This is a genomic window from Vreelandella songnenensis (genome assembly GCF_003002925.1).
GTDB classification, from domain to species: domain Bacteria; phylum Pseudomonadota; class Gammaproteobacteria; order Pseudomonadales; family Halomonadaceae; genus Vreelandella; species Vreelandella songnenensis.
Genome location: NZ_PVTK01000012.1, coordinates 1 through 57538 on the forward strand (window position 1 = coordinate 1; position 57538 = coordinate 57538).

Consider the following 57538-nt stretch of genomic DNA (forward strand, 5'->3'; position numbering starts at 1 on the left):
AACACCGGTGACACGGCGGTCAGCGTCACCGCCACGGTCACCGACCCGGCGGGCAACACCACTACCACGATGGCGGGAGGCGTGATCGATGCCCAAGCGCCGACCGTCTCCGTCACGCTGGAAGCCGCCACCGGCGATATCTACAGCGCCGACGAGATCCGCGACGGCGTGAACGCCACGGTCACCCTGGGTGAAGGTACCCAGGTGGGTGACAATCTGGTAGTGATCGATGGCAAGGGGAATGAGCTATTCCGAGGTGGTGTCACACAGAGCATGCTGAATAATGGTCTGGTGGTGACTGTAACCGACCTGAATGCAACGGATACAGCAGTTAGTGTCAGAGCTAAGGTTACTGATCCTGCGGGCAATACCACCACTGCAATTACTAATGGTGGGGTCGATGCGATTGCGCCAACAGTGTCGGTCAAGTTGGAAGCAGCCAGTGGTGGTATCTATAGCGCCGACGAAATCCGCGACGGCGTGAAAGCCACCATTACACTGGGTGACGGTACGCGCGTAGGCGATAAGTTGGTCGTTAACGATGGTAAGGGCAATGAGCTGTTTAATGGAACTGTGACCCAAACCATGCTTAAAAGTGGTCAGGTCGTCACGGTGACTGACTTAAATACTGGTGACACAACTGTCAAGGTAACTGCTACGGTCTTTGACCCTGCCGGTAACTCAAATGCAGCTGATGCCAGTGGTGTAATTGATACCTCAGCTCCCACTGTCGAAGTCATTTTAGGCACTGACGATGCTCAACTGGTAACAGGCAGTGAAACATCGATCCGTATCGATTTCAGTGAAGTAGCTTACGGTTCAAATGGTACGCCGCTAAATGCCAGTCAGGTTGCTGGTCTTCTGCAGCTGCAAGGGCTAAAGCTGTCTGGCGGGCTGGTTCAAAGCGTTAATGATCCAACAATTTGGACAGGCACGGTTGTCACAACCCAAGGTACATATGGTTCAGCTTCTGCGACTATGCCTGCAAGCTATACCGATAAGGCCGGCAATCTAGGCAGTTCAGGTAAGGACTCCGTGACGGTCGTGGCGATTCCCGTCGTTGATGTAGACGTCAAGATCACTCACGGTTTCGAAACGGTGATCAAGGGCGGCTTCGCTGACCTGGGCGTAGGTGGCTCGGGCAATGGTTGGATAAACGATCCAAGGCCCCCGGCGGATACGGAAACGGTCAACTTCGACTTTGGCCGGAGCAACGCTGGCAAAACCTTCACTCTCAACTGGACCCAGCAGGCAAGAGGCGGCTGGGAAGATGGCACAGGCCGTGGCGGCACGCGCGATACCTTCAAGGTATTTGTTAATGGTCAGGAGCGATACGATACCTCCTGGTACGATCCTAATAACAGTACCTGGACGCGTTTTGCTCCTGAAAACAAGTCATTAACGGTGACTCTGGATAGCCGGGGGCAGGCGGTCGTCGATTTCGAGGTGCGCTCGACTGAAGCCAACGAGGTAGTAGACGTCAGCAACATTCGCGGCGCGCTAAATGTTGCCAGCACGATTTATGAGGTCGATCTGACGGGCAATATTGCCAGTGGCACCATCGATTATTACCTGGTTCAGGTCCAAGGTGGCGCCTTGCTGCATAACGGTAACCTGATCCAGAGCGAAAATGGTATTTATCGCGTGGAGCCAAGTCAGCTTGGGCATCTCACCGTACGTCCAGATGCAGGGCTGGAGACGTTCGATATCATTGCCAAATCGGTTAGCGATAAAGGTATTGTGAGTAGCCCAGATGCGGTATTGGTCGAGGTCGAATTACCCCCTCCGCCGCCGGAAGTTAGCATTGATAGTGTTGCCATGGGAATGGAGTCTGGCGTCAACGTATTAGCGAAAGTGTGGGGGAGCTTATCAGATAACGCTTTCGGGACCGCAGCAACGGCGGTCAATACTTCCAACTCAGGGCAACTGTTTGCAGGGTCGAGTCTGGCAACTAGCGGTACGCGTAACCTGACGGTTCAGTCCCAGGAGGGCAGTAACGAGACTGCCTATTTCCAAGTAGGGGATACGTATACGCTCAGTTGGGAAGTGTATGCGGGTAAGCAGAATATCGGCAGCTTCCTTTTCCCGAGATATGTAGAAGTCTGGAACCCTGTCAGCATGACGGGTACCGTGACACGTTCCGATAAGTCCGGCGTGGACAGCTTTGCCACCGATATCGTTGTCTTCTCGGGAACGATTAATGGTACGGCGCAGACACTGCTGATTGACAGCAAAGGTGTAAGAGGCAACGTCAACTACTTGACGAACGACCAGTTTGCAGAAAGTACGGTCGGGTTCAGGGAAATGAAGATCTCGGGATCGGCGGCGCCCGGTGCCGAAGTGAAAATTACCGACGCTAGTGGAAAGCTGATCGAGACGGTAAAAACCGATACTCATGGCGAATGGATGACATCGCTCAAACGTATCGAAGGCTCGACCGGAGACATCAAGGCAACCGCTACCGATGCTGAGGGCAACGTCACAACGGACGTCAAACACTATAAGCTTGGCAGTTCCGGAGTTGATACGCTTCACGGAACGGAAGTTAACGATATCCTTTACGGCGGTGCAGGCAACGATACCCTCATTGGTGGGGATGGCAATGATGTGCTCATCGGTGGCAAGGGTAACGATACGCTATATGGTGGTGCGGGCAACGATACGCTGATCGGTGGTTCAGGCAACGACACCCTCTACGGCGGTGCTGGTGCCGATACCTTCAAGTGGGAATTCGGTGACCAGGGCGCAGTAGGTAAACCTGCCAACGATATCGTCAAGGATTTCGGCACGGGCAGCAATAAGCTTGACTTGGGGGATCTATTGCAAGGCGAGAACGAAGGCAACATCGATAAGTTCATCATGGCCAAGCAAGAGGGTAGTGAGACGGTACTGTACCTCAGCTCTAAAGGTGAGCTTAACGGTAAGACCAGTAATGCCGATCAAGTGATTCACTTGGAAGGGCAAAGCTTTACTAGCCTAGCCGGACCTGGGGCTACCGAAAGCGATGTTATCCAGAAAATGCTTCAAAATGGCAAGATTGATATCGATTAATCGATAACAGGCCGCCCTTCGGGGCGGCCTGTTCCATTCAGCTTAATCTATCTTTTATCGCTTTTACCTACAGAGGAAGCGGTCATGTTTTACATCAAACGCAATGCTCAGGGCGAAATCGTAACGCTCAGCAAAGAGCCAACGCACGAGGGTAGCGAATCCCTTGCATCCGACTCGCCAGAAGTATTGGCATTTCTGGCAGGCCAGTCTGGATCATCTGCCAACTTTCTAGCCTCTGACCTAGCTTTCGTACGCGTCGTGGAAGATATTCTGGCCGTACTGCTGGAGAAGGGAATCATCTCCTTTACGGATCTGCCTATCCCTGCACAGCAGAAGGTGATGGAGCGCCAATCGTTGCGGGCTAAAAACGATGTGGGTTTGTTGAGCGACGACGATACGATCTAGCGCATCGTCGCCTGAGCCTGATTACTTTAAAAGATCAAAGGCGAACGCCTGGGCCGGTAACCCCGTCCATACCGCTCAGGAATGCATACATTAACTCCTGTGGCTCTGTCACACCTTCTGCAATGACCTGAATGCCCAGCGAATGACACAGCGTCGCCATTCCCCGCACGATGGTCTGCTGTTCATTGGAGGTGTCCAGCCCACGAATCAAGCTGCTGTCTATCTTAAGGTAGGAAAGCCCTACATCATGCAAGTCGGCGAGTTTGGTAAAATCTGCCCCCACGTGCTCGATACCGAATTGGCAGCCCAGTGGGCGTAGTGTATTGCATAGCCCGCGCAGGTTGGCCAATGCCTGCGTGCTTAACGTTGCCGGTACTTCAAAGCAGAGCTTGGCGGCTCGCGAAGGTGCTGCTTCAAGCAGAGCACGCAATTCGGTAACAAATTGGGCGTTGGAAATGGAGGCCACTGACAGATTGATACCCAGACGGTGCTCGGGAGCTGTTTCCAGCTGGCGAAGCGCCGCTTTGACAACGGCCAGATCAAGCACCGGTTCTAAAGCAAAGCGCGTTACCCAGGGAATGAACACGCCTGCCGCCTGCCACTGCTGATCCAGCTCCAGCCGGGCCGGGCATTCGTGGTGCAGTACCTGGTTCTGGGCATCCACCACCGGGAAGTAGGCGAGCTGCGGCCCCTTGGCGATGGCATTATCCAGCGCGGCGCGCCAGTCGGCATGGGTAGTAAACAGAGAGTGGCGCTGATGTTGGCGAATCACGATGCGCGAGTAGGCGCTATCGCTTTCTGCCTCCGCCAGGGCATCATCAAGCGTGGCCAGCAGGGCGCCGCGTTTGTCGCCGGCCGAATAGGGTGCTATTGCGGCAGGAAGGTGAACCTCTTCTGACTGAGCGGCGGTGTGCGCCAAAGCCTGCTGAAGGCTAGCTTTCTGGGCTTCAAGATCATCAGCCAGAGGAAGCAGCAGGGCAAAATCACTACCGTTAAGACGCCCTACTAAGGGTGCTTCGCTACGGGTATCTAGTTTGGTCAGTTGGATAACCAGCGAGTGCAGAAGAAGGTCGGTGGCCTGATGGCCCGAGCGTTCGTTGAGCTTTTCCAGCTCCTGCACGCGAACCATCACGATCAGCCCGTTGCCCCGAGCGTCATCATTTTCAAGCAGAGCATCGAAACGCGCCATGAAAACATCGCGGTTCAGCGCACCCGTTACTCGGTCATGCTGCAGTCGGCGGCGAAGCTCATCGAGCTTCTGGCTTTCGCTGCTCAGCATCTGGCGCACGTTGGCCGAGAGCAGGTTCATGGCCTGCGCCAGCTGGCGAAGCTCCAGGGTGCGGGGCTCGCTAATGGTGGTAAAGCGCTGGGCGCTGATATCCTGGGCCTGCGCGACCACGCGCATCAGCGGCCGTTTGATACCGCGTACCACCAGCATGGCAAGGCCCAGGCTGATGATGCCTGCCAGAATGAACCAGCCGGCCAGTTCCAGCGTGCTACGCCATAAAGCGCCGTAAGCGAAGCTATGCTGGCTTTCCAGTTCCAGCGTACCAAACTGCCGCCAGCCATCCTGAACGGTGGCAACACCCATGGGTACATCAAATGCAATGAGTTGGCGGAACCAGCGCGGAACATCGCCCTGGTATTCGTTAGCGACGCGCTCGATCAGGACATCGCCCTGCGTATCGCGCAAGGTAATCTGGCGGTAGTAGCCGGTATCGAACTGAGCCGAGATCAAAAGCTCCAGAATCACCTCGTCCTTATCGAGTTGGCTCATGGAGAGCGCCAGGGCAGTGGCATTGTCCTCATTCTTGATGCGCACCTCCTGCTCGATATAGTCGCGGCTGGAAGTAATGCTGATCGCCAGGCTGCCAATAAATGACAGTAGCAGCAGCGCGATAATGGCAAGCCAGAGCTGTTTAATCAGCGACATTACGCCTATTCCTCTTAGATAAAACCTTGCGTTTTCATTCGGTCGATTACGTTGCGCCAGCGTGACAGGCGCGCCAGCGGGTCAGCGCGTGACTCCGCTGAACCGCCTGCCCACAGCCCATCACTATTAAAGCTGAATAACGGGTCGAGATCGGTACGCTGTGAAGCAGGTGTAATGGAGGGCACGATGTTGTCAAGTACCAACGGCTCAGCACTCGGCGAAGCGTAGTAGCCCAACACCATATGCGCCTGGGTAATTTGGCTGCGCCCAATGCGGGCCCGAACGTAAATCATGCGCAGCCGTTCACCGGGAACACTCAACTGCTTGAGCGTGATGTACTTGGCAATGGAGTAATCTTCGCAGTCTCCACGGCCATTGCCCATTGCTTCAAGGGGGGTGGCCCAGTAGTCCTCTTGTCCCCACACGACTATGTCGTCGACCCAGCGGATGCGGCGGTTAAAGAAGTCGTTGACCTCGCGCAGCTGCATCTGAACGTCCTGGCCACGTAAACGCTCCAGCATGGCAAACCACTCTTCGAGCACGGCAAGGCCTGCCTGCCCGTAGGCCTGCTGCATGCTTTGGCGCAAGCGCTGTGGGTCAAATGCTGCCGCAGAGGGTGAGTGAATGCCAAGCCCAGCGCCCAGAAATAGCGCGCCCGCCGTGGCTAGAAACTGCCGGCGGGAAAGCTTGAAAGGGGAGGAGGTGAAAGACGCGGGCATTAGTCGCCATCATCACAATAGAGTGTGCTAAGACTACAAGCTGCCGCGCAGAAGTTCTATATGGGCTTAAGGATAAATCTTTACTTAGTAGATGCCTGGTATGTGCTACTCAATAGCGGCTCCAGCTCAGGCCAGACATTGTCCAGGATAATTGGCTGCGCCTCAGCGGTAGGGTGGATCCTGTCGCTTTGCATTAGCTGTTCGTTGAGCGCAATATCTTCCAGCAGGAAGGGCAAGAGCGCAACGTCGTACTCTTCGGCCAGCGAGTGGTAAACGCTGGTAAATGCATCGCGATACGCTTGGCCATAGTTGGGAGGAATATCGATTCCCAGCAGGAGCACCCTGGCATCAATCGCTTGGCTCTGCTCGATCATATCGGCCAGATTTGCGCGCATCTGATTGGGGGCAAGCCCGCGCAGACCATCGTTACCACCAAGCTCCAATAGCACGATATCGGGCTGCTGCTTTTGCAGAATATCGCCAAAGCGTTGCAAGCCACCGGAAGTGGTTTCTCCGCTGATGCTCGCATTCACAACCTTGGCCTGGCCATCCAGCCGCGCTTCCAGAAGGCTTACCCAGCCTTGATCCTGTTCGATGCCATAAGCGGCGCTCAGGCTGTCGCCCATCACCAGCAGCGTAGGCGTCTCGCTTGCGTTGATAGTGGATGCGTTAAACGTGACTATCAGAACGACCAGATAGCCGGTTACCATTCGGTTAAGTTTATGCCATGCCACAGGGATGCTTCGCTTCATGCCTCACTCCTCAGATAAAGCTGCACAGTCTTCTGCCGCCGGTACGTCACCACAAGCAGCGAATCAGCCTGCTACCGACACTGCGACAAACGGCAAGGTTCCCCAATCACCGGCGAGCCGGCCCGTGCTGCAAGCCGAAAGGCTGACCAAGACGGTCGTCAGCGGCGAGCGTACGTTAACCATTCTACACGAGCTTTCGCTGAGCGTAGCCGCCGGGGAGAGCGTGGCCATTCTGGGCAAGAGCGGCGCAGGTAAATCCACGCTCCTGGGCCTGCTGGCGGGGCTGGATACGCCAAGCGATGGCGAACTGACGCTGTTTGGTCAGCCCTTGAGCCGGCTGGATGAAGATGGCCGTGCAGGATTGAGAGCCGGGCGTGTGGGGTTCGTATTCCAGAACTTTCAACTGCTGCCTTCCCTGAGTGCGCTGGAAAATGTGCTGCTGCCCATGGAGCTCTCTCCCCGCGCCGGCGAAGAGCAGGCGGCAAAGAGCTGGCTTGCGAAAGTAGGCCTTGAAGAGCGGATCGAGCATCTGCCCAAACAGCTCTCCGGCGGTGAACAGCAGCGCGTGGCCATTGCTCGCGCCTTTGTTACCGACCCCGAGCTGGTGTTCGCCGATGAGCCCACCGGCAATCTGGACCCGGATACCGGGGCCCAGATCATCGATCTACTGTTTACCCTGAACCAGGAAGCCGGAACTACGCTGATTCTGGTCACCCATGATCATGCCCTGGCGCGGCGCTGCGACCGCTGCCTGCAACTGGCTCAGGGCCGTCTGCTGCCCTTCGTGCCGGATGCCAGCGAAGGAGGGGGGCAATGAGCGATATGCCCTGGCGTTTGGCGGCAAGAAGCCTGAAGCGCGATTTGCGCTCGGCAGATGTTCGGGCGCTGTTTGTCGCACTGATTCTGGCCGTGGCAGCGTCTACCATGATTGCTTTCTTTCTCGACCGCCTGGAGCGGGGGCTTGAACGTCAGGCGGGGCAGATGCTGGGCGGCGACCTGGTGCTCGAGCAGCGCAGCCCATTTTCGCCAGAGCTTCGCGCAACGCTGGAAGAGGCGGGGTTTGCACTCAGTGATCAGGTGGACCTGGTGTCCATGATCAGCCTGGGCGAGCGCTTTCAGCCCGCCAGTCTGAAAGCGGTAGATGACATTTACCCTCACTACGGCGTCTCGCGGGTGGATCTGGGTAACGGGGTGGAGCAGATCGCCTCGGGCCCGCCCGCCGGGCAAGCCTGGGCCGACCCACGCCTGGCGCAGTTGATTGATATAGAGCTTGGCGACCGCGTTCAGGTTGGTCAGACCGAGCTGACCATCAGCGGTATTATCGAACGCGAAGCCGACCAGTCTGCTGGCTTTGGCAACTTCAACCCGCGCCTGATGCTCAATACCGCAGATCTTGAGGCTACCGGGCTGGTGCAGGAGGGCTCGCGGGTCGAGTTCGAGCTGCTCGCCGCCGGGCCCCCGCAAGCGCTTGACCAAGTGCAGGGACTGCTTACCGAGTTGCGCCAGGCGGGCGTTGAGGTGCGCGATGTGCGCGTGGATCGACCACAGCTGGGCAACGCACTGCAGCGTGCCGATAGCTACCTGGGGTTAGCCGGGCTTGCCGCCGTGCTGCTGGCTGGCGTGGCGGTAGCCATGTCGGCTCGCCGCTATGTCGAGCGCCATCTGGACACCGCCGCACTGCTGCGCTGCTTTGGGGCAAGTCAGCAGCAGCTGGTGGCGCTCTTTAGCCTTCAACTGATCGGGCTTGCGCTCATCGCATCACTGATTGGCGCTCTTCTGGGACTTGCCGGGCAAGCTATTCTGCTGCGCCTGCTGGTCAGTTTTCTGCCCATGACGCTACCGCCGCCTGGCATCATGCCGCTATGGCTTGGTGTGCTGACGGCATTGGCCGTGCTGGTAGGCTTTGCCGGGCCCACGCTGCTGCGTATCAAACAGGTGAGCGCGCTTAAAGTGCTGCGCCGCGAGCTGGACCCGCTACCGCCAGCGGCTTGGTTGGTCGTCGCGGTCGCCGCCGTCGTGTTTGGCGGGCTGTTATGGCTCTATTCAGGTAGCCTGCCCTTGGCCGTTGGGCTGCTGCTGGGCGGTGCCGTAATGCTGGCCGTGCTGTGGGGCATCAGCGCGCTGCTGCTTAACGGCATCCTGAAAGGCGTCAAGAGGCTGACCGGAACCGGTGAGTGGTCCCAGGCGCTGCGCCTGGGCGGGCGTCAGCTGGCCCGCCGTCGCGAGGCGGGAGTTGGCCAGCTGCTGGCGTTTTCGGTAACGTTTTTTGCCATGGCGATGATCGTACTGGTACGGGGTGATCTTCTTTCAACCTGGCAGGCCCAGTTGCCCGATGACACGCCGAACTATTTCGCCATCAACATCCAGCCCGGTGAGCGCGATGCCTTCGAGCAGGCGGTCGCGCCAAGAGTCGATACGCAGAGTACGCTTTACCCCATGGTACGTGGCCGAATTACCGCGATTAACGGCCAAGTACCCCAGGATGCCGTGCCGGAAGACGCCCGTGGCGATGGCTCGCTACGCCGCGAACTCAACCTGACCTGGCAAGCCGAACTGCCCGAAGGCAACCAGGTGGTGGCAGGGGAGTGGTTCGCCGAGGCGCATGAGGCCCCGGAACCTCAGGGCTGGTTAAGCGAGGTGGATGCCACACCTCAAGAAGCGCTGGTGCCGATTTCCATGGAGGAGGGGCTGGCCAACAGGCTAGGCTTGACGCTTGACGATACGCTCACCTTCTCGGTAGGAGGCGACGAGCTGACCACGCGAATTACCAGCCTGCGTAGCCTCAACTGGGATAGCTTCAAACCCAATTTCTTCGTGATCTTTCCGCCCGGCGTGCTCGAGTCGTTCGGCCACAGTTATATCACCGCGTTTCACCTGCCCGACGCAGAGCAGAGTCTGATACGCCAGCTGGTCAGTGATTTTCCAGGTGTTTCGCTGTTAAACGTGGATGCCATCCTCGGCCAGGTGCGCGACGTGCTGGCTCAGGTTACCCGAGCGATCGAGCTTGTGCTGTTACTGGTGCTGCTCGCTGGTGTCAGCGTGCTTTATGCCGCCCTCACCGCCAGCCAGCCGGTACGCGCGCATGAAAGCGGGCTACTGCGCGTATTTGGCGCCGGCACTCGAATGATTTCAAGAGTGCAGGGGGCTGAGTATGCGCTGTTGGGATTTGCCAGCGGCTTGATGGGTGCCGTATTGGCTGAAATAGCCACCGCGGCGCTATATATCTACTGGCTGGAATTGACCCCGCGTCTACATCTGATGCTTTGGATCGCACTGCCCTTGGGTGGGGCGCTTCTGATAGGCATCATCGGCCACGCGCTTTCGCGCAGCCTGCGCCGCCAGGCACCCGCGGCAAGCCTTGGGCTTCTCGGCGAGACGTAAGATAAGTGCTGGGCGGAAGCGCTACTTCAGCTCAGCACTCTTGCGCGTCAACGCATCATGAACGGTGTTCATGCTCTGCCTGACGCGGATGCGATGAAAGTCGTTTCAGGCTGCGTTATGATAGCGGCCTTATTTCTTCCATGAACGATCCTTATCTACGAGGTTCCTCGCCAATGTTCAGCCGCGATATGACAATTGCCGGGTTTGATGATGCGCTGTTTGACGCCATGCAGAAAGAAGTGGGCCGTCAAGAAGCGCACATCGAGCTGATTGCTTCCGAAAACTACGCAAGCCCCCGCGTCATGGAAGCTCAGGGCAGCCAGCTGACCAATAAATACGCCGAAGGCTACCCGGGCAAGCGCTACTACGGCGGCTGCGAGTTTGTCGATATTGCCGAAAACCTCGCGATCGATTACGCCAAGGAGCTGTTTGGCGCCACTTACGTCAACGTTCAGCCGCACTCCGGCTCTCAGGCCAACAGCGCCGTCTTTCTGGCACTGGTCAAGCCCGGCGATACCATTCTGGGCATGAGCCTGGACGCGGGCGGCCACCTGACTCACGGTGCCAAGCCCAACTTCTCAGGCAAGCAGTACAATGCGGTGCAGTACGGTCTGAATGAGCAAGGCCTGATCGATTACGACCAGGTGGCCGAGCTTGCCCGTGAGCACAAGCCGAAGATGATCATTGCCGGTTTCTCGGCCTACTCCCAGGTGATTGACTGGGCCAAGTTCCGCGAGATTGCCGATGAAGTTGGCGCTTATCTGCTGGTGGACATGGCGCACGTGGCAGGCCTCGTTGCCGCAGGCGTTTACCCAAGCCCGCTGCCCCACGCTCATGTCGTCACCTCGACGACCCACAAGACCCTGCGTGGCCCGCGTAGCGGCGTGATCCTGTCGGCTGAAAACGATGCGGATATCGAGAAGAAGCTTCAGTCCGCCGTCTTCCCCGGCGGCCAGGGTGGCCCGCTGATGCACGTGATTGCCGCCAAGGCGATCTGCTTCAAGGAAGCCATGTCGCCGGAGTTCAAGGCTTACCAGCAGCAGGTGGTCAAGAACGCCAAGGTCATGGCGGGTGTCTTCATGGACCGCGGTTTCGATATCGTTTCAGGCGGTACCGAAGATCACCTCTTCTTGCTGTCGCTGATCAAGCAGGGCGTGACCGGCAAGGACGCGGACGCAGCGCTTGGCCGTGCCCATATCACCGTCAACAAGAATGCCGTGCCCAACGACCCGCAAAGCCCGTTCGTGACCTCTGGCCTGCGCATTGGTACACCGGCGGTGACGACGCGCGGCTTCGGTGAAGACGAGTGCCGCCAGCTTGCCGGCTGGATCTGCGATATTCTGGATGTACTTGCCAAAGGCGAAGACACCAGCGCGATTGAAGCGCAGGTGCTGGAGAAAGTGGCGGATGTTTGTGGCCGTTTCCCGGTTTATAAGTAAGTAAAATTCGCTATACTGGTTAAAACAGTTCTCCAGGCTATGGATAGCCGCAAAGCGCGGGAGGCCCTTATGGGTCTCCCGTGTTTTGTTTTAAAGGTTATATCTCTTTGGAAAAGTAGTTAAATGCGTAGTTAATTATTTTTAGCGATGTGGTCTGGCGCGATGACCGCAACCTTCTCCTGCTCCTTGGTCCATTTGCCTGCTGGCTTGTCGATGTACTGAAAATGCTCGTTGGTGAAACTACCCTGGTTGCAGGCATGCCGATAAGAAACACCGGGTACGCTTTCTATGTCGAGTACCTGATTGAAAACCCCAGGGCCTGTGATATCGAACACGTTGGTTAACTCATTGGCTTCGATATTGGCGCAGACCTGCTGAATCAACGCGGCAAGATTGGGGTTGTGCGGCTTGCTGGCAATGAAGTAGTTACTGAACTGCTTCAGGCGGGTGATGACGTATAGCTCTTCACGGCGCTTGCCCAGGATACTGGCAAGCGGCCAGATCGCGTGCGCATCAATATCAAGATACACGCCGCCTTTTTGATGCAGCACGATTAGACGCCAAAGATCTGCTTGGGCAGCGCCAATCTGCAAACGGTCGTAACAGGCGAGTACTTCATCTTCACAGTTTTCAGCAATAAACTGGCGCCTCGCCTGAGTCACCATGAAGCGGTACTCAAAGCGGGGCGCCATCAGCCGGTTGAACAGGTAGTTGAGATAGACGGGAAGCGTTACCTGATCGGTAAAGTTGGTCTGCCATAGTGTGCGTGGGATAGCCGCTTTCCCCTTGGGGGAAAGCCAGGGTGAGGCACGTTCTGGCAGAGTAAACCGTTTATTAGGTAGAACGAAGTGAAAAACATAGCTCAAAAGCTTGGTGACATTGGCAGCCAGCTTGATCAGCCGGCTGACTACTACAATTATCACATTCTTAAAACCGTGCATTAACACTCTTCCTGGCATGCCCTGAGAACAGTATGGGTGGCAGTAAAAGAGGGTAGTTTACCAGCCTCCTTGCCCTTCCAGTAGGCTGCGCATGTTATTGTCCAGTTTTACGCGAAAGTCTGCACTTCCCAGTACCATGGCATCACCGGAGCGCACCACCCGGGTGCTCACGTAAAGATAGTCCTGGCCTTGCGCGTAGGTGCCCATAAGGATGGAGCGTGCATTATGCTGGGAGCTCAAGCGCTGCACCTGCCGGGAAAGAATCAGCTCACCCACGCTCTCTTCAATAAACATGCTGTCGCGCATTTTGACTTCGCGCACCTGCATGCCCTGCTGAGCAAGGGCCGAGGCCATGATCTCCGAGCTGATTCGCCCAAAGGTCGAGGATTGGCTCAGATTGTCGATACTGACAAAAGTGGCGGCAATCATGGGACTGTAGCGCGTCAAATCCGGGTTGCTGGCGATCATTTGCTGCGCTGCCTGGTGAGCCAGCTCGGAAAGATCGGGTGCGGGCGGTGGCTTCTGCTGGCTATTTGAATTGCCAAGCGTGCTGCAGCCGGTAATGCCAGCCAGTAGAAGACAGAGCATGAGCAGTCGGCAAACGTTTAAACGCAAGCCTGAAAGATGCAATGAAAACGAGCGCATGGAGAAAGCAAACAGAGTAAAAGGCATGGCGTTACCAGGTATCAGTAATGGAGACGGTAGGCGTGACCGGTGCGCGAGGCACGCGGTGGGGCGCATACTGGCGGCGATCGCCTGCGTTAATGTAGTAGATATTGGATGACGAGTAGAGAATACGCTCCCCATCAATGATCTGGGTGGTAATGATCACTTCCTCATTACCCGTATGAGTCCAGCTGCCGCTGACGATATCGGCGCCGATAGCGGCCGGAATCAGGCCGAGTGACGGCTCCGCCCAACGATTGATGGGAATGGTGGCCACCGCAATGCCTGTCGCCAACGCGGTAAAAGCACCGGTGGGCGGACGAACAAAACCTCGGTCGCGATGTTCGACCACATCGACACTGATATGTATATTGGCAGCGTTGGGGGTAGGCACCGTGGTGAGGTTGGCGCCACGCGACACCAGTTCACTGGTCAGAAGCGTGCGAAAACCGCGCTCGAACTCGCCGCCGCTATAGAAGTGCAGCGCCTGATTATCCGATTCGGTGATGTGCAAATCGCGAAAACGTACGCGTTCGCGCTGCAGGATACTGCTGGCTTCATGGCGTGCGAGCACTTCCCAGTGGTGCGCGGCCTGCATACGCTGCTGTTCGGAGTAGGGGTAGGTAGTCGCAATGGGCGCTTGCGAAGTATTGGCATAAAAACAGCCGCTGAGCATTGCACCGACCAGCCCGATGCCTGCAAGGCGCAAGAGTGAATGAGTAGCAAAAGAGTTAAAGCAGATGCGCACCGGCGGTTCCTTATCGCTTGGAAGGGTCTTTGTTAGACTAGTTTGTCATGCACGGGTAGGTCTTGCTTACTAAATCGGCCACGAGGTTGAAAACTTGAATGAGCGATAATACGAATGCTTGAAGATCATCGCGGCGGCCCACGCCACGATTCGCTGCTGTCAGCCTATCCCGAAGACGACAGCAATAGCGGCTGGATGATCAGCTATATCGATATCATGACGATACTGGTGGCGCTGTTCGTGATCATTATCGCAGCGGCTGGTGCTACCCAGCCAGAAATATTCAAGCCTGCGCCAGAAGAAGAGGTGGTCGAGGAGGCGGCACCCGACTTTAACGTGCCTTTGCCTGAAGCCATGGTGAACACTCTTGAGCAGCGCGAGCTGCCTGCCTGGCGGCGCGGGCTAGAGCCCTTTGCTATCAGTGCAGCGTTAGGCGTCGCCGGGTTGCCCAGCTCGCGCTTGGTGGCGAGTGCGCCGCCCCCATTGCTTGCGCTGGCCACTCTGGACCTACCGGCAACGGATGAACCCATGCTGCCGCCCATGGCGCTGCCCACGCTGTTGATGCCTGTTGACAGCGATACGTTAGGCACACCGCTTGCCGACTACATGGTACTGCTTACCGACCGTGCACCGGTCAATGTTCAAGAGATATCCGAAGAAGCGATTAGCAGTGCCCAGGCCTTGCAGGTGGCGTTGGCCGAGCGAATTGAAACCTCCCCCTACCTGCCGGATCTGGAAGGTGTAGAGGTGTCGCGAGTTGCCGAAGGCATCAGTCTTCGAGTACAGGATCAGTTGCTGTTTCCTTCAGCGACCGCCGATCTGACCATTGACGGGAGCTCCTTGGTCGGCAGCCTTCTAGAAACCATACAGCGTTACGACGGTGAGGTTTGGGTCGAAGGGCACTCGGACAGCCAGACAATCAGTACCGATGAGTTTTCGTCTAACTGGGCGCTGTCGAGCGCGCGAGCCATTGCCATTGTAGAAGCGCTTGAGGCCGCAGGCGTGGACCCGGAACGACTACGTGCAGTAGGTCTGGCGGCCACCCAACCTCTTGAAGATAACGCCACCCCCGAAGGGCGCGCGCGTAACCGGCGCGTAGAAGTCGTTATTCACGTTGAGTAAGCAAAAAAAGCCCGCCGGGGGGCGGGCTCAAACTTGGCTCACTGCAGCTCGCTGACATCAGGTGAGGGGGTATACAAAGGTGCCAGCGAGTACAATTTGAGTATAGCTATTGATCATTTTTTGCCAAGTAAAATACGTTCTGCTGCGCTTTTTTTATACATCTGGCTTCTTACTTTCCTGAACCTATACCGCGATGCACTTAAATAATGCCTTTATCGCCGTCTACCCCTTTCTTCATTTCGTTCTATCGGTATCTTCCTTTACTTAAGTTGCTAATAGTTAAAAATTTTCTATTCTTGGCATGTAAGCTGCTTCTTGTCTTTAGCTGACAGCACCTTTGCTCTAGGCTTTTATAGCGTTACACAGAGGTAGTGCCATGTCTGAACACGCCATTACTGCATTGTTCGCCAGTACGCCTGACGCTCAGCAGCAGGCACGTCTGGTGTTTACCGATCTAGACGGTTCGCTTCTAGATCATCACAGCTACGACTTTTCACCCGCCGCGCCCAGTCTTGCCTGCCTTGAGAAGCTGCAGATTCCCGTTATACCGGTCACCAGCAAGACCCGAGCGGAGTTATTCTCGCTTCGGGAATCGCTGGGACTTATCGCTACGCCATTTGTAGCCGAAAACGGGGCAGTGATCGGGTTGCCGCCCAGTTGGTGTCATGCGCGCCTTGACCGTCAAGCCAGCGGGCCTGACGGCATGGTCATCAAGCATACCGGTGTTGATATCGATTTTATTCGTGCCCGATTGAAAGTATGGCGCAAGCGCTTGGGCCTTCGCTTTACCGGCATGGGGGAGATGAGTATCGAACAGGTGGCACACTTAACCGGGTTGGATGCAAAGCGGGCAAGTGATGCCCAACAGCGTGAAGGGTGTGAGCCCCTCATCTGGGAAGATGACCAGGCCTCTCTCGATACGTTTCGCCTGGCGCTTGAAGGCGATGGCCTTGAGCTGACTCAGGGCGGACGGTTCTGGCATGTAATGGGCCGTGGTACCGATAAAGGCAGTGCTGTTACTTGGCTGATCAAGCGATTTGCCACGCTCAGAGGATGCACACCGCTATCGCTAGGCCTTGGCGATGGACCTAATGATGTCACCATGCTTGAAGCAGTCGATCAGGCCGTTGTGATCCAGGGCATGCATGATGCGCTGGTGTCGCCGCAAAGCGCATCGCTTTATCGCACACAAGCGCTGGGCCCCGCGGGGTGGGCAGAAGGCATTGCCTACTGGTGGGGGCGCGAAGAGGCGCCCGTACAAGCGGCAAGCGAGACTAACGCCGCCACTCAATAATCCAAGGAGGGCACACATGAGCGATTTCCATCAGAATGGCGTCATTACCGATTTTCATAACCTGACGCGTCGGCCGGTCGAGGCGCTTGAGCAGGAGTTAAGTCAGTTTGCCAAACGTCGCCCCATGGGGCTTATCCTGCCTTCGCTGTATTCCGAGCTGGAAGGCCCGGCGCTTTCCAATATCGTGGATGAACTGGCCAAGGTGCCGTATCTCAATGAAATCGTGATAGGGCTTGATCGCGCTGATCGCGATCAATTTCTGCATGCTCGCGAGTTCTTTGCCCGCCTGCCGCAGCATACCCGTATTCTCTGGAATGACGGCCCCCGCCTGCGTGAACTGGACAGCGAGCTTGAAAGCCATGGGCTGGGCGCACTTGAACCGGGCAAGGGTCGTAACGTCTGGTACTGCTCGGGTTACATGCTCGCCTCTGGATGCTCGGCCGTAGTGGGCCTGCATGACTGCGATATCCTGACCTATGAGCGTGGCCTTCTAGCTCGCTTGATGTATCCGGTTGCCCATCCGCGCTTTAACTACAGCTTCTGCAAGGGGTATTACCCGCGCATTGCCGAAGGCAAGCTTAATGGACGCGTTTCCCGTTTGCTGGTAACGCCGTTACTACGTGCACTCAAGACAGTATGCGGGCCGCTGCCTTATCTGGAGTATCTGGATAGCTTTCGTTACCCGCTATCCGGTGAGTTTGCCATGCGCAGCGAGGTTCTGGAAGGTATCCGAATTCCCGCTGACTGGGGGCTTGAGATTGGCGTACTCTCTGAGCTGCAGCGCAACTACTCCCACCGCCAGCTGTGTCAGGTAGATATTGCTGATGCCTACGACCACAAGCATCAGCCGGTAAGCGAGGAGGACCCAAGTGGGGGGTTGAATCGAATGAGCCTGGATATCTCCAAGGCGCTATACCGCAAGCTTGCGACCCACGGAGTAAGCTTCAGCAGTGAAGATTTCAGAACCCTGAAAGCCACGTATTATCGATTGGCACTGGACCTGATAGAAGCCTATGACCACGACGCCACCATGAATGGCCTGAGTCTGGATCGTCACTGCGAAGAGCAGGCGGTGGAGCTTTTTGCCAGTAACCTGCTGGAAGCCGGCAATCTGTTTCTGGACAATCCGCGTGAACGGCCCTTTATCCCCAGTTGGAACCGTGTACAGGCCGCCGTGCCGGATTTACTGAGCAGAATGCACGAAGCTGTCGAGCTGGATAATCAGGGCAAGGTATAAAATAAAGCGCTCAAGCAGATAAAAACGCCCTCTAGACCTGACGGTAAAGAGGGCGCTAACTTATAGAGGCATTTACCTCGCCACAAAGAATCTCAATCCCTAGAAATCGCTTTCCTCAGTGACATAGCGCGCTGAAGAGGGAAGTGCCGCAGGCGCTGGCGCCTGAGCATTGATGCGGAAGTTGGCGACCCGTTGACGAAGCTGAGTGCTTAGCTGGGCAAGCGATTGGGTGGCGTGGTTGCTTTCCTGTACCAGGCCTGCGTTTTGCTGGGTCATCTGATCCATCTGGGTGACGGCCAGGTTGACCTGCTCGATACCGCTGCTCTGCTCACTGGTGGCGGCGGAGATTTCCTGAACCAGCGTGCTGAGCTGCTTGATGTCTGTCACCACGCTATTGATCATCTCGCCCGTCGCGCGTACCTGCTGGCTGCCATCGGCTACCTTGGTGCCCGAGTTCTCGATCAGCTTCTTGATTTCCTGGGCGGCGGCAGCGGAGCGGCTGGCAAGCTGGCGTACTTCATTGGCCACCACGGCAAACCCGCGGCCCTGGTCGCCCGCGCGAGCCGCCTCGACCGACGCATTGAGTGCCAGAATGTTGGTCTGGAAGGCAATGGCATCGATCGTGTTCACGATGCTGCTCATCTGCGCTGAGCTTTCGTTGATGTTGGCCATGGTCGCCACGACAGCCGTCATGGCATCGCTGCCGCGCTGAGCGTTGTCCGCCGTGGTAGTAGCCAGCTTGCGCGCGTGATGGGCGTGCTCGGCATTCTGTTTAACGGTCGCCGTCAGTTCTTCCATGCTGGAGGCGGTTTCAGCCAGAGACGCGGCCTGCTGCTCGGTACGCGTCGAGAGCTCTTCGTTGACGCCCACAATCTGCTCGACGCCATTGTTGACCTGATCGGCACCGTGATGGATATCGCCGATGGTACCTGCAAGACTTTCCCGCATGCGGTTGATATCAAACAGCAGGCTTTCCTGGTCGCGACTGGAAAGCGTGGTGTTTCGGGTCAGATCGCCATCGGCAATATGACGTACCACTTCCGCTGCATAGCGAGGGTCTCCGCCCAGGCGACGAGCCACGTCACGAATCACCCAGCCCATCAGCAGCGTTACCGGTATGCCGATAATCAATAGCGCAATCAGCGAGCGGATAAGGTTGCTGATAAAAGCCGCATTGATATCGTCAACGTAGATACCGGCGCCAAACGCCCAGCCCCACTCGGGCAAGTAAGCGATGTAACTGATCTTGGGGAACTGCTCATCACCTGAAATGCGGCGAGAGTAGTAATCGACATGGCTACCTCCGGAGCGAGCAGCATTCAGGAACTCTGCGTACAAGCGTACACCGTTGGCATCCTGGTAATTGCTCATGTCTTCGCCGCGTGGGCGATTGGGGTGAGAAACGATATGCATCTGATCGTCAAAGGCAAACACGTATTCACCTTCAGCGAAGCTGGCATTGGCAATCGCGTCGATGGCACGCTGCTGAGCGTCTTCAAGAGTAAGCTCGCCGGTACTGGATTTAACCTGAAGGGCCTGCAGCTGTGATTGAAGGCTCTCAACGACATGCTGAATGCTGGTACGCCGCTCTTGTTCGATGGTTTGACGTGTTTCCCAGGTTAGCCAGCCTACCAGCGTCAGCATGGCCAGACAGATAAGTCCGAGAATGCCCCAGAGTCGTTGATTCGTAGTCAGTCGTGACATGAGATTCCTATAACAGCAGAGCCAAAAGTGGAGGATGCTGTTATATCGGCCTTTTCTGACAAGACCTTAGCCTATTCATGAGTTATTTTTACCAGAATGAAGAGCGCTGAATAGCACCCGCAAAACGGGCGTTATAATCAATGGCTTATAAAACCAGGCGCCTATTGATGGCTGATATGATTAACCCGCTTCCGGCGTCTCGCTGCCCATCATTTCGATGAGTTCTTCCTCGTCCGGCATCCCCTGGATGCGGCCAATGCGGGTATCCCCACTGGGCGTTTCGCGCTGATAGGCGCTGGTAGGCGTCGCATAGAGGCCCAATGCTTCAAACAGCTGGTTGTTGGTGTATACCTGCTCTTCAACGTCTTGAGGCTGGGCGGTGACGACAATGGCTTCACCCGCTTTATGGCGTGCAAGCGCCGCCTCCGGGTCACTTGCGCCCAGCAGAACGGCAGCCTTGGCGGGGCTATCGGGGGCCAGCACGCCGACCATGATATGGCGCAATTGGACGGCGCCCGCATCGACCCAGGGGCGGGCTTGTTCCCAGAACTGCTGACAGTAGGAGCAGTTGGGGTCGGTAAAGGTATAAATCAGGCGCGGCGCGTCGGTATCCCCATCCTGAATCCAGTGGCTCTCTTCAAGAAGCTGCCAGGTCTGTGCTTCAAGCGCGACTCGCACATGTGTATCAAGCTGGGGCTCGGTCAGATTATTACCTTCGCTGTCTACCAGCGTGCCGACAATCGCATGTTCACCGTCTGGGGTCAGGTAGATGATGGCCTCCTGGCCCTGGGTGCTGGCGCCAAAGCCTTGCAAACCACTTGGCGCATCAAACGGGTCATGAATTTCCCACCCTTGATTGGCCAGCGCCTGAACGGGCGCTGGCAGTTCGCCTGCGTGGCTTGCGGCACTGGTGAGCAAAACAAGGCTGCCAACAGCAGCGTAAGAGCGAAAGAGCATTACATCATCCTTGTTTGAGCGTGGGTGAGAGAAGGGGGTTAACAGTGGAAATAGTCGAGAGTATACATCGTCCTTGAGTTGGTCTATTCAGCAAAACGCCGGCGCATAGGCCGGCGTTCTGTTCCAGAGCACACAGTGATTAGCGCTTGGCCATCCGCTGAGCTTGCTGGAAGTGTGCGTAGTCGAGCAGGATTTCTGCCGCTTCAAGTACGGGGGCGCGGTCAACCGGCATCTCCTCGTCTTCAGCGTTTTCGTCCTCGTCACCTGGTTCGGTGGTGTCCAGGCGCGCATCCATCCACTCATCAAGTTCCGGCAGCTTCAATGCTCGACGACGCTGGTTTTCCAGAGAAAGCTGTTCAGCTTCCTGGGCTTCCAGTTCGCGCTGGCGCTGTTCACGGTTGAGGCTGACACTGGTGTGCTGCTCGCGCAGTTGACGTGCCAGCGTCGATTGGCGCTCCAGATAGATGAAGTTGGGATTTTGCTTGGCACGTGTCTGATGCTGGGCGGCCAGTGCATCGACAAACTCTTCCGGCGTGCCGTAACGGCGGTACTGGACGTTCTGCACGGTGTCCCAGCCCAGCGCGTTGTCCAGGCTGCTTTCGCCAATACGCTCGGGGTCAATCAGGCTCGGGAAGGCGATGTCCGGGTCTACGCCGCGGTTTTGCGTACTTTCACCGGAGATACGGTAGAACTTGGCGCGGGTCAGCTTGATCTGGCCATGGCTCAGGTCGTTCAACGTCTGAACGGTGCCTTTGCCAAAGGTAGATGAACCGACTACCAGGCCGCGGCCATAATCCTGAATGGCGCCGGCAAAGATCTCGGAGGCCGAGGCGGATAGCCGATTGACCAGAACGGTGAGCGGGCCGTCATAGGTAGTGCCGGCATCGCTGTCGCCGTAGAGCTGAATGCGGCCCTGGGCATCACGAACCTGCACGGTGGGGCCACGGTCGATGAACAGGCCGATCAGCGAGTTGGCTTCCTGAAGCGCACCGCCGCCGTTGTTGCGAAGATCCAGCACGATACCTTCAACGCCTTCTTCTTTCAGGCGCTCGATCTCACGGGCCACATCGCGAGTGGTGCTGCGGTACTCTTCTTCACCCGCCTGCCAGGCATCAAAATCGACGTAGAAGGTAGGGATGTTGATAACGCCGATCGGGTGGGGTTCACCATCACGCTCGACATTGATCACTTCGCCGTGGGCGGCCTGGTCTTCAAGGCTTACCGTATCGCGCGTGATTTCGACGATATGCGAGCGGGTCATGTCGACCGCCTGAGCAGGCACGATGTCCAGACGCACGACCGAACCTTTCGGGCCGCGAATCAGATCCACCACGTTGTCCAGACGCATACCTACCACATTGACCATCTCGCCATCTTCCTGGCCTACGGCAATGATACGGTCGGCGGGTTCAAGCACGTCGGCACGGTCGGCAGGGCCGCCGGGCACCAGGCTTGCCACCTTGACGTATTCGCCGTCAGCCTGGAGCAGGGCGCCGATACCCTCGAGAGAAAGGCTCATCTGAATATCGAAAGATTCGCTTTGACGCGGCGAGAGATAGCCGGTGTGCGGGTCGATCGTGCTCGTGACTGCGGCCATCAAAAGACCGAACACATCTTCCGATTCGGTTTGACGCAGGCGGGAGAGCTGACCTTCATAGCGCTGACGCAGATTATCTTCAATCTGCTCATCGTCCTGATCGGTGAGGGCAAGCGTCAGCGCGTCGTTTTTAAGACGTTTGCGCCAAAGCTCGTCAAGCTCGCTTTCGCGGGTGGCCCAGGGGGCATCTTCGCGGTCGATTTCCAGACGCTCGTCGCTGTCGAAGTCAAACGCCAGACCTTCATCAAGGCGCTCAAGCAGCCACTCCATACGCGCTATATGGCGCTCGCTGAGCCGGTCATACAGCTTGAAGGCATCATCCAGGTCGCCTTCGAACAGCGCATCGGCCATGTCGTCTTCCAGATGGCGATAGGGCTCGATATCGCGGCTAAGCAAGTAGGCGCGCTGACCATCGAGAATATCCAGGTAGCGCTGAAAGGCTTCCTGAGACCACTGCTCATCAAAGGTGAGATCAGCGTAGTGGCCATAGCGGAGCGCGTCCGCAATTTCTACTGCCGCTTGGCGTTGTTCGTCGGTCGGTGCAGTTTGCGCCATCGCTGCCGGGCTGGTGACTACCAGCATGACGGCAAGCGCGACCGAGCGCGAAAGCGTTGCAAACAAGCTCATCAGTCAAGCTCTCCCGGATTTGTGTACACTCATTCTTCCCTAGACCCGCAGGTGGCCTATGAATAGCCTAGGCCAGGGGAGCATTGTAGCAGGTCGTCTGCTCTGTGAGACTCAATCATTACTGTTATGAGGATTTCCATGTCCGAAGCTTTCAACGCCGATCGTTTAACCCGGCTGTGTGATTTTCTGCGCCATTCGCCCACGCCTTGGCACGCCACCCAAAGCATGGCCGAGCGTCTGGAAAAAGCGGGATTTCAGCGGCTGGAAGAGACCGCCAGCTGGCAGTTGAGCCGCGGGCAGCGCTACTACGTCACGCGTAACGATTCATCGATCATTGCCTTTCAACTGCCTGATGGAGCGCTTGAAAGTCTGCGTATGCTGGGCGCGCATACCGATAGCCCCGGGCTTCGCCTGAAACCCAATGCCACGCAGCACGCAGCGGGATGGTTGCAACTCGGCGTGCAGGTGTATGGCGGTGTGCTGCTGGCGCCCTGGTTTGACCGCGACCTGGGCCTTGCCGGCCGGGTACACGTGCGCCACCCGGATGGCAAGATGGAGAGCCTGCTGCTTAACGTCGAACGCCCGATTGCCATGGTCCCAAGTCTTGCCATCCATATGGACCGTGACGTTAACGCCGGCCGCCCCATCAATGCGCAAACCCAGATGGCACCGGTGCTGCTGCAGAGCGATAGCGCCAAGCTTGCCGATCTTTTGGCCACCTGGATTGAAGAGCAGCACGGTTTGAAAGCCGCTGAAGTGGTGGATTTCGAGCTTGGATTCTACGACGTACAGCCGCCCTCGCTGGTGGGGGTAAAGCAGGAGCTTGTGGCCAGCGCGCGGTTGGATAACCTGTTGTCGTGCTTTATTGGCCTGGAGGCGCTGCTGGAAAGCGATGGCAGCCAAGGAGCGCTGCTGGTCGCCAATGATCACGAAGAGGTAGGTAGTGCCAGTGCCTGTGGCGCCCAGGGGCCGTTTCTGGGCGATGTGCTCAAGCGCATCAATGCGCAGGTAGGGGGTGGGTCGGGGGAGTCGCTGATTCAGCTGATTCAGTCATCGCTGATGATTTCCTGCGATAACGCCCACGCGCTGCATCCCAACTTTCGTGACAAGCACGACGAGCGCCACGGCCCGGCCATCAACGGCGGCCCGGTGATCAAGGTGAACGCCAGCCAGCGCTACGCCACCAACAGCGTGACCGGCGCGCTGTTTCGCGACGTGTGCCGCGAGGCCGATGTGCCGGTGCAGTCGTTTGTAACCCGAGCTGATATGGGCTGTGGCAGCACCATCGGCCCCATCACGGCGACAGAAGTGGGCGTGCCTACCCTGGATATTGGCGTGCCACAGTGGGCCATGCACTCGATTCGCGAAACCGCCGGCACCCGTGATGTCGAGTATCTGACCCGGGCGCTGAAGGTGTTCCTGAACCGCCCGACGCTCTGCTGACAAAGCATGTAACGAAAAAAGCCCGCTGACGAATCAGCGGGCTTTTCAATGTTTGGTGGCTACGCCCTGATTTGAACAGGGGACCCCATCATTATGAGTGATGTGCTCTAACCAGCTGAGCTACGTAGCCTTTCAACGGGGGCGAATATTACTCAGAGATCCGCCTCCCGTCAAGCATTTCTTGCCAGTATGCTTATACGTTGAACCGGAAGTGCACGACATCGCCATCCTTGACGATGTACTCCTTGCCTTCCAGACGCCATTTTCCGGCATCCTTGGCGCCTTGCTCACCGTTAAGCGTCACGAAGTCGTCATAGGCAATGACTTCAGCGCGAATAAAGCCCTTCTGGAAGTCGGTATGGATAGCACCGGCGGCTTCGGGGGCCGTGGCTCCCTGCTTCACGGTCCAGGCGCGAACCTCCTTGATCCCCGCGGTGAAGTAGGTCTGCAGGCCAAGCAGTGAATAACCTGCGCGAATAACGCGATCAAGGCCCGGTTCTTCCATGCCCATCTCATCCAGGAACATGGCACGCTCTTCGTCTTCAAGCTCGGCGATTTCGGCTTCCAGCTGATTACACACCGGCACTACCACTGCGCCTTCTTCGGCGGCAATTTCCTTGACGATATCCAGATACGGATTGTTCTCGAAGCCATCTTCGTTGACGTTGGCAATGTACATGGTGGGCTTCAGGGTCAAAAAGCCAAAGCTTTTCACCTGACGCTTTTCGTCATCATCCAGGCCAAAGCTTCTAAGCGGCATGCCTTCGGCCAGGTGGGGCTGTACCTTGTCGAGGATGGCCTTGGTAGCCGTGGCGTCTTTGTCGCCGCCTTTTACCGAGCGCAGCAGGCGCTGGCTGGCTTTCTCGACGGTATCCAGGTCGGCAAGCGCCAGTTCCAGGTTGATGGTTTCGATATCGGCACGCGGATCAACCTGGTTGGCTACGTGAATCACGTTATCGTTATCGAAGCAGCGCACCACGTGGGCAATCGCCTGGGTTTCGCGAATGTTGGCCAGGAACTTGTTGCCCAACCCCTCGCCCTTGGAGGCACCGGCCACCAGGCCTGCGATATCCACGAACTCCATGGTGGTGGGCAGAACTTTTTCGGGCTTGACGATTGCGGCCAGCTTGTCCAGACGCGGGTCCGGCATCGGCACGATGCCCACGTTGGGTTCAATGGTGCAGAAGGGGAAATTTTCCGCGTCAATGCCGGATTTGGTCAGCGCATTGAAAAGCGTGGATTTGCCTACGTTTGGCAGGCCGACGATACCGCAGTTAAAGCCCATAATGGATTCCTGGCTGAAGACAAGTGCGCCGACGTGCTCTGTCCAGCGCTTGCCTGAAGTGAGTAGTGTTCGTATTGACTATTTTACGCTATGCAGGCGGTTCATGGCTTTGGCCCAGTCGCCATCAAGCGCGAGAGGAAGCGTTGCCTGACACTCGTTCAGGGCGTTATCAATGGCTTCCTGCTCGGCCTTGCCGGGGCGGCCCAGCACATAGTTGGTCACCTGGCGCGCTTCACCCGGATGGCCGATGCCGATACGCACACGGTGAAACTGCTTTTGATTGCCAAGCGCGCTGATGATATCGCGCAGGCCGTTGTGACCGCCGTGGCCGCCGCCGGTTTTATAGCGTGCCTGCCCAGGGGCGAGATCAAGCTCATCGTGAGCGACCAGCAGGTTTTCCGGGGCAAGTTTGAAGAACTGCGCAAGCGCTGCCACGGCGGCACCGCTTCGGTTCATGAAGGTGGTAGGGTTGAGCAGATGCAGCTCGTGGTCGCCCACGCGGGCCTTGGCATACAGGCCGAGAAACTTCTTCTCCGGGCGTAGCTCGGTATGGGCGCTGCGCGCGATGGCATCGACCAGCCAGAACCCCGCATTGTGGCGGGTGGCATCATACTCGGCGCCGGGGTTGCCTAGTCCTATCAGGGCCGTTACCTGGCTCATTGACCTACCTCCAAAAAAATCGGCGAATGTTGACGTCGCACGTCTTTGGCGGCTTGAAACGCAGTTGCAAAAGGCAAGCCGCAAAAAAAATCAAGCGCCGAAGCGCTTGATCTTATCACTCCCGGGCCATGCAAGCATGGCCCGGGCCAGGTACGTATCAGCCATCATGGTGATGCGTACCGCTATCAGCCTTACTCAGCGCTGGTGCCTTCTTCGCCTTCACCTTCCTCTTCTTCATCACGTACTTTTACTTTCGTGATGCTGAGAACGGCGTTGTCGTGCTCTTCGCCGTGGCTCAGGTCAACCGAAGAAACGCCAGCCGGCAGCGTCAGGTCAGAAAGGTGCAGGGTAGTGCCCAGCTCGACATTGGAAATGTCGACTTCCAGGTAGTCAGGCAGGTCTTTCGGCAGGCAGCTGATGGCTACTTCGTTGGCCAGTACGTGCAGTTCGCCGCCCTGGTCCTTGATGCCTACGCACTTCTCTTCGCCGGTCACGTGCAGCGGCACGTTCATGGTGATTTCGTGAGTCGCGTCAACGCGCAGGAAGTCTGCGTGGGTCAGAAGAGGCTTGTAGGGGTGGCGCTGAAGGTCACGTACCACTACTTGCTCTTCCTTGCCGTCAACCACCAGCTTGATGACGGAGGAGAAGAAGGCTTCGTCTTCAATCGCCTTGTAGAAAGCGGTCTTTTCTACAGAGATTGACTGCGCGCCTTTCTCACCGCCGTAAACAACGGCCGGTACTTGCTGGTTCGCACGACGCAGGCGGCGGCTCGCACCTTTCCCCAGGTCGTTACGAACGCTGGCTTTCAGGATAAAATCAGACATGTAATTTGCCTCTTGGTTTAAGTAAGGAAACGCCGCCGTCCGCGACCAGACGACGACGCTCCCAAGGCCCCAGAAGGGGGCTATATCATCAGGCGATCAGTGGAACATCGCGCTGACAGATTCTTCGTTGCTGACCCGGCGAATCGCTTCTGCAATCAGGCCGGCAACGCTCAACTGGCGAATTTTTCCGCTGCGACGCGCATGGTCGGCAAGCGGAATAGTGTCGGTCACGACAACTTCATCCAGTACAGAGTTGGTGATATTGTCAACGGCCGGGCCGGACAGTATCGGGTGTGTGGCATAGGCAACGACGCGGGCCGCGCCATGGTCTTTCAGCGCCTCACCGGCTTTACATAGCGTGCCGGCGGTGTCGATCATGTCGTCGACAACCACGCAAGTGCGGCCTTCGATTTCACCGATGATGTGCATCACCTGGGCCTGGTTGGCCTGGGGGCGACGCTTGTCGATGATCGCAAGGTCCGCGTTTAGCTGCTTGGCGATGGCGCGAGCGCGTACCACGCCGCCTACATCGGGAGAGACCACGACCAGATCGGCATAGTTCTGGCGCTCGATATCGTCCAGAAGAATCGGCGAGCCGTAGACGTTGTCGACCGGTACGTCGAAGAAGCCCTGGATCTGATCGGCGTGCAGGTCCATGGTCATGACGCGGTCAACGCCGCCCTTGACCATCATGTCCGCAACCACTTTAGCGGAAATCGGAACACGCGCCGAGCGTACGCGGCGGTCCTGGCGGGCATAACCGAAGTAGGGTACTACTGCCGTGATACGAGCTGCCGAGGCGCGACGCAGGGCGTCGACCATCAGGATCAGCTCCATCAGATTGTCATTCGTCGGTGCACAGGTGGACTGGAGGATGAACACGTCCTTACCGCGCACGTTCTCATTGATCTCGACTGCGATTTCGCCGTCGCTGAATTGGCCAACCGTGGCGTTACCCATGCGGCTGTCCAAGCTCTCGGCAATCTTTTGAGCGAGTTCGGGATTGGCATTCCCGGTGAAAACCATCAATTTTGACACGCGCAGCCACCTTTGCAGTGTTTGGAATCAGGGGAGAAAACGCAGATCATGTCAGGTTGGCTGGGGTACCAGGATTCGAACCTGGGAATGCCGATACCAAAAACCGGTGCCTTACCACTTGGCGATACCCCAGCAATAACCTAATGCGATGACCGGGCGCTTTCAGCAGCCCAGAGCATCTTGTAGAGGGGAGGTGTTAAGTCCGCGTGCTGCCCATGCCGGCCAGCGTTGACCTGCCAATTCAGCAACTGTGCGTGCGGCCTTTTCGGATTCGAAAGTCGCAAACAAACAGCCGCCAGTACCGGTCAGCCGACTTGGTGCATACCGCGCGAGCCAATCGAGCGCTTCCGCTACCTGCGGATAGCGTTTCTTGACGACGGCCTCGCAGTCGTTGCGCCACTCAGACGCTCCCCCCTGCAGTGCGCGCGCCATAGTAATGGGGCGGCTGTCGCGTGTCAATTCCGGGTCCTGGAAGACCCGCGGTGTCGAGACGCTGACTGCGGGATGAATGATCACGAACCACGGCGTATCCAGCGTGACGGTAGTGAGCTTTTCGCCCACGCCTTCGGCCCAGGCACTGTGTCCATGAATGAAGACCGGTACGTCTGCACCCAGCTCAAGCCCGAGCTTTGCCAGCGCTTCGCTGGAAAGCCCGAGCTGCCAGAGCTTGTTCAGCCCCGCCAGAACGGTGGCCGCATTGGAGCTGCCACCCCCCAGCCCACCACCCATGGGCAGCCTTTTGTCGATGGCAAGCGTGGCGCCCTGGGTCGTATTGGCATGGCGCTGCAGCAGACGGGCGGCGCGCACGATCAGATTATCTTCGCAGGCCACACCGTCCAGCGGTGTGGACAAGTGGATATTGCCATCCTCACGCAGTGTCAGGGTGAGGCTGTCGCTCAGGTCGATGATCTGAAACAGCGTCTGCAGCTCGTGGTAGCCGTCGTCACGACGGCCCACGATATGCAGCATGCGATTGAGCTTGGCAGGGGCTGGCAGGGTTAATGAAGCGGACATGCTGACTCGCAGGTTAAGGTGTTGATCAGGACCGCCACTGGTTGACGACCAGGGTAATGCGCACGTCGTCATAGTTCATGACCAGGCGGCGTGGTAGCCACATGCCTTCCACTTCTTCCCAGTCACGGTAGTCGATTTCCCAGCCATCCTGCTGCAGGTTGCGCGGAAAGCCGAGTTCGTCGGTTTCCAGCTGAAAGCTTGCGTGATCGCCCGGCAGGCCGCGCACCCAATCGGGCATGGCGCTGACCGGCAGCGACCAGCCAAGCTGCTCTTCCATCAGCGCTTCCGGGGTTTCGGCTTCAAAGCGGCCATCGCTGGTAGTCAGCGAGAAGCGCCCCTCACGGCCTTCAAGTACGCTGCGTCCGCCGCCAAACGGCCCGCTGATCAGCATGCGGAAGTAGTGGGGGTGCTGGTTCCAGTCCAGGTTGGCACTTTGATTTTCCTGAGGCGTACGCAGGCCCGCCTTGCCGGTCAGAGTCCAGGTGTCGAACGCCTCGACCTGTGCCTGCTGGCGCTCCCATTGACCTGACTGGCGGCTGCCATCGTCTACGGGCGCTTGGGATGCGCAGCCTGCCAGAAATAGCAGAGCGGCACCGGCAAGCCATAGGCGTGGGGTATGAAGAGTGCTTGAAAAGCGCTTGGCAGTAGGCAGTGCGGTCAACATAAAAGACTCCATGTCCATGTCGTTCGATTAACGTCGTTTAAAGCTAGTGTAAAACGAAACAGTGCAATCAAGCAGCGCTGAAAGGGTCAGGCTGCATCAGGACGCGCTGGGTGTGAGTTCGGGGTGGCGCTGTAGCAATTCATCAATCTGCGGATGCCGTGAGGTGCTTGACTGAATACGCCTGATCAGCGCGCTGGCCTCGTCGCTGCGCCCAAGGGCATGCAGCACCTCCGCCAGGTGGGCGGCTACTTCCTGATCCGGCATCTGATTATAGGCGCTTTCAAGCCAGGGTAGCGCTTCTTCAGGCTGGCCAAGGCGGAAGTAGACCCAGCCCATGCTATCGAGTACGGCCGGATTGTTCGGGTCTGCCTCGTAGGCACGTTCAATCAGCGCCTGTGCCTCTTCCAGGCGGTTTGGCAGGTTCATGTCGGCCAATGTATAGCCCAGCGCATTCAGGGCCACCGCATTGTTTGGTTCCAGGCGCAGCACTTGGCGTAAATCCTGTTCCATGCCTGAGAAATTGCCTGCGTCCCAGGCACGCATGCCCCGTAAATAGAGCAGGTTGGTGTCATCCGGGGTGCGGGCCAGCTCGCGGTTGAGTAGCGCAGTGGCTTCATCGGGCTGGTTCAACTGATCAAGTAACTGCACCTCCAGGGCCACCAGATCGCCAAAGTAGCGGTCATAGCGCATCCGTTCGATGCGTAGAAAGGCTCGCGCATCGATCAGGCGGTCATCGTCGATCAGCATCTGGGCAGCAGTGGCGCGGGCGGGCAGGAACTCGTCGCCTTCGCTGACCTGGCGGTAGTAAAGCAGAGCGTTATCGATATCGCCCTGTGATTGGGATATAGCCCCCAGCAGATAGTAGGCGAGGTTGGGCACGCGCTCCTGACCAATCAGCGGCTGCAGAAGGCGATAGGCCGGCTCGCTGTGGCCTTCCTCCAGGTAAAGCTGGGCAAGGGCCAGGCGCAGGTCTTGATTGCCGCCGTGGCTTTCCAGCAGGGCATCGGTCTGCGCTTCGGCAGCGGCAATATTGTTCAGTCGAATCTCTGCCTGAGCCAGCATGAGAATAAAGCGCACGTCATCGGGGGCCAGGTCTATACCCTGCTGGGCGGCGCGCCGAGCGGTCTGCAGGTCGCCCTCTTCAAGCGCCAGGCGCGCCTGAGCCAGCCACAGCGCCGGCGACTCAGGCTCACGTCTTGCCACTTCATCCAGGCGCTCCTGGGCCTTCTGGGTGTCGCCCAGTGCGGCTTCCAGCAACGCCGTTGCCAGCAGAGCGTCGCTGTGCTGCTCGAGCTGTTCGGCGCCGGGCTGGGCCAAATGGTCGCGCAGCTGTCGAACCAGCAGGTTCAGCGGCGCGCTCTCTTCACTTACGGCCAGTTCGGCAAACGGGGTCAGCTCGCCATGGCCGCCTCCCTGAGTGATGGCCAGGCGCTGTTCCAGGCTGTCGAGCCAGTCGCCGCGTTGCAGGGAAATCGAGGCCAGCAGCCGGTTGGGCGTTTCTGCCTGCGGGGCCAGTTCGCGCCAACGCTGCGCGGAGGTTTCCATGAGCGACACGTCCTCGCCAAACCGGGCGGCGAAGGTGGCCCGTTCGGCAAGCGCGGGGGCCGCGTAGCGCTGCGAGGCCTGTAGATAGCCCTGACTTGCGTAGCGGTAGTCACCGCGCTGGCCGGCAAGCTCGGCACCCAGCAGCGTGCGCAGGCCCTCGGCATCCAGGCCGCGGGTAATGGGTGGCGCTGAGCGCATGGGGTCATCGTTGAACAGGCTGGGCGAGCCACCGTTATAAGAGGGCGATGATTGGCAGCCGCTCAAAAGGACCACAGTGGCGGCCAGGGGCAGCAGGGGTGAACCCGATAGTCGTGAGCGAAGGGGCATGCGTCTCTCATTCAAGTGGCCGAGTGTTCAGCATAGCGGCTAGGCTGGCTGCGGCAAAGTGGTGTGCGCCAGATGTTGGCGGGCTGTGATAGAATAGTTGACCTTGAAAGGCAGCCAGACAGGCGCAATTGAGTATTCTGGCCCTGCCGCCGGGGCTTGCGTATTTACACGCAGCCCAACAAATATCGAGACTTCAAGACCGATAGCGACGTGACGACCGAACCACTAGCGAAGACGCATACCGCATGACGCTTCTTGCACTCGGAATCAATCATCGTACGGCCAGTGTGGCGGTACGTGAACAGGTGGCTTTTACACCGGCGCAGTTAGAGCATGCGCTGGGGCAACTGCGTGGCCTGCCACATATCAGCGAAGCCGCGGTGCTCTCGACGTGCAACCGCACGGAGCTCTATTGCGTCACGGATGCCGCCGGCGAGCGAGCCGTACTCGAGTGGCTGAGCCGCTTTCATAACCTGAGTATCGACGAGCTGACTCGCTGTGCCTACCACTATCTGGACAACGATGCGGCGCGTCATTTGATGCGCGTGGCCGTGGGGCTTGATTCCATGGTGCTGGGCGAGCCTCAGATACTCGGGCAGTTGAAGGATGCCTACCAGCAGGCCCGCCAGATGCAGGGGCTGGGCGGTGAGCTCGAGCGCCTCTTTCAGCACACGTTTGCCGTGGCCAAGCAGGTGCGTACCGAAACCGGGATCGGCAAGAACCCGGTATCCGTGGCCTACGCCGCTGTCAGCATGGCGAGCCGGATCTTTGATGACTTCGGCCGCGCCCGGGCGCTTTTGATCGGCGCTGGCGAAACCATCGAACTGGTAGCACGCCACCTGCATGAAGCTGGCGTGCGCGAGCTCACCGTTGCCAACCGCACCCGTGAGCGCGCCGAGCAGGTCTCCTCTCGGCTGGGCGGCAAGGCGATCACTCTTTCCGAGATACCCGCAGCGCTGGAAGAGGCGGATATCGTGATCTCCTCGACCGCCTCGCCGCTGCCGATTCTTGGCAAGGGGATGGTCGAAAGCGCGCTGAAAAAACGCCGCCACCGCCCGGTCTTCATGGTGGATATCGCCGTGCCGCGGGATATCGAGCCCGAAGTGGGCGAGCTTGCTGACGTCTTCCTGTACACGGTGGATGACCTGGAAGAGGTGATCGAAGAGAATCGTCGCCATCGCCAGGTCGCCGCCGACCAGGCCGAATCGCTGATCGAACACGGTGTCGGCAGCTGGCAGCACGAACGCCGCATCCGCAACGGTGGCGAGCTGATTCGCGAGTATCGCCATCATGGCGAAGCGCTGCGCGATGCCTCGCGCGACCAGGCGCTGGAGCGCCTGGCGCGGGGGGAAGACCCGGCGGAGGTGATCGAGCGCCTGGCCCACCAGTTGACCAACCGTTTACTTCATCAGCCGACCCAGGCGCTACGCGACGCCGCCTCCCACGAGCGTCACGAGCTGCTAGAGGCCGCGCCACGCCTGTTGCTGCCTGTTAAACCTGCCTTTGAAAAGCCCGCGCCCAAGGCTAACCGTCATAAGGATAATACGCCCGCATGAAAGATACCTTGCGCCAACGCCTGGATAGCTTCACGGAACGTTTCGAAGAGCTTTCGATGCTCCTGTCCGACCCTGAGGTGATCAATAACCAGCAGCGCTTTCGCGACTACTCCCGCGAGTACGCCGAACTCGATGAGCTGGTGGCCGCATGGCAGCAGTACCGCAGCGTTGAAGATGATATCGAATCCGCCGAGCAGTTGAGCCGCGACAGCGACCCGGACATGCGTGAGCTGGCCGAAATGGAAATCAGCGAAGGGCGTGAAAAGCTTGAGGCTCTGGACGTCGAGCTCAAGCGCCTGCTGGTGCCCAAGGATCCGGATGACGGTCGCGGCGTGTTCCTGGAAGTGCGCGCTGGCACCGGCGGCGATGAAGCGGCGATCTTTGCCGGCGACCTGTTTCGCATGTACTCCCGGTACGCCGAGAAACGCGGCTGGCGCGTGGAGATCGTCAGCGCCAGCCATGGTGAGCAGGGCGGTTTCAAGGAAGTGATCTCCCGGGTAAAAGGCGATAGCGTCTACGCCCGCCTGAAGTTTGAGTCCGGCGCTCACCGCGTGCAGCGCGTGCCAGCCACCGAGTCTCAGGGGCGCATCCACACCTCGGCGTGTACCGTCGCGGTCATGCCGGAAGTTGACGATGTCGGCGATATCGATATCAATCCGGCGGATCTTCGCGTGGATACCTATCGCTCGAGCGGGGCGGGTGGGCAGCACGTCAACACCACCGACTCGGCGATACGTATTACCCACCTGCCCACCGGCGTGGTCGTGGAGTGTCAGGAGGAGCGCAGCCAGCATAAGAACCGCGCCAAGGCGATGTCGCTGCTGGCGGCCAAGCTCAAGCGCAACGCCGTGGACAGCCAGCGCCAGGAGCAGGCCGATGCGCGCCGCTCGCTGGTCGGGTCGGGCGATCGCAGCGAGCGTATCCGTACCTACAACTTTCCCCAGGGGCGGATTACCGATCACCGCATCAACCTGACGCTTTACAAGCTTAATGAGGTGGTCAGCGGCGAGCAGCTCGACGAAGTGATCGAGCCGCTGATTCACGAGTACCAGGCCGAACAGCTCTCGGCACTGCAGGAAGCGTAATGAGCTTCGATGCGCTGCTGCAGGTGGCTGCAAAGCGATTGCAGGTGGCGGGCTCAGTATCGCCTCGGCTGGATGCCGAGGTGCTGCTGGCTCACGTGATAGAGCGTGACCGCACCTGGCTGTATACCTGGGGCGACCGTGAATGCCCGCCTTGGGAGCACGCCCGTTTTGATGCCCTGGTGGCCGCCCGCGTTCAGGGCCAGCCGGTTGCCTACCTGACCGGCGAGCGCGAGTTCTGGGGGCTCAAGCTCGCTACCTCGAAAGAGACGCTGATTCCCCGGCCGGATACCGAAACGCTGGTAGAGGCCGCGCTAGATCGTGTTGCGTCTCGCGAAGGGCGGCTTCTGGATCTGGGCACCGGTACCGGCGCCATCGCTCTTGCCTTTGCCAGCGAGCAGCCCGGCTGGCAGGTGACCGGCGTGGACCTTCGCCCGGAAGCCGTCACCCTGGCCTGCCATAATGCTGACCGGCTTGTTATTCCTAATGCCCGTTTCATGCAGAGCAACTGGTTCAGCGCACTTGAAAAGGGGGAGGAGCCGTTTGATCTGATCGTGAGCAACCCGCCCTATATCGCCGCGGATGATCCGCACCTGCACCAGGGTGATGTGCGTTTTGAGCCGGCCAGTGCGCTCGTGGCGGATACCGACGGGCTGGCCGATCTGCTTTACCTGATCGATGCCGCGCGCGATTATCTGAAAGACTCGGGCTGGCTGTTGCTTGAACATGGCTACCGCCAGGCGGCAAGCGTTCGCGCGGCCCTGGCGGATGCGGGCTATCACGAGATCGAAAGCGTCCGCGATCTTGCTGGCCACGAACGTATTACGCTGGGAAAGCGGTAGAGAGAGGCACCTGCTTTACTGGCGGCCCGGCAGCGCTGGAATATCTGTCTGTTTTATCCAATGGATCCTGCCATGAAACCCAAAAATAGAACGCTGGACCGTATCGACCTTAAAATTCTGCGCTGCCTGCAGCAGAACGCGCGTATCTCCTACGTGGATCTGGCCGCTGAGGTCGGGTTATCCACAACCCCTTGCCTTGAGCGTGTCAAGCGTCTGGAGCGGGCGGGCATCATCCGCGGCTATCAGGCCATTCTTGACCCACAGGCGCTCAAAGCCAACCTGCTGGTATTTGTCGAGATCAGTCTGGAAACCCAATCGCCTGCGGTATTCGATGAGTTTCGCCGCGCGGTGGAGAAGCTACCGCAGATTCAGGAGTGCCACCTGGTCTCTGGTCAGTTTGACTACATCCTGAAGTGCCGTATTCCGGAAATGGCCGCCTACCGTCAGTTGCTGGGCGATGTGGTGCTCACACTGCCCGGGGTCAAGGAGTCCAAGAGCTACGTGGTCATGGAAGAGGTGAAGGAGAGCTTTAATCTGCACATACCCGACTTCGAGGAATTTGAGGATAAATAAGCCGATGATGGACGACCAGGCGCTACTGCGCTACAGCCGCCAGATCATGCTCGCTGAAGTGGATATCGAAGGCCAGGAGCGCCTGCGCCACGCCCATGCGGTGATTATCGGCGCGGGCGGCTTGGGTTCACCTGCCGCACTCTATCTGGCCGCAGCCGGCGTTGGGCAGATTACCCTGGCCGATGCGGATCACGTGGAGCTTTCCAATCTGCAGCGCCAGATTGCTCACCAGCAGGCAAGCATTGGCCAGAACAAGGCAGCGTCTGCCAAGGCCAGCATGCAGGCGCTCAACCCGGAGTGCCAGGTGACCGCCCTTGAAGCCCATGCCGAAGGTGAAGCGCTGGATCGCTTGGTGGCGTCGGCCGATGTGGTGCTGGACTGCACCGACCGCTTTTCCAGCCGTTATGCCGTCAACGCGGCGGCCCAGAGGGCCGGTGTGCCGCTGGTTTCGGGTGCGGCAATCCGTTTTTCCGGCCAACTGGCCGTATTTGACCCGCGTGAGCCTGACTGCCCCTGTTATGCCTGCCTGTACCCGCCGGATGCGTTGGGTGATGAGGCATTGAGCTGTGCGGAAAGCGGCGTCATGGCACCGCTGGTAGGGCTGATCGGCTGTTTTCAGGCTGTAGAAGCGTTCAAGCTGTTAAGCGGCGCGGGTCAGCCCCATCAAGGGCTTTCCACTTTCGATGGGCTAAGCGGCCAGTGGCGTCACTTCAAGGTACCGCGGGATCCGGAGTGCAGCATCTGTACTTCACGCCGAGAGTAGCGTCGGCGGTCGGGCGTGTCCGTGTTGAAGGTAAAAGCAGCGTGATCGTTAGGCAAAAAAAGCCCGCTGGGTAGCGGGCGCGACGTCACGGTCTTTACGTCAAAAAGGATCAGGGAAGGGCAGGCTGGGGGCAGCCGTCTATTTAAAGCGCAGCTGCCCGGTACCTGGCGTTTGATGATACTGGGTTGAAACTAGTTGCGAATCAGGTAATCGAAGGCGCCCAGCGATGCCTTGGCACCTTCGCCCATGGCGATGATGATCTGCTTGTAGGGCACCGTGGTAACGTCGCCGGCGGCGAACACGCCGGGTACTGACGTCATGCCGTGAGCGTCGACGATGATTTCACCGCGTGGCGACATCTCGATGGGCGAATCTTTCAGCCACTCCGTGTTGGGTACCAGGCCGATCTGTACAAAGATGCCTTCCAGCGCGAGGTTCTTGACCTCGTCGGTGTTGCGATCCTTGTAGGTCAGGCCATTGACGCGGCTGCCGTCGCCGGTGACTTCGGTGGTCTGCGCATTGAGGATGATGTCCACGTTAGGCAGGCTCTTGAGCTTCTTCTGCAGCACGGCATCGGCGCGCATTTCACCCATGAACTCGAACAGCGTCACATGGCCGACAATACCGGCCAGATCGATCGCCGCTTCCACGCCGGAGTTACCGCCACCGATGACAGCTACGCGCTTGCCCTTGAAAAGTGGGCCATCGCAGTGCGGGCAGTAGGCAACGCCCTTGTTGCGGTACTGCTGCTCGCCGGGGACGTTCATCTCGCGCCAGCGGGCGCCGGTAGCCAGCACCAGCGATTTGCTTTTCAGCTTGGCGCCGGACTCAAACGTGACTTCGTGCAGCCCGCCTTCGGTTTCCGCCGCCTTGAAGGCCGTGGCGCGCTGCAGGTTCATCACGTCAACTTCGTACTCCTTGACGTGCTCTTCCAGCGCGCTGACCAGTTTCGGGCCTTCGGTGTGAGACACTGAAATGAAGTTCTCGATGCCCATGGTGTCGGACACCTGACCGCCAAAGCGTTCGGCGGCAACGCCGGTGTTGATACCCTTGCGTGCCGAGTAGATGGCCGCCGCTGCACCGGCGGGGCCGCCGCCGATGACCAGCGTATCGAACGCGGCTTTTTCGCTGAGTTTTTTGGCTTCGCGATCGGCGGCACCGGTATCTACCTTGGCAAGAATTTTCTCAAGGGTCATGCGGCCTTGATCAAACGGTTTGCCGTTCAGGTAGATGCTGGGCACCGACATGATTTCACGCGCTTCCACTTCATCCTGAAACAGCGCCCCGTCAATCGCCACGTGGCGAACGTTCGGGTTGAAGATCGCCATCAGGTTGAGTGCCTGAACCACGTCCGGGCAGTTCTGGCAGGAGAGCGAGTAGTAGGTCTCGAAGAGCATCTCGCCTTCGAGCGCCTTGATCTGGTTGAGCATCTCATCGGATGCCTTGGGCGGATGGCCGCCTACCTGTAACAGGGCCAGTACCAGCGAGGTAAACTCGTGGCCCATGGGAATGCCGGCAAACACTACGCCTGTTTCTTCGCCGGTGCGGTTGAGCGCGAAAGACGGCGTGCGGCTATCCTGTCCATTGGTCTTCAGAGTGATCTTGTCACTCAGGCCGTTGATATCTTCAAGCAGACCGAGAAGTTCACGCGACTTGGCACCGTCATCAAGGGACGCAACGATCTCGAACGGTTGAGTCACTTTTTCCAGATACGCTTTCAACTGACTTTTTAAATTGGCGTCCAGCATGACAGTGGCTTCCTCGTAATCTTTAAAAGGTGTTCTCGACCAGCCAGCATGACATTCTTGCCGGTGAGCGTGTCACGGCAAAAAGCAGGCGTTGGGAGAACCGATAGCGCGTTTGGATGAACCACCCGGACGGACGTCCGGGTGGCGGGCGAAGGCCTGAAGCGGGCAACGAATATCGATGCGATAGTTCGTTCTACTGATCCGCCGGCAGGCTCTTACATTCGCCGTTTAGATCTTGCCGACGAGGTCCAGAGAAGGTGCCAGCGTTTCTTCGCCTTCTTTCCACTTGGCCGGGCATACTTCGTTGGGGTTTTCGCGAACGTACTGGGCTGCTTTTACCTTGCGCAGCAGTTCTTCGGCGTTACGGCCGATGTTGCCCGCATTGATTTCCACGATCTGAACCTTGCCGTCCGGGTCGACCACGAAAGTGCCACGCTCTGCAAGGCCGGCTTCTTCGATCAAAACTTCGAAGTTGCGCGAAATTTGCAGGGTCGGGTCAGCCAGCATCGGGTACTGAAGCTTGCCGATGGTCTCGGAGCTGTCGTGCCATGCTTTGTGGGTGAAGTGGGTATCGGTTGAAACGCTGTAGATTTCAACGTCCAGCTTCTTGAAGGCTTCGTAGTTGTCAGCCAGGTCACCAAGCTCGGTCGGGCAGACGAACGTGAAGTCAGCGGGATAGAAGAAGAAGATGGACCATTTGCCTTTCAGGTCAGCTTCAGTGACATCGATAAATTCGCCGTTCAGGTAAGCAGTTGCTTTAAACGGTTTTACTTCAGTGTTGATCAAGGACATCCAGATTATCTCCGTGTCTTGTGCATGAACGTGAAAGCGATGTTGGACATAGTAATGATATTCGACCAATAGCTAAAATTGGAAAAGACCATGCACTCTATAGGTCATGGCTATCAATTAGTTAGCCAACGCCGGTTCGCTGTCCTTGTAGTGGGGGCAGCTCACTTATAATGCAAGAATCTTTCACATGGACTTGCGATAGGTGTCGCTGCGACGCAAAATTCGCAGGTTCAGCAGAAAGGCCTAAGCTGAAGCGGGTAGGCGAATGATCGAGTCGTGCAGGCGACCATGTTTTTGGATATCAAGGAGCAGCAGAATGGGGAACATTCACAAACTTTCCGGGGCCGTTGCGGCCATCTCTTTAGCCGCAGCGGCGTCTATCGCCCATGCCGATGAGGTGCGGGTCTATAACTGGTCTGATTATATTGCACCGGAAACGCTTGCGAAATTTACCGAACGCACCGGTATTGATGTTATCTACGATGTCTACGACAGCAACGAAACTCTGGACGCGGCCCTGCTGGCCGGGCGTTCAGGCTACGATGTCGTGGTGCCGTCAACGCACTTCTTTACCCGTCAGCGTAATGCCGGGGTGTATCAGCCGCTGGACAAGGACCAGCTGCCCAATATCGACAACCTGAATACCGAACTTACCGATAACCTCGAAGCCATTGACCCTGACGGTGAATACTCCGTGCCTTACATGTGGGGAACCAACGGTATCGGTTATAACGTCGAGCGCGTCAAGGAGATACTCGGTGACGATGCGCCGGTAGACAGCTGGGCGATGCTGTTCGACCCGGAAATTACCGCGGCCCTGAAAAACGCCGGGTGCGGCATCTCGATGCTCGATACCGGTGAAGAGATGATTCCTGCTGCCATGGCGTACCTGGGTCTAGACCCGCTGAGCCAGAGCACCGAAGACCTGGAAGCCGGCGGTGAGCTGATTGGCGCTATCCGCAACAACATTACCTATTTTCACTCCTCACGCTATGTATCCGATCTTGCCAATGGCGATATCTGCGTAGCGGGGGGATACTCCGGCGACGTCTTCCAGGCCGCAGAGCGGGCTGAAGAGGCGGGCCGTGATTTTGAAATCGCCTACAGCATTCCCAAGGAGGGCGCGGCACTGTGGTTTGACGTCATGGCCATTCCCGCCGATGCGCCCAACGTGGAAAATGCCCACGCCTTTATCGACTTTATCCTCGATCCGGAAATCGCTGCCGAAATTACCGACTACGTAAGCTATGCCAACCCCAATGCGGCGGCCGATGCCTACCTGCCGGAAGAGATTCTGAATAACCCGGCCATCTATCCCGAAACCGAGGTCATGAAGAACCTGTACGTGGCGATCGACATGCCCCAGCCGGTACAGCGCGTGCGCACCCGTATCTGGAACCGCGTCAAGTCGGGCCGTTAAGCCATACCTTGTCTGACAGCGAGCTCGGCGTGCCGGGCTCGCTGTTCATTTTTCCATGCCCGGGTTTCCGGGCCTTTTGATGGGAGTGGCGAATGGTCACTACGCCCCTATCGAACGAGCCTTCAGCACCTGCCCAGGCAGCACAGCGTCCTCAGGGCAAGGCTCCGCGGTTTGCTGAAGATATCGTGTTAGAGGTTAAACGCCTGAGCAAGCGGTTTGACGACGCGCTGGCCGTTGACGATGTGAATCTCAAGGTAAAGCGTGGCGAGATCTTTGCACTGCTGGGCGGTTCAGGGTCAGGCAAGTCGACGCTGTTGCGCATGCTGGCCGGGTTTGAAACCCCGACAGAGGGGCGTATTTTGCTGGGCGGCAAGGATATCACCGCCGTGCCGCCTCACAAGCGCCCGATTAACATGATGTTTCAGTCCTATGCGCTGTTTCCCCATATGAGCGTGGCGCAGAATATCGCGTTCGGCTTGAAGCAGGACAAGCTGCCCAAGGATGAAGTAGAGGCGCGCGTTGCGCAGATGCTGAAGCTCGTTCACATGGAGCGTTTTGCCAAGCGCAAGCCGCACCAGCTTTCCGGCGGCCAGCGTCAACGGGTGGCACTGGCGCGTTCGCTGGCCAAGCGTCCCAAGCTTTTGCTGCTTGACGAGCCCATGGGGGCGCTGGACAAGAAGCTGCGTACTGAAATGCAGCTCGAAGTGGTCGAGATCATCGAGCAAGTCGGCGTTACCTGCATCATGGTGACCCACGACCAGGAAGAAGCGATGACCATGGCGGACCGCGTGGCGATCATGGCCGATGGCTGGATCGAGCAGGTCGGCTCGCCGGTGGACGTTTATGAAAGCCCGGCCAGCCGAATGGTGGCGGAGTTTGTCGGCACGGTGAATCTGTTCGAAGGCGAGATCGTCAAGGACGCCGCCGATCACTGCCAGATTGCCTCACCGGCGCTTGAGCGGCCGATCTATATCGATCATGGCATCACTACTCAAGCGATGGACCGGCGGGTCTGGGCCGCGCTTCGTCCGGAGAAGATCTGGCTGACGCGGGAAAAGCCGACCTGCGAGTACAACTGGGCTGAAGGCAAGGTCGACGATATCGCCTACCTGGGCGGCTTCTCGCTTTACTACATACGTACCGCCACGGGGCAATTGATCAAGGTCAGCATGGCGAATACCGAACGGCGAGGCGACCGGCCTACCTGGGAAGACAGCGTATATGTCTACTGGGAAGACCACAGCGCTATCGTGTTGAACCGCTAATGGGCCAAGCCCTTTCAGGAGATTGCCTTTAATGATGCTATCTCACTTGACCGCCACGCTCAGGCGTTGGCAGTTAGGCCGCCGTGCGGTGATCGCCTTTCCATTGGTATGGCTGTTGCTGTTCTTTCTACTGCCCTTTGCACTGGTATTGAAAATCAGCCTGTCGCAGGGGGCCGTGGCCATTCCCCCCTACGGGCCGCTTGTCGAGTATGCCGACCAGACCCTGAATATCTTTCTGAATCTGGGCAACTACCTGTTCCTGCTGTCGGATTCACTGTACGTCGCGGCCTACTGGGGATCGGTGAAGACGGCATTTATTTCCACCGTGGTTTGCCTGTTGATCGGCTATCCCATGGCGTATGCCATGGCGCGTGCGCCGGCACGCTGGCAGCTTTTGCTGCTGTTGCTGGTCATGCTGCCTTCCTGGACCTCGTTTCTGATCCGGGTGTATGCCTGGATGGGTATTTTGAGCAACAGCGGGCTGATCAATAACCTGCTGATGGGGATGGGCGTGATCGAGACGCCGCTGCGCATGATGAATACCCAGTTTGCGGTGGTGATCGGCATCGTTTACGCCTACCTGCCGTTCATGGTGCTGCCGCTTTATGCGCACCTGACCCGGCTGGACAACTCGCTGCTGGAAGCGGCCTCAGACCTTGGTTCGCGCAAGCTGAATACCTTCATCAAGGTAACCCTGCCGCTCTCCATGGGCGGAATCATCGCGGGCTCCATGCTGGTGTTCATTCCGGCGGTGGGGGAGTTCGTGATTCCTGAGCTCTTGGGTGGGCCGGATACCCTGATGATCGGCAAGGTGCTGTGGGAAGAGTTTTTCCTCAACCGCGATTGGCCCATCGCTTCGGCGCTGGCAATGGTCATGCTGCTTTTACTGCTGGTACCCATCGTCTGGTTTCATCGTTATCAGTCCCGGGAGCTTGAAGAATGAGCCTAGTACGTCGGCGGCCCCACTTTTCGACCGTCATGCTGATCATCGGCCTGCTATTTCTGTATCTGCCGATGGCGGTACTGGTGGTGTACTCCTTCAACTCTTCCCGGCTGGTCACCGTCTGGGCCGGTTTTTCGACCCAGTGGTACTCGGCGCTGTTTCGCGACCAGCAGATACTTTCGGCGGTATGGACGAGTCTCAAGATCGCCTTTTTTGCGGCCAGCATGGCGGTTTGCCTGGGCACCGTGGCGGCGTTTGTCATGACCCGCTTTGGTCACTTTCGTGGTAAGACGGCGCTTTCCAGCATGGTTACCGCGCCGCTGGTAATGCCTGAGGTGATCACCGGGCTTTCGCTATTGCTGCTGTTTGTGCAGATGGCCCAGCTGACCGGCTGGCCCGCCGACCGTGGCGCCTCCACGATCTGGATTGCGCACACCACCTTCTGCAGCGCCTACGTGGCGGTCGTGGTGGCGGCGCGGCTTCGCGAGCTGGATAGCTCCATTGAAGAAGCCGCCATGGATCTGGGGTCGCCGCCACTCAAGACGTTCTTCTTCGTGACCCTGCCGATCATTTCTCCGGCGCTGGCGGCAGGGTGGCTGCTGGCCTTTACGCTGTCCCTGGATGACCTGGTCATTGCAAGCTTTGTGTCGGGGCCTGGTGCCAATACGCTGCCGATGGTGGTGTTTTCTTCCGTGCGCATGGGGGTTTCACCCAAGATCAACGCGCTGGCAACGCTGATCATCCTGACGGTGTCACTGGCCACCTTCCTGGCGTGGTACTTCATGCGCCGCAGTGAAGCCAAGCGGCAGCAAAGTCTCAAGCAGGACGCCAGCTAGAAGACGTCGTCGTCCCGGCCGGTGAGCACCGCTTCAAGCTCACCGGTCATCGGCGAGATCACGATCTCGAGCTGAATGGGAGCGCAGCACTGGTGGCAATCTTCCCAGGTGGCATGGCTTCCCTGAGAGGTGTCGATCACGAAAGTCAGCGGCGCATCGCAGTAGGGGCAGTGAAAGTCGTGGTTTACCAGCGCGTCGTCGTGCATAAAAGGCTACCTTGAACAGTGTAAAGCGTGTGCCATGGCACTCGTGTCATCAGGATCAGAGCATGGCATAGGCCAGTGTAGCAGCCCGGCACTCGGTCAAGCATCGCCGCCATGAATCAGGTAGGATGGACGCTGTTTTTAAAAGTGCTATTTTCCACGTGCTATAGAGAGAAACGATGATGTTACGAAACATGGCAGTCGCGGCCGTTCTGGCCTTCCCGATGGTCGCTCTGGCAGAGACACCCAACGTCACGCCGGGCGAGTGGGAGTTCGTCAGCGTCACCAGTATCAGTGGCGACATGGATATTCCGGATCAGACGGAAACCGAGCGTCAGTGCATCACTCAAGATGAGCTTGATGGCGCCGAGTTCGGGTTCATCGAAGAAGAGGAGGGCTGTGAGCTCCTCGACCAGGACATGAACGCCGACGGCCTTTCCTACAGCATGGTATGCCGCGCCGAAGGTGGTGAAGCGACCATTGATGGTGAAATGCGCTTCATGGGCGAGCAGATCACCGGCAGCGTGGACATTCTGACTCAGTCGCCCATGGGCGAGCTTGCGATGAACACCGCCATCGAAGGCGAGCGGGTTGGCGAGTGCGAATAAATCGCCGCCCGTATGGCTGATTAGCCGTACCCGTCAGCCAAAAGGGCGCTTCCTGCGGGAAGCGCCCTTTTGTTTTACGTATCATTCTTGTGCTGGGAAGGCCGGGTCTCCATGGCCATCTCCGCTTCCAGCTGGCGTTTGACCGCCCCTGGCGAGCCGGTATGGCGTGCAAGCAGGTCGTAGGCCACGGGCACCACAAACAGCGTGAACAGCGTAGCCGCCCCCACGCCTGCCATGATGACAGTACCGATCACCAGGCGTGATTCTGCTCCCGGTCCGCTTGAGAAGACGAGCGGGATGGCGCCCGCCATGGTGGTAATCGCCGTCATCAGGATAGGGCGCAGGCGGGTGACCGAGGCCTCGATCAGTGCGGCGCGAAAAGTATTCCCTTCATCGCGCAACTGGTTGGCAAACTCCACGATAAGAATGCCATTCTTGGCGGCCAGGCCAATCAGCAGTACCAGCCCCACCTGACTGTAGATATTGAGCGACTGGCCGGTGAGTAACAGCGCCAGCAAGGCGCCGCTCATGGCGAGCGGCACCGTGAGCATGATCACCAAAGGGTGAATCAGGCTTTCAAACTGCGCGGCCAGAACCAGAAATACCACCACGGCGCCGAGCACCAGCAGGAATGTCGTTGCGCCGCTGGCCTGCTGGAAATCCCGCGAGGGGCCGGCCACGTTGGTCTGTGCCTCCTCGGGCAGCAGGCGCTCGGCGGCGTCCTCGAGGTAGGCAAGCGCCTCGCCCAGCGGGTAGCCGTCGGCCAGATTGGCCTCGATGGTAATTGCTCGAATACGGTCAAAGCGGTTGAGCGTGCTGGCGCCGGCAAAATCGGAAAGCGAGACCAGGCTTGCCAGTGGAATCAGCTCACCGGAGCGCGCCGAGCGAACCTGAATATTATCCAGCGCCCGGGGGCTGTTCTGGCGGCCGCGGTCGCCTTCCAGAATCACGTCATACTCTTCGCCGTCATCCACATAGCGAGTGACGTTGCGCCCGCCCAGCAGTACCTCCAGCGTGCGGCCTATTTCGGTAACGGTCACGCCCAGCGCCGCGGCGCGCTCATAGTTGATGTCCACGCGAAGCTGCGGCTGGGTTTCGTTGTAATTGCTCTCAAGGGCTGCCAGGCGCGGGTTATCCTCACGCACATGGCTGATCAGCGTATCTCGCCAGCCGGCAATCTCTTCATAGGTGCCGCCGCCCAGGACAAACTGAACAGGTTTTTGGGTACGCTGCCCGAACCCCTGGCGCATGACGGGAAATGCCTGAACCCCGGGCAGCGAACTCAACTGCCCGCGAACGTCATCCATGATCTCCCAGGCGCTTCGGCGACTGCCCCAGTCGGCCATGTTGATGATGAGGAAACCGCTGTTGAAGTTTTCGATATTGCCAAACCCGCGCGGTGCGCGTACCACGACGCGCTCGAACTCGCCGGCGTCGATGAACGGCGTCAGGCGCGCTTCGATTTCATCCATGTAGTCCATCATGTAGTCATAGGTGGCACCTTCCGGGCCGTTCACCAGTACGATGAAATTACCCCGATCCTCCTGCGGCGTGTACTCGGTGGGCAGGGCCGTTGCAAGCCAGGCGGTGGCGGCCATCAGCAGAAAGAAAAGCCCCACCACCAGCCAACGCATGCCCAGCGTCCACTCCAGCAGGCGCTGGTAGCGGCGCTGGGTGGCACCCAGCAACCGCTGTACGCCTTTGCCAATGCGGCTATCGTGCATACCCGGCTTGAGAATCTTGGAGGCCATCATGGGGGTGAGCGTGAGGGCAAGCAGTGTGGAAAACACCACGGCGGCGGCCATGGTCAGCGCAAACTCGGAAAACAGCCGGCCGATATCGCCCTGTAGCATACTCAGTGGCACGAAGACCGCGACCAGCACCAGCGTGGTGGCAATCACCGCAAAGGCGATCTGGCGGGTACCGCGGAAAGCAGCGACCAGCGGCGTTTCACCATAGTCATGCATGCGGCGGTTGATGTTTTCCAGTACCACGATGGCATCATCGACAATCAGGCCGATGGCCAGCACCAGCGCCAGAAGCGTCAGCAGGTTGATGGAGAAATTCATTACCGCAAGCGCAGTAAAGGCGCCGATAACGGCAATGGGTACCGTAACCGCAGGCACCAGCGTGGTGCGCAGGTTTCCCAGAAACAGAAAGATGACGACCACCACCAGACACATGGCGATAAACAGCGTCATCACGACCTGGTCAATGGCGCCGGCCACGAACACCGAGGCGTCGTAGTTCAGGCTCAGGGTCATGCCGTCGGGCAGTGTGCCCTGAAGGCGCGCAAGCTCGGCCTGAACCGCATCAGAAAGCTCGATCACGTTGGCGGTGGACTGCATGATCATGCCAAGACCCACCATGGGAATGCCGTTGGCCCGGAATACCGAGCGATCTTCCACCGAACCCACCTCGACCCTGGCCACATCGGCCAGGCGCACCAGATAGCCGTTTTCGCCCTGACTGAGCGCCAGGCGCTTGAAGTCATCGGCGGTGGCGAAGCTGCGCGGCAGGCGCACGATAAACTGGCGATCCTGTGACTCGATGGAGCCTGCCGGCAGCTCGACGTTCTCGGCGCGCAGCGCATCCTCGATATCGCCGACGGTCAGCCCGCGGGCGGCCAGGGCGTTACGGTCGAGCCAGACGCGCATGGCGTAGTCGCGCCCGCCACCCAGCCGTACGCGCGCAACGCCGGGCTGCACCGAGAGGCTATCGACCAGAAAGCGGTTGGCGTAGTCGGTGAGCTCGGTAATCGAGTAGTCGGCGCCGGAGAGGCTCAGCCAGACGACGATCTCTTCGCTGCTATCTGCCTTGGTGACTTCGGGTGTATCGGCATCGTCCGGGAGGTTGCGCAGAGCGCCGGCGATACGGTCACGGATATCGTTGGCCGCCGCGTTAATGTCCATGTCGATGCTGAATTCGATCTCGATGCGCGAGCGGCCATCCTCACTTTGCGAGGTAATCAGCTCGATACCCTCGACACCGGCAATCCGGTCTTCCAGCACCTGGGTAATGCGCGTTTCCACCACGTTGGCCGCAGCCCCCGGGTAGCGGGTATCGATACTCACCACCGGCGGGTCTACGGTGGGGTACTCCTGAAGCGGCAGGCGGTCAAGCGCGAGGAGGCCAAAGGCAATGATCAGTGCGGCAATCACCATGGCGAGCACGGGCCGCTGAACGGAGATATCCGAAAGGCGCATCAGCGGTTCGCCTCCAGCAGCGCACGGATGCCGGTTTCATCATCCACAATGCCTAAAAGGCGCACTTCAAGGCCGTCGCGGGCGAGCTGCAGGCCGTGGACTACTACCAGCTCGTCCTCGGCGACCCCCTCCAGAATTTCCACGTCACCGTAGCGTCGCTCACCAATGGCTACCTCTCTTCTTTCCAGGCGGGGTGCATCGTCGCGCTGGTCAATCACCATCACGTAGTGCTGGTCGCCGCTGGGTTCCAGGGCGGCTTCCGGCAGCACCACCGCTTGGCGCACCCGCTGCTGAACGATGACTTCCATCAGCATGCCCGGGCGCAGCCGCCCGTCGGCATTCTCAAGCTCGGCGCGTAGGTCAACGCTTCTGGAGATCGGGTCGATCCGCGTGCCGATACTGGTAATCTGGCCGCTGAAAACATCGTCAGGATAGGCAGCGGTGGTGGCGCTCAGCGAAAGGCCGGTTGATAGGCGGCCCAAGTAGCTTTCCGGGACGCTGAAATCGAGCTTCATGATGTCGAGCTTATCAAGCGTTACCAGCGCAAGACCTGGCGTCACCAGCGTGCCTTCGCTGATATTGCGAAAACCGACCCGGCCGCTGAACGGTGCGCGTATCTGGTAGTTGGCAAGGCGCGCTTGCAGAGCCTGAATATCGGCTTCGGCCTGGCGTAGCTGGGCTTGAAAATCCTCCACATCGGCTCGGGCGGCGAGATTGCGCGCCTGCAGCTGAGTGGAGCGGTCCAGCGCATTGCGTCTTTCATCGCTGATGGCCTCGGCCGAGCGTAGCTGCGCCTGCTCTTCGCTATCGTCAAGGCGTACCAGCAGCTGGTCGCGCTCTACCTGTTCGCCGTCCTGGAACGTAATCTCGGTGACGATATCGGTCACCGTTGCCGAGAGCGTCACGCTCTCATCGGCGCGCAGCGTGCCGAGGGCATCCAGAGGATCAGACCAGGTGGTTACCTCGGCACGGCTGCCGATCACCGCGGGCGGTGTCTGTCCAAGGACAGGAGCTGATAGGGTAAAAAGGATCAAAATAAGCAGAAAGTGTCGGGCAGGCACGAACATAAGCGTCTCGGTAGTAGGCTTGGTTGATATTTTTATAGGCGCATTAAAGCATGAAGAAAATTTCATCCCTGCCTTGAGCTGTTAAAATGGGCGCTCTTCTGCCCTGAGAGTCATTTTTTATGGTTTATGATGTTGTGGTCATCGGCGCCGGCGCCGCGGGCCTTATGTGCGCCGCGCAGGCAGGCTATGCCGGTCGGCGTGTGCTGGTAATTGACCATGCCAACAAGGCCGGTAAAAAAATACTCATGTCGGGCGGGGGCCGCTGTAACTTTACCAACCTTGGGACGACACCTCAGCACTTTTACTCTGCAAACCCCTATTTTTGTATTTCGGCGCTCAAGCGCTACCGCCCAGAGCACTTTGTCGAACTGGTCGACCGCCACGGCGTGGAGTACGTTGAAAAGACACCGGGCCAGCTGTTCTGCGCCACCTCGGCCAAGGAAATTTTGCGCGTACTGCAGACCGAGTGCGAATGGGCCGGGGTGGAGATAAGGCTGCAAACACAGATTACCAAGGTGGAGCGTCAGGGGGAGGGCATGCGCTTGAGCACCTCGCTTGGCAAGATAGACGCAGGCGTGGTGGTGGTGGCAAGCGGAGGTCTTTCGATTCCGACCATGGGGGCCACCGGATTTGGCTTTGAGCTAGCGCGCCAGTTCGGCCTGGAGGTGTTGCCCACCCGGCCGGGGCTTGTGCCTTTTACGCTGAGCGATGCCTGGAAGGCGCGCTGCGTGGAGCTTTCTGGCGTTAGCCTGCCCGTCTCCGTTTCAAGTGCCGGGCAGCGCTTTGCTGAACCCATGCTGTTTACCCATCGCGGCCTTTCCGGGCCTTCCATGCTACAGATATCCAGCGTGTGGCAACCGGGTTCCGCTATCGAAATCGATCTGTTGCCTTCAGAAGATGCTGGCGATTCCCTGCGCAAGGCTCGAGACGCCACACCTAAGCGGCAGCTCTCCACCTGGCTTGGCGAACGGTTTCCAAAGCGCTTTGCCCAGGCGCTCCTTGAGTGGTATCCCGATCCGATGCTTGCCAAACCGCTGGCGCAGTACAGCAACGCAGCGCTTGAGCAATGGGGCGAGCGGTTGAATCAGTGGGCGTTGAAACCTGCGGGCACCGAAGGGTGGCGCACGGCGGAGGTCACCATGGGAGGTGTCGACACGCAAGCGATCTCGTCAAAGACATTTGAAGTAAAGGATCTGCCGCAGCTGCGCTTTATCGGCGAAGTGCTGGATGTAACGGGGGAGTTGGGCGGATATAACTTTCAGTGGGCGTGGGCCAGTGGGGTCGCCTGCGGGCAGGCCTGTTAGGCTGCCGGTGCAGCCTAACAAGTCAGGTGGCGATCTTGGCAAGCAGCTTGAACTTGCGAAACAGCATGTAGCCCGCAAGGCCCTTGCGAGCGGCCCTTACAACGCCACTGGGGTGACGAACCAACCTGTATGCAAGTACGCCACCAGCCGCATAGAGCGGTAGCTTGATGCTGCGCCAGCTGTGATCCAGCGGCGAGGTGGAGCGCTGCAGGTACTCGCTGCAGACTAGTATATCAATACGCTGCTGTTCCATCTGGGCAAGCAGTTCGGCCTTGCGCTCGGCACGACTCAATGGCTCAGCGCTCTTGTCGATTTGCTTCGTCATCGTCTTTTACCTCAAGCAGGGCACGGTCAGCCGCCAGCTGTTTAAGCGTCTCTTTAAGCAGCGTATGACGTCTGGCTTGATAGCCGGCGATAATGGCCAGAAGCAGGCTGGTACCAATCAGCACGCCTGCGCTGATGCCGATTGCCAACAGTCGATAGGAATCCCAGAAGATAACCACTACCAGTGCGGTCAACGTCGCAACGCCCAACAGCAAAAATAGCAGGCTGGCACCAGCCAGCAATATCAGGGTCAGTATACGGGCGCGCTCTTCCTCAAGCTCTAAAACCGCCAAACGCAGGCGGGTTTCACTGTTAGCAACCAGTGATTTCAGCAAGCGTTTGGCGGCGGAATATACGCGCTGGGTTGGACCCAGAGACATTAGCGACGACCGAGCAGCATACCTACCAATACACCAACGGCGGTACCGATGCCGATGCTGGACCAGGGATTCTCGCGCACGTAACGGTCACAGCAGTCAACCTGCTCGGAAAGCGTTTCGCGGGTATCTTCGTACAAACGCTCGCCGCGTGCTTCCAGCTGTGCACGGGCTTTCTTCAAACGGCTTTCAGCGCGGGCACGAAGATCGCTCATTTCGCCGCTCGCATCCTTGGAGGTCGCGTTAACCAGCTCTTCAACCGTGTCGCTCAGGTGACGTAGATCTTCTTTGAGTTGATCTGCACGGGAGTCGCTACCGAATTGACGTTTAGCCATTGTGTCTTCCTTTGACGAATGAATGATTTAACCTATATCAGCATAGCAGCCAACAACTGATAGACAAGCACGTTTTTTGATTGGTTCCTTGAGGTCAGCGGTTCAAGCCCGTTGCACTGAAGAGCGGGTTCAAGCTGAAACCGATGCTTAGCCGGTGTACGCGGTTGTCATAGTCGATCATGCTTTCCCCGTAGCCGTAATAGTACTGCAAGTGCGCCCGCAGGTTATTGAACGCGGGCCAGCTGTAGTCAACCTGGACGCCGTGATGATCTGCGCTGGGGTTGCCGCGCCATTGACCACTCACTTCATGGTTGTTGTTCAGCCGCTTGGCCAGGCGGATATCGCCATAGCCCATGTAGCGCTCGATATCCGGGTTGTCATCATCGTTCTCCGACTCCGGCACGCGCCAGTGTGGAGCAAGCGTCAGCGCCCAGTCGCCGCGCTGGAAAATGCTTTCCAGATAAACGCGGTTCCAGCTACGCGACAGCGGATCCGAACGCCCATTGGACTGGTGGTTGAAGGAGAAGCGATTGCGCGTATTCACCCACCCCAGCGCGCTCCAGGCATTGTCGAAATCGATAAAGATCTCGGGTTCGTAGTTGGTCTCCCGGAAAGGGGAGGAGGCGTCGGTATTGTAGGCCTGCCACCAGCTGCGCTGGGTGTAGCCAAAATAGACGTCACCCACTTCGCCGAAAATGTCTTCGGCCAGATTGACCTTCACGCTCAGCTGGAACTTGACCTCGTTGCTGTCAGGAGAGGCGGCAGTCGTGACGTTTCTGAAGTTCGCCTCGTTCTGCCTTGAGTTGTAACTGACCGGGAACAGGTAGTTGGTGCGGTGAGTGGTAATCGCAAAGGGGTTGCGCGTGGACTCCTGCTCCAGCTGCCGACGTTCGTTAAGGTCTTCGCGAGCAATTTCTTCAGGCTGCATCTCCAGTGCCATGCTGTCTGAAGAGATTGGCGACGTATCGGCTTCATCCAGCTGCTGGCGGAGTTCATGAAGTTCGCTGTTGAGCGCACGAATACGCGCTTCAATCTCTTCTTTTGAATCGGCCAGGGCGGCGCTACTCAGCGTTTCAGCGCTCAGCAAGGCCAGCAAACTTACATACAGCAGTTTTCGGGTAACCATCTAGGTGGCTCGCAAGATAGGGGAGAGAACGGTTATCAGCGTTGTTTCTATACACGCTATGCGTGTAAGTCAACTCCTCTTCATTGCGCTTATCAATAGAACGCCTGACAATGGCGCCTATTTCCGTTTCAGCGGCTTTTCTGGTGTCTGTCGAGGGCATATCCAACGTGGTGAGATTTACCGGTGGCTGGGTAGTAAAAGGGCTTTTGGCACTGTGGCTATTGATAGCCTTTGGTAGCGTTGCCGTGGCGGGCGTGGATCAGGTGCCTTCCCAGGAAGAGCTCTCTTCAAGGCTAGCCGAACTGGAGGCGCCGGAAGGCGAGCTGACCGCGCAGCAGACGCGGGACAAGAATGCTCTAGAGGCCGCCTTGCAGGCCTACGAACGCCTTGATGCCATGAATGAGCGCCTGGACGCGCTCAATCAGCGTGTTGAGCAGGCTCCTGAACAGCTTTCACAGCTTGAGCGTGAACTCAATGAACTTGAGGACAATAATCAGCAGCTGTCGGTCAACAGCTTGTCGGATACGCCGCTGGAGGAGCTCGAGGCCCAGCAGAGCGGGGCGGTGGTTTCGCTTCAGCAGCTTCAGAGTCAACTGGCCGAGGTGAATTCCCAACTGCTGGCCGCGCAGACCCTTCCCGAGCGTGCCCAGCAGGCCATCTCCGATGCGCTGCAGCGAGTCGAGACGCTGCGCCGTCAGTACGATGAGCGCGAGGGCCTGCTGGCCGACCGCCAGCTTTCGGCGGCCAACGATGCCCAGTTGATTCAGCTGCGTCTGGAGCGCGCGCTGGCCGAGCGTGAAGTGGCTTTCAACCAGCGCGAGCTTTCCGCCAATAGCCGGCTGCGCGAACTGGCACAGCAGCGCCGCGATCTGCTTTCGCTACAGATCGATCATCAGGAGCAGCGGCTGAATCTTCTGCAGGGCGCCATTGATCGCCAGCGGCGTTTGCAGTCCGAACAGGCGATTGCCGATGCGGCAAGGGATGACCCGCTGATTGCAGAAGGGCACCCGGTGGTACTGCGAGCCCAGCAGATCAACCAGGAGCTTAGCCTGGAGCTCTTGCGCGCCACGGACCGCGCCAACAGTATCGTGCGCGAAAATATCGAGGCCCAGCGCCAGCTGGATCACGTCCGCCAGCTGCAGCGCAGCCTGAACGAGCAGATCGATGCCATTCGCGGCAGCCAGCTGTTATCCAGAATTCTGCGCGAGCAGCGCCAGTCGCTGCCCTCGATCATGCCACGCCGCGATTTGCAGGATGAAATCGCCGACCTGCGCTTGAAGCAGTTCGATCTGATTCGCCAGCGCGACCAGCTGCGCCAGGGCGAGCGGCTGGCCACCCAGCGTCTTGAAGAAGCCGGGCTCGACGTGACCCCGGGGCTGGTCAGCTCGCTTTCAAGGCTCTATCAGTCACGCCGGGAGCTGGTCGAACAGCTGGAACAGTCTTACGGCAGTCTTTTGAGTGCTGCCATCGAGCTGCAGCTTAACCAGCAGCAGCTGTTGACTACCACGCAGGAGCTGCGCGCCACGATCGATGAGCAGCTGTTCTGGGTCGCCAACAGCCGCCCGCTGGATATCAACTGGCTGCGTCAACTTCCCGCTTACGCGCGCATGGAGTGGCGTGAAGGTGAGTGGCGAGCCATCTTGCCAAGCCGTTGGCAGGGGCTTTCGTGGCCGGTGCTCAATGGCGCACCCTTGATCCTGATCAGCCTGCTGCTGTTGGGCTTGCGCCCGCGGATAAAAAGTCGCCTGGCCGCTATTCACTCCCAGATCGGTCGCTTGAAAAGCGATACCCAGCTGCATACTCCCAAGGCCGTGCTGCTCAATGCCCTGCTTGCCATCCCCGGCCCGCTTGCACTGGCGGGGATCGGTGTGGGGTTGCGAGCCGCCCAGGGCTCGCTTGCCGATAGCGTGGCGCCCGCGCTGCTTCAGCTGTCGCTGAGCTGGGCCGTGGTGGCCTGGGGGCGGCGCCTGCTGGTGGCCGACGGCGTGGCCGAACGCCACTTTACCTGGTCGGCTGGCTACAACGCGCGGCTTCGCACGCTGCTTCGCGGGCTGGGGATTGCCTTGCTGCCGGTTGTGGGCATTGCCGCGATGTCCGGGCAGATGGAAACCCCGCTGGCCCAGCGCCCGGTGGCCCTGGGGCTGATAACCACGGGGCTTCTCGCCATGAGCTGGTGGCTCGGGAAGCTGATTCTGTCGCATATTCCATTTTTTGGCGTGCGCCTGTTCCGCCTGATGCTGGGGCTTGCCATGGCGTCGGTGCCGCTGGTGTTTCTGGGGCTGATCGCATGGGGGTATGAATACACCGCGCTGCGCCTGGTCGGGCGGTTCGCGATTACCCTGTATCTGCTGGGGCTGTGGATCGTGGTCGAGGCGACGGTGGTACGCAGCCTTGCCGTGGCCGCTCGAAGGCTGGCTTACCGCCGCGCGCTTGCTCGCCGCCGTGCCCAGGTGCAGGAAGGTGCCGAAGGTGGGCTCGAGGTGGTGGAAGAGCCGCCGCTGGACATGGAGAAGATCAACAGCCAGTCGTTGCGCCTTTCCAAGCTGATTCTGCTGATCGGCTTCAGTGCGCTTTTATACCTGGTCTGGTCGGATCTTCTCTCCGTACTTGGGTATCTCGATCACGTTTCGCTATGGGATGCCGAAGACGGCGACCTGGTTGACAGCGTGCTGTCGATTTCCGATGTATTTACCGCACTGCTGGTCATCGCCATTACCATCATCATGGCGAGCAACCTCCCGGGGCTTCTGGAAGTCATGGTGCTGTCGCGCCTGGCGCTCAAGCAGGGCAGCGCCTACGCCATCAGCTCGCTGCTCTCTTATGCGATTGTGGGCTCGGGCGTGGTCATGTCGTTGGCAACCCTTGGCGTCTCCTGGGACAAGCTGCAGTGGCTGGTGGCGGCATTGAGCGTTGGCCTGGGCTTTGGCTTGCAGGAGATATTCGCCAACTTCATTTCGGGTTTGATCATTCTTTTCGAGCGCCCCATTCGTATCGGCGACACCATCACGCTTGGCAACCTGCACGGCACGGTCAGCCGCATTCGGATACGTGCCACCACGGTGACCGATTTTGACCGCAAAGAGATCATCATTCCCAACAAGACGTTCGTCACCGATCAACTGATCAACTGGTCGCTGTCGGATAACATTACCCGCGTGGTGCTGACCTACGGCGTGGCTCACGGCTCGGACCTTGCCAAGGTGCACACGCTGCTGCGCCAGGCCGCCGATGAGAACGCGCGGGTGCTGGCCGACCCTGAACCGCAGGTATTCTGCTTGAGCTACGGTAATCACAGCCTCAACTTCGAGCTGCGCATTTTCGTCAACGACCTGGTGGATCGGCTGTTTGCCGCCGATGAGGTCAACTGTCGGGTAGATGAGCTGTTCCGGGAGGCCGGAGTCCGCGTGGCGTTCGAGCAGATGGATGTATGGCTGCACCGTGACGAGGGCGAGTCTGCCAAGGTGCAGTCTGTCAAACACCTGCCGCCACCAACGCTTGGCTAGGTTTTCTTGAGAGCGTGCAGCAGAAATTCCCGATTGCCGTCTCCGCCGGTAATCGGGCTCTCCTGCCAGTGCTGAATCTCCAGGTTCAACGCGCTGCACGCCTGGCGAATCTTTGCTTCTACCTCGGCGTAGTCGGCGGCGTTACGTACCACGCCGCGTTTATCCAGCGCCCCGGGTCTCAACTCGAACTGGGGTTTGACCAAAGAGATCAGCTCGCCGCCTGGGGGCAGCAGCGCGGCGATTTCCGGCAAAATCAGCGTTTGCGATATAAACGAGACATCCATGACCGCGATATCCACCGGATGGACGGCGATCGCCTCGGTAAGCGTGGCAGCCGAGCTCATGTGCCGGGCGTTAAGACCTTCAAGACAAGTGACCCGCGGGTCTGTACGCAGCGCCTCTGCCAGCTGCCCGTGGCCTACCTCCACGCCAATGACGTGGGTTGCGCCATGGCGTAGGGCGCAGTCGGTAAAGCCACCGGTAGATTGACCTACGTCCAGCACGCCTAGCCCATCCAGGCGTCGATTCAGTACGCTCAGTACACCTTCAAGCTTCAAGCCGGCCCGGGAAACATAGCGCTCCTCGGGGTCATCCTCTATTTCAAGGCGGGTGTCCAGTGGCCATTTTTCCGAGGCTTTGGTGAGCACGCGCCAAGGGTCTATCAGGTGCACGCGGCCGTGGCGAATAAGCCGCTGGGCACGAGTACGCGAAGTGGCCAGCCCTTGGCTGACCAGCAGTTGATCGAGTCGTTGCATAGAAGGCATGGTCAGTTAAATGCGCGGTTATACCTTGTTAATGGGCGGCTGAACACCCTGTTCGGCCTGAAGCTCGGTGTCCGGTATGCGTGAGGCGCCCCAGCTTCGGTAAAGGTACTGCTTCACGCTATCCAGTTCCTGCTCGGTCACCGTGGCCAGCTCACCGTGTTCAAGCGGGTCGAAATGGTAGATGTAAAGCCGTGAAGTGAACTGATCGAAAGGCAGTGACGCTTCGCCAAAACGCTCGCCGTTACCCGCAGTGCTGACAATCACTGTGTCGCCCCAGTCCTGGCCGCTATCGTTGTTGGGGTTGTAGAAATACAGGCGCATGACGTCGGACGGGTCGAGCGATGCGCGCACTATCGTGATGGCATGCCAGCCGATGAAGCGCGCGGCGCTGTCGGTAATCGCCATGCCTGCGGGCTGCGGGTGAATCAGCGGCTGGTTGCCGTTGTGATAGGGGTGATAGCAGGCGTAGAAGCGGCGTATGAAGGCATCGAGATCCGTAAGGTTGCCGGTGGCAACGTCCACGTTGATGCAGAAGCCGCGCCCGGACCACCAGCCGTGAAACTCCGGGTTCACCCAGCGGTGGGGGTCGCCTTCACGGCCAATGCAGCGCCGGCCCATTTCGGCATAGATCCGGTCAAGGTGAGGCACCACGATCAGCGATACCGGGTCCAGGTCGATGGGCAGCTCGGAGGCCACGCCGGACTGACTCTGGTTGGAGGAGATCGGCAGGCCTTCAAAGTGCATGATGATTTCATCATCCCGCGCCGCCCAGGCCACCATTTGCAGCAGGTAGTCCGGGTCGTTGTACGCCCACATGGAGAGCGCCCGGGCCGACTGGCAGGTGGGGTTGTTGCCCTGACCCACGCCCAGCGGAAGGCCCAGCATGCACAGCACGCCTTCGATCAGGCGCGCTCTTGGAGTGGCCGTTTCGCCGTAAGCAAGGGCAAGGCGCGCCTGGGTCCACTCCGAAAGCGGCAGATTGAGCTGGCGCCACATGGCGGGCGCTACCGGCGGCTGGTAGAGAATCCCCCGCTCCAGCAGCAGGGCCAGCCCGTAAACCGCCTGGGCGGTGGCAGGGTAGATACCGCTGCGAATGAGCGCATGCACCAGCTCGCGGTAGCAGAGCAGGCAGTCGCGCCCGGTAGAAGAGAGGCCCATCGCTTCGGTCAGCAGGTAGTCGCTCTCTTCGAGCAGATAGCGCATGAGTACCGCGTGATAGGGCGAAACCAGCCCGGTATCGTGCATGGCGCGGGCAAAGCCCATGGCTTCGGCCTGAAGCGCTGAGGTATCCATGCGCTCAAGGCGTTCCCGATACACCTCGGTGCCTGGATCTTCACGGCACCCCTGGGTTGGCCCATAGAGCGAGCTTACCAGCCGATCAGCGCCCTGGCCGCTGGCGCCCAGATCAATCTCCGGGTTGGCCTGGCATAACGCAATCTGGGTGATCATCTGCTTGATGGCATCAACCTGAATCGGGCGCTGCTTCAGGATGCGCCAGATCTCATCGATCAACTGATCGATCACATGT

General features: G+C 58.7%; 48 protein-coding genes and 2 tRNA genes (1 of these 50 cut by a window edge). 21 read left to right on the forward strand and 29 right to left on the reverse strand.

The features are described 5' to 3' along the window. Positions 1–81: 81 nt before the first annotated feature. Complete coding sequence (locus B0H98_RS17280; RefSeq protein ID WP_208623633.1) at positions 82–3051, forward strand: calcium-binding protein; 2970 nt, start codon at positions 82–84, stop codon at positions 3049–3051. Positions 3052–3135: 84 nt separating this feature from the next. Then, the gene (locus B0H98_RS15500; RefSeq protein ID WP_106375975.1) at positions 3136–3456 is read left to right on the forward strand and encodes a tryptophan synthase subunit beta like protein; all 321 of its coding nucleotides are present in this window, start codon (positions 3136–3138) and stop codon (positions 3454–3456) included. 34 nt (positions 3457–3490) lie between these two features. On the opposite strand, the gene B0H98_RS15505 is transcribed toward B0H98_RS15500, so the two are convergent. The 3 genes from B0H98_RS15505 to B0H98_RS15515 all read right to left on the reverse strand — a co-directional run bounded on the left by B0H98_RS15505 (position 3491) and on the right by B0H98_RS15515 (position 6860). Next, positions 3491–5389, reverse strand: a complete 1899-nt coding sequence (locus B0H98_RS15505) for an EAL domain-containing protein (protein ID WP_106375976.1) — start codon at positions 5387–5389, stop codon at positions 3491–3493. A gap of 14 nt (positions 5390–5403) precedes the next feature. Further along, the gene (locus B0H98_RS15510; RefSeq protein ID WP_106375977.1) at positions 5404–6108 is read right to left on the reverse strand and encodes a transglutaminase-like cysteine peptidase; all 705 of its coding nucleotides are present in this window, start codon (positions 6106–6108) and stop codon (positions 5404–5406) included. A gap of 80 nt (positions 6109–6188) precedes the next feature. Then, positions 6189–6860 carry an arylesterase gene (locus B0H98_RS15515; protein ID WP_106375978.1) on the reverse strand — a complete coding sequence of 224 codons (672 nt, stop codon included), beginning with the start codon at positions 6858–6860 and terminating at the stop codon, positions 6189–6191. Between B0H98_RS15515 and B0H98_RS15520 the strand changes: the two genes are divergently transcribed. The 3 genes from B0H98_RS15520 (at position 6859) to glyA (ending at position 11680) form a co-directional block, all read left to right on the forward strand. Further along, complete coding sequence (locus B0H98_RS15520; RefSeq protein ID WP_106375979.1) at positions 6859–7677, forward strand: ABC transporter ATP-binding protein; 819 nt, start codon at positions 6859–6861, stop codon at positions 7675–7677. The two genes, B0H98_RS15515 and B0H98_RS15520, sit on opposite strands and share 2 nt — an antisense overlap. Next, a complete protein-coding gene (locus B0H98_RS15525) occupies positions 7674–10241 on the forward strand; it encodes an ABC transporter permease (protein WP_106375980.1) in 2568 nt (855 codons plus the stop codon). The genes B0H98_RS15520 and B0H98_RS15525 overlap by 4 nt, the downstream gene beginning before the upstream one ends. 173 nt (positions 10242–10414) lie before the next feature. Continuing rightward, on the forward strand, positions 10415–11680 hold the full coding sequence (gene glyA, locus B0H98_RS15530; RefSeq protein WP_106375981.1) for a serine hydroxymethyltransferase: 1266 nt from the start codon (positions 10415–10417) through the stop codon (positions 11678–11680). Positions 11681–11811: 131 nt separating this feature from the next. Here glyA and B0H98_RS15535 read toward each other — a convergent pair whose 3' ends face one another. From B0H98_RS15535 to B0H98_RS15545, 3 genes are all read right to left on the reverse strand, one after another. Further along, positions 11812–12621 carry a glycosyltransferase family 32 protein gene (locus tag B0H98_RS15535; RefSeq protein WP_106375982.1) on the reverse strand — a complete coding sequence of 270 codons (810 nt, stop codon included), beginning with the start codon at positions 12619–12621 and terminating at the stop codon, positions 11812–11814. Between the two features lie 57 nt (positions 12622–12678). Next, positions 12679–13209: a FlgO family outer membrane protein gene (locus B0H98_RS15540; protein ID WP_106375983.1), complete on the reverse strand. Its 531-nt coding sequence runs from the start codon at positions 13207–13209 to the stop codon at positions 12679–12681. An 88-nt stretch (positions 13210–13297) separates the two neighbouring features. Next, a complete protein-coding gene (locus tag B0H98_RS15545) occupies positions 13298–14035 on the reverse strand; it encodes a hypothetical protein (protein WP_422822161.1) in 738 nt (245 codons plus the stop codon). Positions 14036–14149: 114 nt separating this feature from the next. On the opposite strand from B0H98_RS15545, the gene B0H98_RS15550 reads away from it, so the two are divergent. The 3 genes from B0H98_RS15550 to B0H98_RS15560 all read left to right on the forward strand — a co-directional run bounded on the left by B0H98_RS15550 (position 14150) and on the right by B0H98_RS15560 (position 17688). Beyond that, positions 14150–15157 (forward strand): OmpA family protein, encoded by a 1008-nt coding sequence (locus B0H98_RS15550; RefSeq protein ID WP_106375984.1) that lies wholly within the window; start codon positions 14150–14152, stop codon positions 15155–15157. Between the two features lie 376 nt (positions 15158–15533). Further along, positions 15534–16451: an HAD-IIB family hydrolase gene (locus B0H98_RS15555; RefSeq protein ID WP_106375985.1), complete on the forward strand. Its 918-nt coding sequence runs from the start codon at positions 15534–15536 to the stop codon at positions 16449–16451. Positions 16452–16467: 16 nt separating this feature from the next. Continuing rightward, positions 16468–17688 (forward strand): glycosyltransferase family protein, encoded by a 1221-nt coding sequence (locus B0H98_RS15560; protein WP_106375986.1) that lies wholly within the window; start codon positions 16468–16470, stop codon positions 17686–17688. A gap of 99 nt (positions 17689–17787) precedes the next feature. On the opposite strand, the gene B0H98_RS15565 is transcribed toward B0H98_RS15560, so the two are convergent. The 3 genes from B0H98_RS15565 to B0H98_RS15575 form a co-directional block, all read right to left on the reverse strand. Continuing rightward, on the reverse strand, positions 17788–19392 hold the full coding sequence (locus B0H98_RS15565) for a methyl-accepting chemotaxis protein (RefSeq protein ID WP_106375987.1): 1605 nt from the start codon (positions 19390–19392) through the stop codon (positions 17788–17790). Positions 19393–19572: 180 nt separating this feature from the next. Then, positions 19573–20349, reverse strand: coding sequence for a thiol:disulfide interchange protein DsbG (gene dsbG, locus B0H98_RS15570; RefSeq protein WP_106375988.1), 777 nt, complete (start codon positions 20347–20349; stop codon positions 19573–19575). Positions 20350–20488: 139 nt separating this feature from the next. Next, complete coding sequence (locus B0H98_RS15575) at positions 20489–22573, reverse strand: carboxy terminal-processing peptidase (RefSeq protein WP_106375989.1); 2085 nt, start codon at positions 22571–22573, stop codon at positions 20489–20491. Between the two features lie 138 nt (positions 22574–22711). Between B0H98_RS15575 and B0H98_RS15580 the strand changes: the two genes are divergently transcribed. Then, positions 22712–24016 carry a M18 family aminopeptidase gene (locus B0H98_RS15580; RefSeq protein ID WP_106375990.1) on the forward strand — a complete coding sequence of 435 codons (1305 nt, stop codon included), beginning with the start codon at positions 22712–22714 and terminating at the stop codon, positions 24014–24016. A 53-nt stretch (positions 24017–24069) separates the two neighbouring features. Here B0H98_RS15580 and B0H98_RS15585 read toward each other — a convergent pair. The 9 genes from B0H98_RS15585 to B0H98_RS15625 all read right to left on the reverse strand — a co-directional run bounded on the left by B0H98_RS15585 (position 24070) and on the right by B0H98_RS15625 (position 31373). Beyond that, positions 24070–24146: transfer RNA gene (locus B0H98_RS15585), tRNA-Met, on the reverse strand. Positions 24147–24209: 63 nt separating this feature from the next. Further along, complete coding sequence (ychF, locus tag B0H98_RS15590) at positions 24210–25301, reverse strand: redox-regulated ATPase YchF (protein ID WP_106375991.1); 1092 nt, start codon at positions 25299–25301, stop codon at positions 24210–24212. Between the two features lie 78 nt (positions 25302–25379). Then, the gene (gene pth / locus B0H98_RS15595) at positions 25380–25961 is read right to left on the reverse strand and encodes an aminoacyl-tRNA hydrolase (protein ID WP_106375992.1); all 582 of its coding nucleotides are present in this window, start codon (positions 25959–25961) and stop codon (positions 25380–25382) included. 191 nt (positions 25962–26152) lie between these two features. Continuing rightward, the gene (locus B0H98_RS15600; protein ID WP_106375993.1) at positions 26153–26785 is read right to left on the reverse strand and encodes a 50S ribosomal protein L25/general stress protein Ctc; all 633 of its coding nucleotides are present in this window, start codon (positions 26783–26785) and stop codon (positions 26153–26155) included. 96 nt (positions 26786–26881) lie between these two features. After that, a complete protein-coding gene (locus B0H98_RS15605) occupies positions 26882–27823 on the reverse strand; it encodes a ribose-phosphate pyrophosphokinase (protein WP_208623634.1) in 942 nt (313 codons plus the stop codon). A 57-nt stretch (positions 27824–27880) separates the two neighbouring features. Beyond that, positions 27881–27955: transfer RNA gene (locus B0H98_RS15610), tRNA-Gln, on the reverse strand. A gap of 30 nt (positions 27956–27985) precedes the next feature. After that, positions 27986–28837, reverse strand: coding sequence for a 4-(cytidine 5'-diphospho)-2-C-methyl-D-erythritol kinase (gene ispE / locus B0H98_RS15615; RefSeq protein ID WP_106375995.1), 852 nt, complete (start codon positions 28835–28837; stop codon positions 27986–27988). A gap of 25 nt (positions 28838–28862) precedes the next feature. After that, positions 28863–29501, reverse strand: coding sequence for a lipoprotein insertase outer membrane protein LolB (lolB, locus tag B0H98_RS15620; RefSeq protein ID WP_106375996.1), 639 nt, complete (start codon positions 29499–29501; stop codon positions 28863–28865). 96 nt (positions 29502–29597) lie between these two features. Then, positions 29598–31373 (reverse strand): tetratricopeptide repeat protein, encoded by a 1776-nt coding sequence (locus B0H98_RS15625; protein WP_106375997.1) that lies wholly within the window; start codon positions 31371–31373, stop codon positions 29598–29600. A 245-nt stretch (positions 31374–31618) separates the two neighbouring features. Between B0H98_RS15625 and hemA the strand changes: the two genes are divergently transcribed. From hemA to B0H98_RS15650, 5 genes are all read left to right on the forward strand, one after another. Continuing rightward, positions 31619–32929 (forward strand): glutamyl-tRNA reductase, encoded by a 1311-nt coding sequence (gene hemA, locus B0H98_RS15630; RefSeq protein WP_106375998.1) that lies wholly within the window; start codon positions 31619–31621, stop codon positions 32927–32929. Next, positions 32926–34014, forward strand: coding sequence for a peptide chain release factor 1 (gene prfA / locus B0H98_RS15635; protein WP_106375999.1), 1089 nt, complete (start codon positions 32926–32928; stop codon positions 34012–34014). Before hemA ends, prfA begins: the two co-directional genes overlap by 4 nt. Then, on the forward strand, positions 34014–34853 hold the full coding sequence (gene prmC, locus B0H98_RS15640) for a peptide chain release factor N(5)-glutamine methyltransferase (protein ID WP_106376000.1): 840 nt from the start codon (positions 34014–34016) through the stop codon (positions 34851–34853). Before prfA ends, prmC begins: the two co-directional genes overlap by 1 nt. Positions 34854–34925: 72 nt before the next feature. After that, a complete protein-coding gene (locus B0H98_RS15645; RefSeq protein ID WP_106376001.1) occupies positions 34926–35426 on the forward strand; it encodes an Lrp/AsnC ligand binding domain-containing protein in 501 nt (166 codons plus the stop codon). Positions 35427–35430: 4 nt separating this feature from the next. Next, the gene (locus tag B0H98_RS15650) at positions 35431–36189 is read left to right on the forward strand and encodes a HesA/MoeB/ThiF family protein (protein WP_106376002.1); all 759 of its coding nucleotides are present in this window, start codon (positions 35431–35433) and stop codon (positions 36187–36189) included. A gap of 191 nt (positions 36190–36380) precedes the next feature. Here the strand turns inward: B0H98_RS15650 and ahpF are convergent, their stop codons facing one another. Both ahpF and ahpC read right to left on the reverse strand, forming a co-directional pair. After that, positions 36381–37937 carry an alkyl hydroperoxide reductase subunit F gene (gene ahpF, locus B0H98_RS15655; protein ID WP_106376003.1) on the reverse strand — a complete coding sequence of 519 codons (1557 nt, stop codon included), beginning with the start codon at positions 37935–37937 and terminating at the stop codon, positions 36381–36383. 228 nt (positions 37938–38165) lie between these two features. Next, positions 38166–38729: an alkyl hydroperoxide reductase subunit C gene (gene ahpC, locus B0H98_RS15660; RefSeq protein WP_106376004.1), complete on the reverse strand. Its 564-nt coding sequence runs from the start codon at positions 38727–38729 to the stop codon at positions 38166–38168. 316 nt (positions 38730–39045) lie between these two features. Between ahpC and B0H98_RS15665 the strand changes: the two genes are divergently transcribed. From B0H98_RS15665 to B0H98_RS15680, 4 genes are all read left to right on the forward strand, one after another. Further along, positions 39046–40149 carry a polyamine ABC transporter substrate-binding protein gene (locus B0H98_RS15665; RefSeq protein ID WP_106376005.1) on the forward strand — a complete coding sequence of 368 codons (1104 nt, stop codon included), beginning with the start codon at positions 39046–39048 and terminating at the stop codon, positions 40147–40149. 92 nt (positions 40150–40241) lie between these two features. Further along, complete coding sequence (locus B0H98_RS15670; protein ID WP_106376006.1) at positions 40242–41414, forward strand: ABC transporter ATP-binding protein; 1173 nt, start codon at positions 40242–40244, stop codon at positions 41412–41414. Positions 41415–41445: 31 nt separating this feature from the next. Continuing rightward, a complete protein-coding gene (locus B0H98_RS15675) occupies positions 41446–42357 on the forward strand; it encodes an ABC transporter permease subunit (RefSeq protein ID WP_106376007.1) in 912 nt (303 codons plus the stop codon). Continuing rightward, positions 42354–43193, forward strand: a complete 840-nt coding sequence (locus B0H98_RS15680; RefSeq protein ID WP_106376008.1) for an ABC transporter permease subunit — start codon at positions 42354–42356, stop codon at positions 43191–43193. The genes B0H98_RS15675 and B0H98_RS15680 overlap by 4 nt, the downstream gene beginning before the upstream one ends. Here the strand turns inward: B0H98_RS15680 and B0H98_RS15685 are convergent. Continuing rightward, on the reverse strand, positions 43190–43399 hold the full coding sequence (locus B0H98_RS15685) for a zinc ribbon domain-containing protein (RefSeq protein WP_106376009.1): 210 nt from the start codon (positions 43397–43399) through the stop codon (positions 43190–43192). The two genes, B0H98_RS15680 and B0H98_RS15685, sit on opposite strands and share 4 nt — an antisense overlap. Before the next feature lie 176 nt (positions 43400–43575). Here B0H98_RS15685 and B0H98_RS15690 point away from each other — a divergent pair, with 176 nt between their 5' ends. After that, complete coding sequence (locus tag B0H98_RS15690; RefSeq protein ID WP_106376010.1) at positions 43576–44004, forward strand: DUF3617 domain-containing protein; 429 nt, start codon at positions 43576–43578, stop codon at positions 44002–44004. Between the two features lie 74 nt (positions 44005–44078). Here B0H98_RS15690 and B0H98_RS15695 read toward each other — a convergent pair whose 3' ends face one another. Together B0H98_RS15695 and B0H98_RS15700 are read right to left on the reverse strand one after the other, a co-directional pair. After that, positions 44079–47210 carry an efflux RND transporter permease subunit gene (locus tag B0H98_RS15695; RefSeq protein ID WP_106376011.1) on the reverse strand — a complete coding sequence of 1044 codons (3132 nt, stop codon included), beginning with the start codon at positions 47208–47210 and terminating at the stop codon, positions 44079–44081. Next, entirely contained in the window at positions 47210–48277 is a 1068-nt protein-coding gene (locus B0H98_RS15700) for an efflux RND transporter periplasmic adaptor subunit (RefSeq protein WP_106376012.1), read from the reverse strand. The genes B0H98_RS15695 and B0H98_RS15700 overlap by 1 nt, the downstream gene beginning before the upstream one ends. A gap of 119 nt (positions 48278–48396) precedes the next feature. On the opposite strand from B0H98_RS15700, the gene B0H98_RS15705 reads away from it, so the two are divergent. Next, the gene (locus B0H98_RS15705) at positions 48397–49581 is read left to right on the forward strand and encodes a BaiN/RdsA family NAD(P)/FAD-dependent oxidoreductase (protein WP_106376013.1); all 1185 of its coding nucleotides are present in this window, start codon (positions 48397–48399) and stop codon (positions 49579–49581) included. Between the two features lie 22 nt (positions 49582–49603). Here B0H98_RS15705 and B0H98_RS15710 read toward each other — a convergent pair whose 3' ends face one another. The 4 genes from B0H98_RS15710 to B0H98_RS15725 all read right to left on the reverse strand — a co-directional run bounded on the left by B0H98_RS15710 (position 49604) and on the right by B0H98_RS15725 (position 51743). Further along, entirely contained in the window at positions 49604–49906 is a 303-nt protein-coding gene (locus B0H98_RS15710; RefSeq protein ID WP_106376014.1) for a YqjK-like family protein, read from the reverse strand. Further along, complete coding sequence (locus tag B0H98_RS15715; protein ID WP_106376015.1) at positions 49878–50285, reverse strand: phage holin family protein; 408 nt, start codon at positions 50283–50285, stop codon at positions 49878–49880. The genes B0H98_RS15710 and B0H98_RS15715 overlap by 29 nt, the downstream gene beginning before the upstream one ends. Further along, on the reverse strand, positions 50285–50617 hold the full coding sequence (locus B0H98_RS15720; RefSeq protein WP_106376016.1) for an ElaB/YgaM/YqjD family protein: 333 nt from the start codon (positions 50615–50617) through the stop codon (positions 50285–50287). Before B0H98_RS15720 ends, B0H98_RS15715 begins: the two co-directional genes overlap by 1 nt. Before the next feature lie 94 nt (positions 50618–50711). Further along, complete coding sequence (locus B0H98_RS15725; protein ID WP_106376017.1) at positions 50712–51743, reverse strand: phospholipase A; 1032 nt, start codon at positions 51741–51743, stop codon at positions 50712–50714. Between the two features lie 110 nt (positions 51744–51853). Between B0H98_RS15725 and mscK the strand changes: the two genes are divergently transcribed. Continuing rightward, positions 51854–55246 carry a mechanosensitive channel MscK gene (gene mscK / locus B0H98_RS15730; RefSeq protein ID WP_106376018.1) on the forward strand — a complete coding sequence of 1131 codons (3393 nt, stop codon included), beginning with the start codon at positions 51854–51856 and terminating at the stop codon, positions 55244–55246. On the opposite strand, the gene B0H98_RS15735 is transcribed toward mscK, so the two are convergent. Together B0H98_RS15735 and B0H98_RS15740 are read right to left on the reverse strand one after the other, a co-directional pair. Then, positions 55243–56001, reverse strand: a complete 759-nt coding sequence (locus B0H98_RS15735) for a TlyA family RNA methyltransferase (protein ID WP_106376019.1) — start codon at positions 55999–56001, stop codon at positions 55243–55245. The genes mscK and B0H98_RS15735 overlap by 4 nt on opposite strands. Positions 56002–56028: 27 nt before the next feature. Continuing rightward, positions 56029–57538 carry the 3' portion of a hypothetical protein gene (locus B0H98_RS15740; RefSeq protein ID WP_244183198.1) on the reverse strand. Its footprint extends 512 nt past the window's final position, so the window shows 1510 of its 2022 coding nt (coding positions 513–2022); its start codon lies off the right edge, out of view; its stop codon occupies positions 56029–56031.

What these genes read in the sequence shown, in the direction of transcription:
- B0H98_RS15500 (WP_106375975.1), top strand. Translation starts at nt 3,136, where the DNA reads ATGTTTTACATCAAACGCAATGCTCAGGGCGAAATCGTAACGCTCAGC.
- B0H98_RS15505 (WP_106375976.1), bottom strand. Translation starts at nt 5,389, where the DNA reads ATGTCGCTGATTAAACAGCTCTGGCTTGCCATTATCGCGCTGCTGCTA.
- B0H98_RS15510 (WP_106375977.1), bottom strand. Translation starts at nt 6,108, where the DNA reads ATGCCCGCGTCTTTCACCTCCTCCCCTTTCAAGCTTTCCCGCCGGCAG.
- B0H98_RS15520 (WP_106375979.1), top strand. Translation starts at nt 6,859, where the DNA reads ATGCCTCACTCCTCAGATAAAGCTGCACAGTCTTCTGCCGCCGGTACG.
- B0H98_RS15515 (WP_106375978.1), bottom strand. Translation starts at nt 6,860, where the DNA reads ATGAAGCGAAGCATCCCTGTGGCATGGCATAAACTTAACCGAATGGTA.
- B0H98_RS15525 (WP_106375980.1), top strand. Translation starts at nt 7,674, where the DNA reads ATGAGCGATATGCCCTGGCGTTTGGCGGCAAGAAGCCTGAAGCGCGAT.
- glyA (WP_106375981.1), top strand. Translation starts at nt 10,415, where the DNA reads ATGTTCAGCCGCGATATGACAATTGCCGGGTTTGATGATGCGCTGTTT.
- B0H98_RS15535 (WP_106375982.1), bottom strand. Translation starts at nt 12,621, where the DNA reads ATGCACGGTTTTAAGAATGTGATAATTGTAGTAGTCAGCCGGCTGATC.
- B0H98_RS15540 (WP_106375983.1), bottom strand. Translation starts at nt 13,209, where the DNA reads ATGCTCTGTCTTCTACTGGCTGGCATTACCGGCTGCAGCACGCTTGGC.
- B0H98_RS15550 (WP_106375984.1), top strand. Translation starts at nt 14,150, where the DNA reads ATGCTTGAAGATCATCGCGGCGGCCCACGCCACGATTCGCTGCTGTCA.
- B0H98_RS15555 (WP_106375985.1), top strand. Translation starts at nt 15,534, where the DNA reads ATGTCTGAACACGCCATTACTGCATTGTTCGCCAGTACGCCTGACGCT.
- B0H98_RS15560 (WP_106375986.1), top strand. Translation starts at nt 16,468, where the DNA reads ATGAGCGATTTCCATCAGAATGGCGTCATTACCGATTTTCATAACCTG.
- B0H98_RS15565 (WP_106375987.1), bottom strand. Translation starts at nt 19,392, where the DNA reads ATGTCACGACTGACTACGAATCAACGACTCTGGGGCATTCTCGGACTT.
- dsbG (WP_106375988.1), bottom strand. Translation starts at nt 20,349, where the DNA reads ATGCTCTTTCGCTCTTACGCTGCTGTTGGCAGCCTTGTTTTGCTCACC.
- B0H98_RS15575 (WP_106375989.1), bottom strand. Translation starts at nt 22,573, where the DNA reads ATGAGCTTGTTTGCAACGCTTTCGCGCTCGGTCGCGCTTGCCGTCATG.
- B0H98_RS15580 (WP_106375990.1), top strand. Translation starts at nt 22,712, where the DNA reads ATGTCCGAAGCTTTCAACGCCGATCGTTTAACCCGGCTGTGTGATTTT.
- ychF (WP_106375991.1), bottom strand. Translation starts at nt 25,301, where the DNA reads ATGGGCTTTAACTGCGGTATCGTCGGCCTGCCAAACGTAGGCAAATCC.
- pth (WP_106375992.1), bottom strand. Translation starts at nt 25,961, where the DNA reads ATGAGCCAGGTAACGGCCCTGATAGGACTAGGCAACCCCGGCGCCGAG.
- B0H98_RS15600 (WP_106375993.1), bottom strand. Translation starts at nt 26,785, where the DNA reads ATGTCTGATTTTATCCTGAAAGCCAGCGTTCGTAACGACCTGGGGAAA.
- ispE (WP_106375995.1), bottom strand. Translation starts at nt 28,837, where the DNA reads ATGTCCGCTTCATTAACCCTGCCAGCCCCTGCCAAGCTCAATCGCATG.
- lolB (WP_106375996.1), bottom strand. Translation starts at nt 29,501, where the DNA reads ATGTTGACCGCACTGCCTACTGCCAAGCGCTTTTCAAGCACTCTTCAT.
- B0H98_RS15625 (WP_106375997.1), bottom strand. Translation starts at nt 31,373, where the DNA reads ATGCCCCTTCGCTCACGACTATCGGGTTCACCCCTGCTGCCCCTGGCC.
- hemA (WP_106375998.1), top strand. Translation starts at nt 31,619, where the DNA reads ATGACGCTTCTTGCACTCGGAATCAATCATCGTACGGCCAGTGTGGCG.
- prfA (WP_106375999.1), top strand. Translation starts at nt 32,926, where the DNA reads ATGAAAGATACCTTGCGCCAACGCCTGGATAGCTTCACGGAACGTTTC.
- prmC (WP_106376000.1), top strand. Translation starts at nt 34,014, where the DNA reads ATGAGCTTCGATGCGCTGCTGCAGGTGGCTGCAAAGCGATTGCAGGTG.
- B0H98_RS15645 (WP_106376001.1), top strand. Translation starts at nt 34,926, where the DNA reads ATGAAACCCAAAAATAGAACGCTGGACCGTATCGACCTTAAAATTCTG.
- B0H98_RS15650 (WP_106376002.1), top strand. Translation starts at nt 35,431, where the DNA reads ATGATGGACGACCAGGCGCTACTGCGCTACAGCCGCCAGATCATGCTC.
- ahpF (WP_106376003.1), bottom strand. Translation starts at nt 37,937, where the DNA reads ATGCTGGACGCCAATTTAAAAAGTCAGTTGAAAGCGTATCTGGAAAAA.
- ahpC (WP_106376004.1), bottom strand. Translation starts at nt 38,729, where the DNA reads ATGTCCTTGATCAACACTGAAGTAAAACCGTTTAAAGCAACTGCTTAC.
- B0H98_RS15665 (WP_106376005.1), top strand. Translation starts at nt 39,046, where the DNA reads ATGGGGAACATTCACAAACTTTCCGGGGCCGTTGCGGCCATCTCTTTA.
- B0H98_RS15670 (WP_106376006.1), top strand. Translation starts at nt 40,242, where the DNA reads ATGGTCACTACGCCCCTATCGAACGAGCCTTCAGCACCTGCCCAGGCA.
- B0H98_RS15675 (WP_106376007.1), top strand. Translation starts at nt 41,446, where the DNA reads ATGATGCTATCTCACTTGACCGCCACGCTCAGGCGTTGGCAGTTAGGC.
- B0H98_RS15680 (WP_106376008.1), top strand. Translation starts at nt 42,354, where the DNA reads ATGAGCCTAGTACGTCGGCGGCCCCACTTTTCGACCGTCATGCTGATC.
- B0H98_RS15685 (WP_106376009.1), bottom strand. Translation starts at nt 43,399, where the DNA reads ATGCACGACGACGCGCTGGTAAACCACGACTTTCACTGCCCCTACTGC.
- B0H98_RS15690 (WP_106376010.1), top strand. Translation starts at nt 43,576, where the DNA reads ATGATGTTACGAAACATGGCAGTCGCGGCCGTTCTGGCCTTCCCGATG.
- B0H98_RS15695 (WP_106376011.1), bottom strand. Translation starts at nt 47,210, where the DNA reads ATGCGCCTTTCGGATATCTCCGTTCAGCGGCCCGTGCTCGCCATGGTG.
- B0H98_RS15700 (WP_106376012.1), bottom strand. Translation starts at nt 48,277, where the DNA reads ATGTTCGTGCCTGCCCGACACTTTCTGCTTATTTTGATCCTTTTTACC.
- B0H98_RS15705 (WP_106376013.1), top strand. Translation starts at nt 48,397, where the DNA reads ATGGTTTATGATGTTGTGGTCATCGGCGCCGGCGCCGCGGGCCTTATG.
- B0H98_RS15710 (WP_106376014.1), bottom strand. Translation starts at nt 49,906, where the DNA reads ATGACGAAGCAAATCGACAAGAGCGCTGAGCCATTGAGTCGTGCCGAG.
- B0H98_RS15715 (WP_106376015.1), bottom strand. Translation starts at nt 50,285, where the DNA reads ATGTCTCTGGGTCCAACCCAGCGCGTATATTCCGCCGCCAAACGCTTG.
- B0H98_RS15720 (WP_106376016.1), bottom strand. Translation starts at nt 50,617, where the DNA reads ATGGCTAAACGTCAATTCGGTAGCGACTCCCGTGCAGATCAACTCAAA.
- B0H98_RS15725 (WP_106376017.1), bottom strand. Translation starts at nt 51,743, where the DNA reads ATGGTTACCCGAAAACTGCTGTATGTAAGTTTGCTGGCCTTGCTGAGC.
- mscK (WP_106376018.1), top strand. Translation starts at nt 51,854, where the DNA reads ATGGCGCCTATTTCCGTTTCAGCGGCTTTTCTGGTGTCTGTCGAGGGC.
- B0H98_RS15735 (WP_106376019.1), bottom strand. Translation starts at nt 56,001, where the DNA reads ATGCAACGACTCGATCAACTGCTGGTCAGCCAAGGGCTGGCCACTTCG.